This window comes from Mycoplasma bradburyae, from assembly GCF_024338845.1.
Classification (GTDB): Bacteria; Bacillota_I; Bacilli_A; order Mycoplasmatales; family Mycoplasmoidaceae; genus Mycoplasmoides; species Mycoplasmoides bradburyae.
This window is the reverse complement of record NZ_CP101414.1, coordinates 1-57,671: the sequence shown is the minus strand read 5'-3', so window position 1 is coordinate 57,671 and position 57,671 is coordinate 1. Positions and strand designations below refer to the sequence as shown.

General features: G+C 28.6%; 43 protein-coding genes and 1 pseudogene (1 of these 44 running past the window's edge). 6 read left to right on the top strand and 38 right to left on the bottom strand.

From position 1 onward, the window contains the following. The 16 genes from uvrB to NMG68_RS00135 all read right to left on the bottom strand — a co-directional run. Positions 1-877: the start of an excinuclease ABC subunit UvrB gene (gene uvrB, locus NMG68_RS00210; RefSeq protein WP_255034703.1), read on the bottom strand. 1,115 nt of this gene lie to the left of the window's left edge; only the first 877 of its 1,992 coding nucleotides appear in the window; its start codon is at positions 875-877; its stop codon lies beyond the left edge, outside the window. Between the two features lie 110 nt (positions 878-987). Further along, complete coding sequence (locus NMG68_RS00205; RefSeq protein ID WP_255034702.1) at positions 988-1,956, bottom strand: DHH family phosphoesterase; 969 nt, start codon at positions 1,954-1,956, stop codon at positions 988-990. Positions 1,957-2,144: 188 nt separating this feature from the next. Continuing rightward, positions 2,145-3,122 (bottom strand): carbohydrate ABC transporter permease, encoded by a 978-nt coding sequence (locus tag NMG68_RS00200; RefSeq protein WP_255034701.1) that lies wholly within the window; start codon positions 3,120-3,122, stop codon positions 2,145-2,147. Continuing rightward, positions 3,097-4,086, bottom strand: coding sequence for a carbohydrate ABC transporter permease (locus tag NMG68_RS00195; protein ID WP_255034700.1), 990 nt, complete (start codon positions 4,084-4,086; stop codon positions 3,097-3,099). The genes NMG68_RS00200 and NMG68_RS00195 overlap by 26 nt, the downstream gene beginning before the upstream one ends. A gap of 2 nt (positions 4,087-4,088) precedes the next feature. After that, positions 4,089-5,825 (bottom strand): ATP-binding cassette domain-containing protein, encoded by a 1,737-nt coding sequence (locus NMG68_RS00190; RefSeq protein ID WP_255034699.1) that lies wholly within the window; start codon positions 5,823-5,825, stop codon positions 4,089-4,091. Positions 5,826-5,894: 69 nt separating this feature from the next. Then, positions 5,895-6,722, bottom strand: coding sequence for a thermonuclease family protein (locus NMG68_RS00185; RefSeq protein WP_255034698.1), 828 nt, complete (start codon positions 6,720-6,722; stop codon positions 5,895-5,897). Between the two features lie 90 nt (positions 6,723-6,812). Next, positions 6,813-9,281: a P68 family surface lipoprotein gene (locus NMG68_RS00180; protein ID WP_255034697.1), complete on the bottom strand. Its 2,469-nt coding sequence runs from the start codon at positions 9,279-9,281 to the stop codon at positions 6,813-6,815. A gap of 273 nt (positions 9,282-9,554) precedes the next feature. Next, positions 9,555-12,128, bottom strand: coding sequence for a preprotein translocase subunit SecA (gene secA, locus NMG68_RS00175; protein ID WP_255034696.1), 2,574 nt, complete (start codon positions 12,126-12,128; stop codon positions 9,555-9,557). Further along, positions 12,118-14,112, bottom strand: a complete 1,995-nt coding sequence (locus NMG68_RS00170) for a transketolase-like TK C-terminal-containing protein (protein WP_255034695.1) — start codon at positions 14,110-14,112, stop codon at positions 12,118-12,120. The genes secA and NMG68_RS00170 overlap by 11 nt, the downstream gene beginning before the upstream one ends. 62 nt (positions 14,113-14,174) lie before the next feature. Further along, positions 14,175-14,441: an HPr family phosphocarrier protein gene (locus NMG68_RS00165; protein ID WP_255034694.1), complete on the bottom strand. Its 267-nt coding sequence runs from the start codon at positions 14,439-14,441 to the stop codon at positions 14,175-14,177. Positions 14,442-14,490: 49 nt separating this feature from the next. Next, positions 14,491-15,396: a hypothetical protein gene (locus NMG68_RS00160; RefSeq protein ID WP_255034693.1), complete on the bottom strand. Its 906-nt coding sequence runs from the start codon at positions 15,394-15,396 to the stop codon at positions 14,491-14,493. Next, positions 15,386-16,015 carry a DAK2 domain-containing protein gene (locus tag NMG68_RS00155; RefSeq protein WP_255034692.1) on the bottom strand — a complete coding sequence of 210 codons (630 nt, stop codon included), beginning with the start codon at positions 16,013-16,015 and terminating at the stop codon, positions 15,386-15,388. Before NMG68_RS00155 ends, NMG68_RS00160 begins: the two co-directional genes overlap by 11 nt. Positions 16,016-16,063: 48 nt before the next feature. After that, positions 16,064-18,343 carry an ATP-dependent zinc metalloprotease FtsH gene (ftsH, locus tag NMG68_RS00150; RefSeq protein ID WP_255034691.1) on the bottom strand — a complete coding sequence of 760 codons (2,280 nt, stop codon included), beginning with the start codon at positions 18,341-18,343 and terminating at the stop codon, positions 16,064-16,066. Positions 18,344-18,373: 30 nt separating this feature from the next. Next, positions 18,374-18,913, bottom strand: coding sequence for a hypoxanthine phosphoribosyltransferase (gene hpt / locus NMG68_RS00145; protein WP_255034690.1), 540 nt, complete (start codon positions 18,911-18,913; stop codon positions 18,374-18,376). A 14-nt stretch (positions 18,914-18,927) separates the two neighbouring features. Continuing rightward, the gene (gene ispF, locus NMG68_RS00140; RefSeq protein ID WP_255034689.1) at positions 18,928-19,395 is read right to left on the bottom strand and encodes a 2-C-methyl-D-erythritol 2,4-cyclodiphosphate synthase; all 468 of its coding nucleotides are present in this window, start codon (positions 19,393-19,395) and stop codon (positions 18,928-18,930) included. A 276-nt stretch (positions 19,396-19,671) separates the two neighbouring features. Continuing rightward, positions 19,672-20,541 (bottom strand): hypothetical protein, encoded by an 870-nt coding sequence (locus NMG68_RS00135; protein ID WP_255034687.1) that lies wholly within the window; start codon positions 20,539-20,541, stop codon positions 19,672-19,674. Positions 20,542-21,075: 534 nt separating this feature from the next. Between NMG68_RS00135 and NMG68_RS00130 the strand changes: the two genes are divergently transcribed. Together NMG68_RS00130 and NMG68_RS03915 are read left to right on the top strand one after the other, a co-directional pair. Continuing rightward, entirely contained in the window at positions 21,076-21,267 is a 192-nt protein-coding gene (locus NMG68_RS00130) for a hypothetical protein (protein ID WP_255034686.1), read from the top strand. 655 nt (positions 21,268-21,922) lie between these two features. After that, positions 21,923-22,168, top strand: a complete 246-nt coding sequence (locus NMG68_RS03915) for an IS3 family transposase (protein ID WP_392391119.1) — start codon at positions 21,923-21,925, stop codon at positions 22,166-22,168. A gap of 133 nt (positions 22,169-22,301) precedes the next feature. Here NMG68_RS03915 and NMG68_RS00125 read toward each other — a convergent pair whose 3' ends face one another. From NMG68_RS00125 to NMG68_RS00080, 10 genes are all read right to left on the bottom strand, one after another. Beyond that, on the bottom strand, positions 22,302-23,063 hold the full coding sequence (locus tag NMG68_RS00125) for a hypothetical protein (RefSeq protein WP_255034685.1): 762 nt from the start codon (positions 23,061-23,063) through the stop codon (positions 22,302-22,304). Between the two features lie 205 nt (positions 23,064-23,268). Then, positions 23,269-24,762: an ABC transporter ATP-binding protein gene (locus NMG68_RS00120; protein WP_255034684.1), complete on the bottom strand. Its 1,494-nt coding sequence runs from the start codon at positions 24,760-24,762 to the stop codon at positions 23,269-23,271. Positions 24,763-25,083: 321 nt separating this feature from the next. Continuing rightward, positions 25,084-25,698, bottom strand: a complete 615-nt coding sequence (locus tag NMG68_RS00115) for a hypothetical protein (RefSeq protein ID WP_255034683.1) — start codon at positions 25,696-25,698, stop codon at positions 25,084-25,086. After that, complete coding sequence (locus NMG68_RS00110) at positions 25,677-27,074, bottom strand: putative cysteine peptidase (protein WP_255034682.1); 1,398 nt, start codon at positions 27,072-27,074, stop codon at positions 25,677-25,679. Before NMG68_RS00110 ends, NMG68_RS00115 begins: the two co-directional genes overlap by 22 nt. A 346-nt stretch (positions 27,075-27,420) precedes the next feature. After that, positions 27,421-27,990, bottom strand: a complete 570-nt coding sequence (locus NMG68_RS00105; protein ID WP_255034681.1) for a hypothetical protein — start codon at positions 27,988-27,990, stop codon at positions 27,421-27,423. A gap of 429 nt (positions 27,991-28,419) precedes the next feature. Then, on the bottom strand, positions 28,420-29,037 hold the full coding sequence (locus tag NMG68_RS00100; protein WP_255034680.1) for a hypothetical protein: 618 nt from the start codon (positions 29,035-29,037) through the stop codon (positions 28,420-28,422). A gap of 211 nt (positions 29,038-29,248) precedes the next feature. After that, positions 29,249-29,758: a hypothetical protein gene (locus NMG68_RS00095; protein ID WP_255034679.1), complete on the bottom strand. Its 510-nt coding sequence runs from the start codon at positions 29,756-29,758 to the stop codon at positions 29,249-29,251. Between the two features lie 74 nt (positions 29,759-29,832). Beyond that, positions 29,833-33,918 (bottom strand): ABC transporter permease, encoded by a 4,086-nt coding sequence (locus NMG68_RS00090; RefSeq protein ID WP_255034678.1) that lies wholly within the window; start codon positions 33,916-33,918, stop codon positions 29,833-29,835. Between the two features lie 195 nt (positions 33,919-34,113). After that, positions 34,114-36,390, bottom strand: coding sequence for an MSC_0775 family lipoprotein (locus NMG68_RS00085; RefSeq protein ID WP_255034677.1), 2,277 nt, complete (start codon positions 36,388-36,390; stop codon positions 34,114-34,116). After that, a complete protein-coding gene (locus NMG68_RS00080) occupies positions 36,377-37,243 on the bottom strand; it encodes an MAG4940 family membrane protein (RefSeq protein WP_255034676.1) in 867 nt (288 codons plus the stop codon). Before NMG68_RS00080 ends, NMG68_RS00085 begins: the two co-directional genes overlap by 14 nt. A 315-nt stretch (positions 37,244-37,558) precedes the next feature. Here NMG68_RS00080 and NMG68_RS00075 point away from each other — a divergent pair, with 315 nt between their 5' ends. After that, positions 37,559-39,259 (top strand): ribonuclease J, encoded by a 1,701-nt coding sequence (locus tag NMG68_RS00075; RefSeq protein WP_255034675.1) that lies wholly within the window; start codon positions 37,559-37,561, stop codon positions 39,257-39,259. Here the strand turns inward: NMG68_RS00075 and NMG68_RS00070 are convergent. Then, positions 39,256-40,083, bottom strand: coding sequence for an adenine nucleotide alpha hydrolase family protein (locus tag NMG68_RS00070; protein WP_255034674.1), 828 nt, complete (start codon positions 40,081-40,083; stop codon positions 39,256-39,258). The two genes, NMG68_RS00075 and NMG68_RS00070, sit on opposite strands and share 4 nt — an antisense overlap. A gap of 119 nt (positions 40,084-40,202) precedes the next feature. On the opposite strand from NMG68_RS00070, the gene NMG68_RS00065 reads away from it, so the two are divergent. From NMG68_RS00065 to NMG68_RS00055, 3 genes are all read left to right on the top strand, one after another. Then, positions 40,203-40,703 (top strand): ferritin-like domain-containing protein, encoded by a 501-nt coding sequence (locus NMG68_RS00065; RefSeq protein WP_255034673.1) that lies wholly within the window; start codon positions 40,203-40,205, stop codon positions 40,701-40,703. A 1,058-nt stretch (positions 40,704-41,761) separates the two neighbouring features. Then, the gene (locus tag NMG68_RS00060) at positions 41,762-43,981 is read left to right on the top strand and encodes an MIP family Ig-specific serine endopeptidase (protein ID WP_255034672.1); all 2,220 of its coding nucleotides are present in this window, start codon (positions 41,762-41,764) and stop codon (positions 43,979-43,981) included. Between the two features lie 222 nt (positions 43,982-44,203). Next, positions 44,204-46,414, top strand: a complete 2,211-nt coding sequence (locus NMG68_RS00055; protein WP_255034671.1) for an MIP family Ig-specific serine endopeptidase — start codon at positions 44,204-44,206, stop codon at positions 46,412-46,414. A 96-nt stretch (positions 46,415-46,510) separates the two neighbouring features. Here the strand turns inward: NMG68_RS00055 and NMG68_RS00050 are convergent, their stop codons facing one another. The 11 genes and pseudogenes from NMG68_RS00050 to NMG68_RS00005 all read right to left on the bottom strand — a co-directional run bounded on the left by NMG68_RS00050 (position 46,511) and on the right by NMG68_RS00005 (position 57,658). Then, entirely contained in the window at positions 46,511-47,644 is a 1,134-nt protein-coding gene (locus tag NMG68_RS00050) for an MnuA family membrane nuclease (protein ID WP_255034670.1), read from the bottom strand. 26 nt (positions 47,645-47,670) lie between these two features. After that, positions 47,671-49,320: an arginine--tRNA ligase gene (gene argS / locus NMG68_RS00045; RefSeq protein ID WP_255034669.1), complete on the bottom strand. Its 1,650-nt coding sequence runs from the start codon at positions 49,318-49,320 to the stop codon at positions 47,671-47,673. A gap of 25 nt (positions 49,321-49,345) precedes the next feature. Beyond that, positions 49,346-50,065 (bottom strand): GHMP family kinase ATP-binding protein, encoded by a 720-nt coding sequence (locus tag NMG68_RS00040; protein ID WP_255034668.1) that lies wholly within the window; start codon positions 50,063-50,065, stop codon positions 49,346-49,348. Next, a complete protein-coding gene (gene rsmA, locus NMG68_RS00035) occupies positions 50,049-50,846 on the bottom strand; it encodes a 16S rRNA (adenine(1518)-N(6)/adenine(1519)-N(6))-dimethyltransferase RsmA (protein WP_255034667.1) in 798 nt (265 codons plus the stop codon). The genes NMG68_RS00040 and rsmA overlap by 17 nt, the downstream gene beginning before the upstream one ends. Further along, a complete protein-coding gene (gene yidC, locus NMG68_RS00030; RefSeq protein WP_255034666.1) occupies positions 50,839-51,990 on the bottom strand; it encodes a membrane protein insertase YidC in 1,152 nt (383 codons plus the stop codon). The genes rsmA and yidC overlap by 8 nt, the downstream gene beginning before the upstream one ends. Then, positions 51,990-52,343, bottom strand: a complete 354-nt coding sequence (rnpA, locus tag NMG68_RS00025; protein WP_255034665.1) for a ribonuclease P protein component — start codon at positions 52,341-52,343, stop codon at positions 51,990-51,992. The genes yidC and rnpA overlap by 1 nt, the downstream gene beginning before the upstream one ends. Before the next feature lie 7 nt (positions 52,344-52,350). Continuing rightward, entirely contained in the window at positions 52,351-52,500 is a 150-nt protein-coding gene (gene rpmH / locus NMG68_RS00020) for a 50S ribosomal protein L34 (RefSeq protein WP_255034664.1), read from the bottom strand. An 85-nt stretch (positions 52,501-52,585) separates the two neighbouring features. Continuing rightward, positions 52,586-53,266, bottom strand: a complete 681-nt coding sequence (locus NMG68_RS03910) for an ABC transporter ATP-binding protein (protein ID WP_392391118.1) — start codon at positions 53,264-53,266, stop codon at positions 52,586-52,588. 276 nt (positions 53,267-53,542) lie between these two features. Then, positions 53,543-54,403: pseudogene (locus tag NMG68_RS03905) on the bottom strand (ABC transporter transmembrane domain-containing protein); the annotation flags it as partial. 76 nt (positions 54,404-54,479) lie between these two features. Next, positions 54,480-56,195 (bottom strand): ABC transporter ATP-binding protein, encoded by a 1,716-nt coding sequence (locus NMG68_RS00010; RefSeq protein WP_272416742.1) that lies wholly within the window; start codon positions 56,193-56,195, stop codon positions 54,480-54,482. Positions 56,196-56,272: 77 nt separating this feature from the next. Next, the gene (locus tag NMG68_RS00005) at positions 56,273-57,658 is read right to left on the bottom strand and encodes a DnaA ATPase domain-containing protein (protein WP_255034661.1); all 1,386 of its coding nucleotides are present in this window, start codon (positions 57,656-57,658) and stop codon (positions 56,273-56,275) included. Between the last annotated feature and the right edge of the window lie 13 nt (positions 57,659-57,671).

Sequence of the window (57,671 nt, the reverse complement as noted above, 5' to 3'; positions counted from 1 at the left end):
CATGTTCTGTTCTTTGTTCTATTCTTTGAGCTTCAATTAATTTTTGATCTTTCTTAAATTCTTGAATTCTAAACATTAATTCGTCTTGAATTCTTTTGATTGCAGTATCTCTTCTATCAAAATTAAGAATGTATTCATTAGCAGGACCTAGAACATAGGAATTGTATTTCTCAATAACTGTTGAATCTACAGGATGAATTTTAGCAATTTCTTCTAATTCATCACCAAAGAAACTTAATCTAATTACATGATCATTTACATAACCAGGGAATATCTCAACGACATCACCTCTAACTCTAAATGTTCCTGGTGATCTTGCATCAGGGTTATATACATAATTTAAACGAACTAAATTTTCTTTAAGATCACCTATTTTTACCGTATTATTTACTTTTAAAATGATTCGGTAAAGATCAAAATCTGCTGGGTTAGCAGCAGGATAAATACAAGCAACCGAAGCAACCACAATTACATCATTTCTGGTTGTCAATGAATTCAACGAGGCGAGCCGCAACATTTCAATTTCATCATTTGTAACTGAACTTTTTTCAATATACATATCTGATCTAGGAATGTATGCTTCAGGTTGATAAAAATCAAAGTATGAAACGAAATATTCAACTGCATTATTAGGGAATAGTTCTTTAAATTCTAAATATAATTGCGCAGCTAAAGTTTTATTATGAGCTAGTATTAGTGTCTTTTTTTGTGTTTTTTCAATTACATTGGCGATTGTAAAAGTTTTTCCTGTTCCTGTCGCACCTAATAGTGTTTGATATTTTTTCTTGTTTTTAACACCTTCAACTAGTTTTTTAATTGCTTCTGGTTGATGACCAGCAGGTTTATTTTTTGAAACTAATTTAAATTTCTTTTCCACGTTTCGATATTTTAATTTTCTTTATTAATAACTAAAAATATTATAAATTACCGTTATTTTTACGTAAATTAAGTAAATAAAAATGATAAGCAAAACGCTTATCATTTGTTTTATTTAACTAAAAATTCTTTTATTTGATCCGAACAATCATTAACAACTTTTTCGATATTTTCTTTACCTTCAATGATAGCTCCAGAAGCCATTTCGTGACCTCCTCCACCTCATTTAACAGCTACTGTTCTCACTGAAGGTCCATTAGATCTAAATTCTATTCTTCATTTTTGATCATCTTCTTCAATAAAGAATAATCAAACTCTAAAGTTTTCAATGTTAGCTAACATATTCACTCTAGCACATTCTTGCGATGTTCTATTAAGTTCTTTTTGAATTTCTTTAGAACATACAAAATAAATTACATCATCTTTTGTTTGATAGTTAGCATAAACATATTGTTGAAATTTCATATCTTTAAGCGTAACTTTTGTCAGATTTTGATTGATATAAAAGATATCGGCTTGAGCGTCTGCTAGAAAACCAGCTAAACGATATGTTCTAGCAGAAGTGTTCTTGAATAAAAATCTACCAGAGTCAGTATAAATCCCTAAATATAAATATCCTGCTGCTTTAGGCGTTACTTTTCATTTAGCGGTGTATGCTATATCAGCTACCTGTTCAGCTGCAGCAATATAACTAGAATCAACAAAGAATGCTTTAGCATCTAAATCATCTTCATTTGGATGGTGGTCAATTCTTAATACAGCATCAAAAAGATTGTCATCTAATAATTGTCTTGATTCGATACGATCTTTGAAGTTAGCATCAACAACAATTCCTAAAACTTTTTTATCATTAAATCATTCTGCATTAATATTATCGTGATTCATTTCTAAAAAAGGAAAACTATCTTTTTTATCACCAACTGCTTTTACAGTTTTATCAGGATAATTTGTTTGAATTAATTCTTTTAAACCAAATTGAGATCCTAAACAATCTCCATCTGGTCTAATATGGTGAAAAATAACAATATGTTCGTATTTTTCAATAATTTTTACTGCTTGTTCTATATTACCTTTAATCATATTTTTTACCTATAAATTTATTATCAAAAAGTTCCATTTTGGAGCGCTGAAATTATTATATACACAGCACCATAAACACATAATCCAACAAATAGAATACCTACTAAAAAAGTAATTATTAATAACAAAAGCTTAATCTTGGATGTGCCTTGTTTTCAAAAATTTAAGATTTTTTTCTTCATATAAAATTACCCTTTAATAGTACTATTACCACGCTTACCTACAGCGTTAATAATTTGTTTTCTAAAAATGAAATAAACAATGAACATTGGAACAATAGCTAAAATTGTAGCTGCCATTCTTAAATTGGATAAGATGATAATCTGACCATCAGGATCGCTATTAGGATCAATTCCTTGACGAATTACTCATAAGTTAATCACATTAAAAAATTTCGATTGACTATCTAGTAATAACAATGGTCATAGATAAGAATTTCACGCCGCAAACGATGTTAAAATCGTTACAGTTCATATTGTCGGTTTTACTAAAGGGATTGCTACTTTGAAAAAGAATTTTGCACCACCACAACCATCAATTAGTGCTGATTCTTTTATTCTTCCAGGAATTGCTTCAAAAGCATTTTTAAACATATATCCCGAAAAAATTGAAGCAACATAAGGTGTTACTAATGATATTAAAATCTTAGGATCAGCACGATCATTTCATTCTAGTAATGTAATTGTTCTGAATTGACCAATTAGTAGAGCTGATTCTGGAAGAATCAAGATTGATAAATAAAATAATCAAACTACTTTTTTGAATTTTCAATTTCTTAAAGAAAAAGCATATCCAAAAGTCATTGTAAAGAATAATCTAAGGATTACTGATAACGCTGTAATAAAAGCTGTTACAAACAATGCTGATCAATAACCACCTTCATTCAATACTCTAGCAAAATTATTAAAATTAAAAGAATCAGGTCATAAAATCGGTTTTCGTTGATCTAATACTTGTTTATCCGGAGCTAGCGCTACTACTAGCATGAAATAAAACGGAAAAATAATAATTAAACCAAAGAATAACAAAATTAACGATTTGAATAAAAAACCTAAGATAATTGTTTTCCAACTAGTATCTTTAATTTCTAAACTAACTCTTTCATAGTTTTTATTAATCTTAATTTTAGAAATCCAGTTTTTAAATTTTAGCTTTAATGCGAACATTTCTAATTTTCACCTTTAAAATAATTGCTTCGAATAAATTAACTGAATTACGTAAAAACGCTCCATACAATGCACCAATAACAAACAACACAAGAGTAGCAGCACCAGCAAGACCATAGTCTGCTGATCTAATATTTTTAAAAATAAATATTAGAACAGTTGATGCACCATTAGCAGTAGCAGCATCTGGATTGTTTGAGAAAATTGCTAATGGAAAGACTTGTAATCCTCCTAAAATTCCTATAGTTAATAAAAAACTTATTGTTTTCTTAATAGAAGGAAGAGTAATTTTAAAAAACTGTTTAATTGGTGTCGCGCTGTCAATTGCTGCTGCCTTATATAATGTTTTATCAACAGATAACATAGCAGTTGATAAAATCAAAACATTGAAAGCTAGATTTCTTCAAACGCCATAAATTAAAATCCCTACTAAAGCTTTATATCCATCAATTTCGCCTGATGATAATCAAGGAATATTCTTGCCAATAATTGAGTTTAAAACACCAGTAGATGAATCTAGGATGTATATGAATGCGATTGAAATAGCAACTGATGAAGTTACATAAGGTAAGAAGAAAATTGTTTGCCAAAATCCTCTAGCTATCTTGTTATAAACAAATACAATTGCCGATGAAATAATTAAAGATATTATTAAACTAAGCGGCAAAGAAATTATTGAGTATAAGAAAGAATTTCTTAAACCGATAACAAAAGGCTTGCTTTCAAATAAGGATACAAAGTTTCCGAAACCAAAACTTTCAGAACTAAGATCAGATATATCTGCTAACGGCTTGAAAGCTTTTTCTATCACCATTAAAAATGGCAATATCGTAAATAAGAAAATAGCGATAAAACTCGGGAATAATAACGATAATGGAATTCATACCGAAACCTTTTTATCTAAGATTCCTAACTCTGTCCTTTTTGCTTTTTGTCTTCTTTTTAATAGTCAATTAAAAAACATAATTAGATCCTGTTTGTTGTTTTAGCATCAAAGTAATGTAACTTATTGGTGTCAATATCAAAATTAATTTGATCACCTAATTGGTAATCATGTTTATCAAGTTTGATATTAATTATTTGATCGTAAAAACGACATTTAGCAATGCTTATCTTACCTAAGTTTTCAATCTGTTCTATTATCCCTTTATTAATTCCATCAGGTTTAATAATCACATTATCATCCCTAAAACCAACACGGATTTCGTCATAATCTTTATCTAAGTTAGATAAAGCTATTTGATTTTCTTTCATAAAGAAAATCTTTTTATCCTTAATTGAACATGTCAAAATATTCATTTCAGGTAAACCTAAGAATTTAGCAACAAATTCATTCTTAGGTTTATTAAATAACTCATTCGGGGTTCCGATTTGTTGGATTAAACCATTAGACATACATACAATTTCATCCGAAATTGACATTGCTTCTTCTTGGTCATGGGTTACAAAAATTGTTGTTATATTTAGATCAGATTGAATCGATCTAATTCATTGTCTTGTTTGAACTCTTAGTTTAGCATCTAAGTTAGATAAAGGTTCATCCATTAATAAAATTTTAGGATGTCTTACAATACTTCTAGCGATCGCTACACGTTGTTGTTGACCACCCGAAAGTTTAGTTGGTAATTTTGCTAAATTCTTCGTGATTTCTACACGATTAGCAACTTCTAAAACCGCTTGATTGATCGCTTCTTTTAATGAAATATTTTGTTTTTTATTTAGTTCGTATTCAGCTTTTTCGGATTCACTTAATTTATCAATATTTAACGAATATTTTTGAATTAAATTCTCTTTAACTGCTTTGAATTTTGTTAATAATTCACGGTCAATTCTGCGCATTTGAGCTTTTAAATTCTTAACTTCATTAAATTCTAAAGAAGCTTTAACTCGTTGTTTTTCTTGAGATATTTCTTGTTTGTTTGTATTAATTAATTCTCTGTATCTTTGTTTGATTTCAATTACAGTTTTTTTGTATTCTTCTTTTAATTTATTTTGTAACTGTTTATCATTAGTTTTCTTAGCTTGTTTTAATTTTTCAAAGACATCTTTAGATAATCGCGAGATCTCAATATGTTGTTTTACTGGAAGTAATTTTTGAATCGAATTTAATTCCTTAAGTTTTCTATTCAAATTAATTTCCTTGTTATCATAATCAATTCGCATTTGAATTGGAATATAATAACAGTTCTCAGCTGATTTCATTAAAGTATCAATTTCATCAACTGTTGCCCCATTAGATTTCAATACGATGCTATCAGCCCTAGTTTGTCCCATCATCGATTTGAAAATAGCTTTCTTTTTTCATGACTCATCGTTATAAAGCGGAAACGCAATATTTTCATAAACCGTTAAATGAGGATATAGCGCATAGTTTTGAAACACTAATCCTAATTTACGATCTTTAGGACTTTTATCGGTAACATCAATGCCTGAGAAGTATATCTCTCCACTGGTTGGTGTTAATAACCCAGCAATCGCATTTAATGTTGTAGTCTTACCACAACCAGATGGCCCTAAAAAGGTAACTAATTTACCTTTTTTGATTTCAAATGAAATGTTATCCAAAGCTAACGTCTCACCAAAATCAACTACTAAATTGTTAATAACGATTGCCGGTGTTTCGTTTTTATGTTTTGAATATTCTTCTAATTTGTGTTGATAATTATCAATCTGTATTTCTAATGTAGATTTAGATTGTTCCATTTTGCCTTAATAGTTTTATGACTTGTTTATTATTAATTAAAATAATATTTTATAGCTGATGTGTTTAATTTATTCAAGGAAGTTTCATACGCTTTGAGCGTAATTTTCATCACCTTTTTTAGCGTAAATCTTGTAGTTATTCGATTTAGGATTTAGAAAACTCACTCAACTAGTATCAGCTCCTCTAACTTTATAAATAGTTTCAATTGATTTGCTTAAGTTATTATCAGCCGATCAAATATTTCTTTTATTAAGAATTGCGATGTTGGCAGCAATAGCCACTGGCTTAGTAGCCACATATAACTCAGAACTAGTATCAAGCAAATCAGTAGGCGATTTAATAATGGGAATTGCTAGACCATTTAGCACCATTGTTGTACTGAAGCTAATTGCTGTTTTATTTTCTTTATTGAAGTCGTAATAAATTGTACCCACTAAACGGTCATAGCTTTTTGCATTAGCATATCAGAAATAAACATCATTACCTTCTGGTATCGTTTTTTGAGCTAATTCTGTCGCCTTCTTAGCATATGTTAATTCAGGTTCATCTGAAGGAACACGTTCTTTTTCTTGATTAACTTTAGTTTTTTCTGGGGTATCAATACTTTCAATTCTTATCGCATTAATCTGATCAGTTAATTCTTCAGAATCATTATTCTCATAGAATTGAATTTCAGGTGTATCTCCGTCCCTTCATTTAAGAAGTTTAGCTTTTTTTAAGTTCTTACTAACTTGTTCATCACTAAACTTGGTAACCCCATATTGCTTATATAAATCATCTCAATAAGTAAGGCTATCAGTAGGATCGTTAGAGCTATTATTAGAAACGATATTAATATTATTACCATTATTACAAGAACTAACGATAGGAGCCATAATTCCTAACAGCCCACTCATTATCAGTATTTTATTGAATCTCATATTTTATGAATATAAAAAAACAAAATAACTAAAATATTTTAGATTATTTAGTTATTTTGTAGTGTTTTAGTTTCGTTTAACGATATCTGGAGAAGCTTTTTTAAGATTATCAAAGAATTTAGCGAAATCAGCTTTTGTTGAGTTAGCTGATACTAAAGTACTATCTATAGTTTTTCTAAAAGTACCACTTCTAAAATCAGGAACATCGTTATAAGGAACGTAATTATTGTCTGATTGAATTGACTTAAATGCATCAATTGCTATTTTTTGATATTCTGTCTTATTATCCTTAACATTAGGATTATTTAAGAATTCATTTGTAGGTAATATATACGAAGCTCGATCAACTATGAAGTTTAATGGTGTTCCGGTAAATGCTGGAGTTTCAACTTTACCTTTTTTCATTACAGCAGGAACATTAATGTTACCAGTCTTAATCAATCAATTAATAAATTTCTTGGTTTGGATATCTTCTTTTTCGTTTGCATGGATACCGATTAAACTAGCACCTTGAGTCATAACAATCTCTTTAGTGTTAGCTTGATCGAATTTCTTAGGAGCAATTCTGATATCAGCTTCTTTAGCTTGCAAGCTTTGTTCTGTAGGTACAATCTTCTTTTCAGCATCAGTATCTAATACGAAGGCTGCTTTATATTTTTTATCATAAAGATTACCAAGTTGGTGAATTTTAGGTTTAACAGTGCTATTAAATTTATCTAAATCAAATCCTGTACCGATTCATCCGATTTGAATAGTAGCTTGGTTATCCATAGTTGCAAGAGATGATTCAATAGTTTTTAATCTATTAGATAAAGCCGTTTCAGCAGTGGCTCTATTCATTTCATCTGGAATAGCTTTATTAGTTTCAACTTTCTTCAATTCTTCTGTTAAGCTTTCCTTCTTATAGATAACATAACGTTTTCCTCTATTGTTAAATGCACCAATAGCTCCTTGATCATATTCAGTTTTAGTAGGAGCATATAAATCACTTGTGAATCTAGGGAATTCATACGAAGCAACTTTCATATCAACATTTTTAAACACTAAGTTGCTACCTTCTTTATCATCTACGAAACTTTGGTAATATCCAGAAGTAGATCCTAGGAAGAATGCTAATTGGTGGAATTTTTCTCAGTTAGATGAATAGTTACCACCGTTGTTTAAGAATAAACCATTAGCATCAATTAAAGGTTTAACAGCATTAAATGTATTCATTAATGGTGCAGCTCTATTATTATCATTATTTAATAAAGCATTGAAATCATAAGTTTTACCGTTAGAAGATTTTCTAACAAGGAATTCATTTCAATTACCATTAACTTGAGAAAAACTGTTAGTGTATAAGAAGTTACTTGGTGAGTCGATACCTAAAACCGCTTGAGGATCGATTTGTTGTCTATCATTAGGCGCTTTAAGTTTAGTGCTATATGATTTAGCGATTCTTACAGATAGGTCAATTAATCCTTTAGTAGTATTAAAAACATTAGCATCTAAGGTATAACCTTTTAAACCACCTTCAACTGATTGGTAATCACCTCAAAGTTTTTTGATGTAGTCAGATGAAACTATTTCAGTTGCAGCTGGTTGTTCAGTTGAGGTTTCAGTGCCAGCAGCTGGAGGAGTTTGAGTCATCATAGTTGAATCATCTCTAAGATTAGCTGAACGTGCAGTTACACCTGTACCAGCAGAACCTGAAGCGCCTTGACTTCCTCCAGTAGAACTAGATCCACTTTGTGATCCAGTAGAAGCACCTGTTCCAGCAGCACCAGATGATGCTCCACTTTGCGCATTATTACCGCCAGAAGCCATACCAGCTCCCATATTACCGCTAGCTTCAGGAGCTTTTTCCATAGTTTTCTTCATTTCTTTCATCATAGTTTTAGATGAAGAACCTAAGTTGATTTTAGCTTTTTCTTTTCAGCTATCTCATAAAGCTTTAGTTTCAGGATTATCAGCTATCGTTAAGTCACCCATAGCTTTCGCCTGACTTAATAATTGATAAACAACTGGAGCATTAATAACTAATACTTCAGTTGATCTTGTTAAAGGTAAAGAGTAAATAGATCTATCATCGTTACCAGGGATACTGTAGTTTTCTTCTAAGAATTTATCAGAAAAAATAGAAGCGTCCACTGCTTGTTCACCTTTGTTAAGCTTTAAAGCTTGACCGTGACGAACAAGTTGAGCTGTAACATTTGGATAGTTAAATATTAAGTTAAAGAATTGAGTTTTGTCTTTAGAAGCAAGTTTCGTATTAACACTTTCATCACCGCCACCATATCCTCCAGCAATTGAGAATAATTCAACAGGATAATCTCCTTGAGGTTTTTGTTTGTTGTATTGATCTACAATTTCTTCTAGCGCCTTGGCGATTGGACTAGTTGAAGAATATGTATTTGCCAATACTATTTTTCCATCATCATTTTGGTCGAAACCAAGTGTCTTTGTTGAATTAAAACAACTAGCTGCAACAATAGAAGCACTAGCAAATAACCCTAATGCACCTACCATTTTCTTAAAAACTTTTCTTTTCATATTTATTCTATTTATATACGCTACATTATATTGATTTTAATCGTAATATCAACATAAAAAATTTAGCCATCCTTTTATGGACAAAACGCAAGTTAAATTTTTTAGAATTTTCTTTAAATAATTATCAGTTTTATGATATATATTTAATAAGAAGTAAATTAAGGTTTTATCTACTGATATATCATATAACTAACTAATAAGAATAAATAACCTAGCAACAAATCGTGCTAGGTTATTTTTATCTTATGTTTTGGGGTTGAAAAATTTTTTTATTTAGTTATTAGGAGTGTTAGATTTGTTGTTTTTATCATTTTCTTGTTGATCAACAAGTTCTATTAGATTATCAGCACTAATTTCTTTTTCAACAATATTACCATCTGAATCAGCTACTTGAACAACAATATTTGTATCAACACCTTGGCGTTTTAATTCTTCAAGCTTCTTGATTTCTTCAAGACGTTTAATAGCATCTAATTTGCGTTGTTCTTGTTCTGTGTTGATATCAACATTTCTTGTAGGATTAACAATCGAACATACAGCTAGAATTACTGACTTAGCAATGTTGTTTAACATTGAGTCAAACAGTTTTTTACCCTCTTCAACATAAATGTTAAGCGGAGAAGTTTGTTCTAAAGAACGTAATGATACACCTTCACGCAATTTATTCATCTGATCAAGGTGATGAATTCAAGCATCATCAATTTGTTGAATGATGATATCTTTAAAGACATTATTAGCAATAACAGGAGTCATCACATTAATTTTTTTAGTGATCGCTTCTTTTAGCAGCTTTAATAATGTTTCTTTAGCCGCTGTTAATGTTTGGTTATAAAACACTGAAGCAGATACTTCTTCGTCTTGAATTAATTGTTTTTGAACAGCTAATGCTAACTCAACAGGGTTTACCATTGTTTGGTTAGCTTGATCTTTGAATGTATCAACAAAACCTTCTACGAAGTTTTGTGCCATCTTATCAATTACTTCGGTTAAATCATTCGCAATTAAAATCTTATCGCGTTGTTTATAGATTAATTCACGTTGATTGGCTAATACATGGTCGTAATCAATAAGGTTTTTACGCATATCAAAGTTTACAGATTCAACTTTCTTTTGCGTCATCGATAAGAATCTTGAAAAGAATTTAGAATCGAAGTAATCTGAAGCAAGTTTTTCTTGAGCTTTGATAATGCGATCTTGCGCAAAGCGTTTGAACAATGGATCAGCAAAACTAATGAAGAAACGACTTTCACCAACGTCACCTTGACGACCACTACGACCACGTAATTGGTTATCAATACGTCTTGATTCATGACGTTCTGTACCAATTACATACAATCCACCAAGTTCTTTAGCACCTTGACCTAATTTAATGTCAGTACCACGACCTGCCATATTAGTTGAAATTGTAACAGAACCTACTTCACCAGCTTTAGCTACAATTTGCGCTTCCCTTGCGTGGTTTTTAGCATTAAGCACTTCGTGCATAATGTTTTTTTCATTTAACATTTGGTGAAGCAATTCGGAATCTTCTACACTTCCTGTACCAACAAGAATCGGTTGGCCTTTTTTATGGATCTTTTCAATTTCATTAACTACCGCTTCTCATTTAGTCTTAAGATTACCAAACATATAGTCTGGGTGATCTTTTCTAATTACTGGACGGTTCGTAGGAACTGGCACAACTACCATGTTGTAAATTTTCAAGAATTCTTCAGATTCAGTTAAAGCAGTCCCTGAAACAGCCGCTAACTTTTTATAAAGTCTAAAGAACGATTGGTAAGTAACGGTTGCCACAACAATGTTTTCTGGTTCAATCGGAACCCGTTCTTTAGCTTGTACTGCTTGGTGTAAGCCGCCGTTGTAACTACGACCTTCTAAGATTCTTCCTGTAAAGTGGTCAACAATAAGAATCTTATCTTCTCTTACAATGTATTCTTTTCCGTTTTCAAAGATTTTTCTAGCAGTTAGTGCGTTACCAATCTTATGGAATAAATCAGAATTCTCAAGATCAAAAAGGTTTTTTAACTTAAAGTGTTTTTCAGCTTTATCAATCCCTTTTTCAGTTAATGAAGGACTGCGAGATTCTTGATCGATTTTGAAATCTTCATCTGTAAGTTTTTCTACAAATTTATCAGCTTCAAAATAAAGCTTAAAATCCTTCTTAGGTTGACCTGAGATGATTAATGGTGTTCTTGCTTCATCAATAAGAATTGAGTCACCTTCATCGACAATGGCAAAGTGTAACCCACGGATTTTTTTATCCTTGTAGTTTCTTACCATGTTGTCTCTTAAGTAATCAAACCCTAGTTCTGAGTTAGTTGTATAAGTTAGATCGCAGTCGAATGCCTCTTTTTTAAGATGAGGAGCTAAATTAGCTTTGTTACAACCTACTGTAAGATTTAAACGTTTGAAAATCTTAGCAGCTTGTTCAGCATCACGTTCAGCTAAGTATTCATTAACCGTAACAATATGAACACCTTTTTTCTCAAGCATATTTAGGTATGCTGCTAATACTAGAGTAAGGGTTTTACCTTCCCCGGTCATCATTTCACTGAAATCACCTTGGTGAACTACATAAGCACCGATTAATTGCACCAAGTAAGCAAAATTACCAGTTTCACGATAGATCGCTTCACGAATAACAGCAAAAGCTTCTACTAAAATATCATCAGTAGTCTTGTTATTGTTAGTAAGCTCGTTGATAAAATAATCTGTTTTAGCAAATAACTGTTCATCACTTAAAGCGCGCATTTCGTCTTTAAGTAAATCTACTTGTTTAGCAGCTATTGTAGCTCTTTTTAGGATTCTATTTTTTGGTGAAATTAATTTAAATCAATTAATTAGCATTTTTTATTAATTCTTCAATTTCTTCTTGTGTGTATACTTTTTTCAGATTTAGTATGGTAGATACTGATTTTACTAATGATTCTAGATCCATACTGAAGTAAGTAGCCACTTCATTTGGATTTCCTGACATCCCGAAATCATTAACACCAATTACTAAATTAACAAACTCAAATCAAATATTACTTACACCAGATTCAATAACAATGTTCTTACATTTTTTGAACTCTTGTAAAGTATCAAAATCAGCCAGTTTATCTTTTAACTTCTTAACAGATGGAACCGATATTACATCGATTTCAATTTTTTCTTTTTTGAAGATCTTAGCTAATTTCATAGCTGTATCAGTATCTGATCCTGTTGCTATTAATCTAAGTTTAGGACTCTTTGTTTTGTTAAGGTAGTAATAACCTTGGTCAAATTCTTCAGGATCAACTTTATATTGATTAAATTCACTTCTAGAAGTCGAGATAACAATTGGTTTGTTATTATCTTTATCAAACGCAGTTTTAAGCGCAGTGTATAACTCATAAAAGTTAGCAGGACGATAAACCAATACTTCAGGTATTAATCTTAAAGATGATAGTTGCTCAATAGGTTGGTGAGTTGGACCGTCTTCACCAACATTGAATGAGTCATGTGAAAACACATATAAAGAACTTAAAGAATTAATAGCTCCAAGTCTGATTGCTGGCTTATTGTAATCACTAAAAGCCATAAAGGTTGAACATACAGCTTTAAGACCTTTATGAGCAGTAATTCCATTAACAATACAACCAGCTAAGAATTCTCTTACCCCAACATCAATTAGTTGTTGATCGTAACTATTAATATCAAATCGTTTGTTATTATGGGTTACAACTTTAGTAGAACCTGATAGATCACAATTGACTACTAAAATATTGTCATTTACTTCGGTTAATTTCTTAAAGAATTTTCCAAAAAGATTTCTAGTCGAATCATAGCAATCGACATTGAATTCATTTATTCAACTTTCTTCAAAGATAATTTTCTCATCTTCTACTTGGCTAATGAATTTTTCACGTAACTCAAGGCTTGCTACACCCAAACGTTCAATGAATGCTTTAGAATGTTCTTTACCACGGTTAATCGCGGATTCAAAGTGTTCTTTAACTTCTGAAGAAACTGTAAAAGGTTTGTTTTTATAATCAAATTTAGCTCGAATCTTTTTGATTTCATCACCACTAAATGGTGATCCGTGAGCTTTGTTAGAATCTTCTACAGAACTCGCATAACCCAATTTAGTTTTAACTTCAATAAAAGTTGGTCTGTCAGATTTCTTAGCTTGACTTATCGCTTGAGAAATGGCTTCATAATCATTACCATCTTTAACTAAGATGTAATTTCATTTATATGATTTAACAAGCATCTCAACATCAAAATTAGTTGAATTACTAACTCTACCGTCTAATTGAACATCGTTAGAATCATATAATCAAATTAATTTGTTAAGTTGATATCTACCTGCTACTGCTAGCGCTTCTTGACAAACTCCTTCTTGCATATCGCCATCACCAATTAAGCAGTAAGTGTAATGGTCAATAATATTGTTAAATCTAGCATTAAGGTTAGCTTCAGCCATCGCAAAACCAACTGAAGTAGCCGCTCCCTGACCTAAAGGACCTGTCCCGAAATCAACACCATCTAACATTGTTGATTCTGGGTGCCCAGGAGTTTTAGAAGAGAACTTTCTAAAATTCTTTAAATCTTTTGAATTTAACGACTTATATCCAGCAACATACATTGTTGCATATAATAGAGCACTTCCATGACCAGCACTTAAAATAAAACGATCGCGATTAACATAATTAAGATCAGCTATATCATAGTTTAAGTGATCATGGAATAAAGCATACATCATAGGAGCTGCTGACATCACAATACCAGGGTGTCCAGATTTGGCATTGTTAATCATCTCAATTCCAAGAACGCGAATTGTGTTTATCGATTGTTGTTGTATGTTCATATTAAAAATAAGATTGATCACTATCTCAATCAATCTATGTAAAAAAATTAAATAAAACTAAATTAAATTAGTTTGTTTTCTTTTAAAACTTTTTCAAGTTCAGCAATCGCTGCTTCTTCATCTTCACCTTCAACAGTGATTTCAATTGGAGTGTTTTGCTTGATTGCTAAAGACATTAAATTAATAATAGACTTAACATCAGCAGTAGCTCCTCCAGTAATCTTAAGCATAACTTTAGATTTGTAGTTAGCCATCTTAGAAGAAAGAACAGTTGCTGTTCTTACGTGTAATCCGAATGGATCAATAATAGTTGCTTTAAAGCTTTTCATAGTTTTGATATATCCTTATTTTAGACCTTATATTAATTATAAGTAATTATTAATTATTTGCTAAATCATTAAAACATTCTCTAAGAGAATATAATAGGTCAGAAACCATTTTTATGTTCTCAATTCGTTGAATAACTAATTCATTATAAATAAGCTCATTCGTATAATCCGAACCATAATAAAGATTAAACAAATTAAAGCTCATTCTTAATAATAAAAATGTTTTTTGGTTTTTATTAACTAAGTTAACATTCATAGTTTCTTTTTTAAAAAGCAAATCATTAAGGATTTGATCTTTAAAAATTTTGTTTAAATCGAAGTTATTATTCTTGCAATACAAAAAGAATTTTTCTTTTTGTTCTTTATGTAAATTATTAGTTAAATATTTAGTAAAACCAAGGGCGTTTGTTTCTTTGTTATTAAGAAGAACAAAATCGTCTTCTGATAAATTTTTTAGTTCTATTCAGTAGTAACAATCATAATTATAAGGATAGTTTAAAGATCTCTTAGGTTTACAGAATTCCAAGCAAGATATTTTTATTTCTTCATTGTTTTCATTTGTTAAATCATATTCTTGATAAAAATCCTTTTGATCAAATTTTTTATCAAGGTTTTCAATCCCATCATCTGATGATTTAATTATCGATTTAATCGTTTGTTTATTTATAAAATCATCTGACGTTTTTTTAATTTTAAGTTTTTTTGTTTTTTTGAGCCCAGTAGCTATCGCGCTAAATGAATACTCGCTATTTAATTTATCTCGAGCTTTGATATGTAATATGTAATGAACTAAGTAGATAATAAAACTCAAAATATAGCATATTACATACATAGCTATTAACACATACTTATAATTTAACAAGAAATAAGTTGATATTAATGGTGTTACTAATAAAAACCAACAGATATAAAGAATAATTCTTTTAAGCTTAGGATTTAAAATTTTAGGTACCATAAATTTTAATTACTCCTTCAAGCACCAAGTAAATAAAAACAGTTCCTGGATCATACATACCAATTGATCGTTTTCCATGATAAGAGGCTCTACCAACTTTAGATTTTAATAATAATGACTTATTAAAATTCTCGTTTAAGATCATTTTAATCTCATACATCAATTCTTTTGTTGGTCGATTTTTATTGCTATAAAGATATTTTAAAACTGGGTATAAGATATCAAAAAAACTTTTACTTCCAATCTTTAGTTTATACTTATTTTTACAATCAAGTAAAGAACGATAAAAACATTCAATAACATTATCCCTTGTTAGTTTAACAGTTTTAATATAACTAGCCGCTTGATATGTTAAATCATATAAGATATCACCCAAAGTGGTTTTAATTGATTCTTTAATATATGTCGAAATAATAATCAATGATTCGTATAGATCGGTATTGTTATCTTCTTGGTTAGCAAATCTAGATATCTTATTGATAAACGGAGTTAATGAATAACCAAAATTACCATTTGACCCTTTTTTATCAATTAGATTTAAGAATTGTTCAGAGTATGTAAAATTATCAATAACACGAATCAATACGTTAATAAAATGAGGAGTAGTTTCCATTTTCATCTATTAAATACAAAAAACAGATTAGTTAAGCTAATCTGTTTAAATTTTTTATTCCGCTTTTGGTTGTGGTTCTGGTTCTTTTTGTGAATCAGAATCGGTTGGTTTGTTATCTGAATCTTCTTTAGATTCTTCTTTAGGTTTATCAGCTTTTTCTTGTTCTGCTTTTATTTTAAGAATTGCTTCAGGTAATTTTAAATGCTCATGAATATAATCAATATCGTTCTTAACGATAGTTTCTTGAAGTAATAAAGCCTCAACAATTAACTTAAGTTCTTGTTCGTTGTTCTTAATGATTTCATAAGCAACTTTATATTGATTTTCAAGAATCTTAGAAATTTCACCATCAATTCTTCTAGCAGTATCTTCTGAATAATATTTAGCATTAGGATTAACACCACCTTCAGAAGGTAAGAATTGAGTAATACCTAATTCCGACATACCCAACTGAGTAACCATTGATTTAGCGATATTAGTAGCTTTATAGAAGTCATTAGAAGCACCAGTTGATATAGCATCTTTACCAAAGAAGTATTCTTCTGAAGCTCGACCACCTAAAGCACCAGCGATCATATTTAATAAATCAGTTTTTTTCTTCAGATTAAGTTCAGCATTTTTAGGAGTTGATAAAGTGTATCCACCTGCTTGACCACGAGGAATAATCGTAATTTTTTGAACTTCGTCAGCACCTTTTAAGTGTAATCCAACTAAAGCATGACCTGCTTCGTGGTGAGCTACTTGATTCTTTTCAAATTCACTGATAACTCTAGATTTTTTCGCAGGACCAGCTATAACACGGTCAATTGCTTCATCAATGTCAGAAATCGTAATACTTGTACGATCAGCTCTAACTGCTAATAAAGTAGCTTCATTTAAAACGTTTTCAAGTTGAGCACCGCTAAATCCAGGAGTTCTTCTAGCGATATCTTGTAAATTAACTTTAGAAGAAATGTTTTTATTTTTAGAGTGAATTTTTAAGATTGCTTCACGTTCTTTAATATCAGGAAGATTTACTTGAATATGACGATCAAATCTACCTGGACGTAATAACGCATCATCTAATACGTCTAAACGGTTAGTAGCAGCCATTACAATGATTCCGGTTCTGGTACTAAAACCATCCATCTCTGCTAGTAATTGGTTTAGTGTTTGATCAGTAGCTGATCCAGCTGATATTTCATATTTACCACGCTTAGAACCTACTGAATCAATTTCATCAATAAAGATAATACAAGGAGCAGCTTTCTTAGCTTTTGCAAATAGGTTTCTTACTCTTTTAGCACCAACCCCTACTAACATATCTTCAAACGCTGAACCTGTTACTTGGAAGAAAGGAACACCAGCTTCTCCAGCTACTGCTTTAGCTAATAATGTTTTACCAGTTCCTGGAGGTCCATATAAAACAACCCCCCTAGGAGTTCTAGCTCCCATTTGAACATATTTAGCAGGTCTTTTTAGGTAATCTACTAATTCAATAAGTTCTGATTTTTCTTCTTCAATACCAGCTACATCACTGAATTTGTAAGTAGATTTAGCTAACTTAGCTTGAGACTTACCAATAGTGAAAACGTTTTCACCTTCTTCACCAATTCCGCCAGCTCCCATTGATCTACTAAATCTTCTAGCTAGGAAAATGTAAATGAATAATAGGATTAAAAACGGAACAATACTTACTAAAAATTGAGTAAGAATTGCTGCACTTTGGTCAGGTAATTGAACATTACCTGCTGATAATAATTTTTCAATACCTTTAACACGACCAGCTGATAAGTATGATGACATCTCTGCAGTATCAATATTAAAGTTACTAGGCAAGAACATCATACCTTCTTTAGGTAATGCTGTTAGATTATTAGTTAATACCGCACTATATGACCCACCTTCAGTCACTAATGTAGCTATACCTCTAGTTTGGTTAATTGAAAGGTTAGCTATATTAAATACAGTTTCATTTGTGCTAGCATCAGTTGGTCTAATTGCTGAAATAAAGAATGATTGACCGTTAGAATTAGTAGTATTTCTTAAAAAGATACTAACAGATAAAGATAATCCTGAAGTATAGTTTGTTTGAAAACTAGAATTCTCTAAATCAATAATAAACTGACCGCTTCGTCCATTAATTGTTGCAGCAGCTACTAAATTACCATCTAAATATTTAATATTTGAAATATTAGCTATTACATTTCTTGGTAAAGTATAGAAAAGAATCAAACCGATAAGAATCGACATAACGATAATTATTCCTATCGTTTTCCAAATAATCGATTTAACGTTTTTTGGCTGCTTGGCGTTTTCTGTTAAGCGTTCATTAAGATTTGATGTATTTGACATATTAAATAATTATATATTTTAAATGTTATTTTAATCTTTCAAAACCATATGACCTACAAAGGGTAAGTTTCTTAACTTATCCTTATAGTCTAATCCAAAACCTACTAAGAAACCGTGTGGAACTTCAAAGCAAACATAGTCTGCTTTGATATCAACCTTACGTCCTGAAGGCTTGTCTAAGAAGGTTAATAGTTTAACTGATTTAGCCCCTCTTTGTTTTAGAAGATCTAAAACAATCTTAATCGTGTTACCACTATCAATAATATCTTCAACTAATAAGACATTTTTATCCCTGACATCATAGGCTAAGTCCATTACAATCTTAGGTGCGCCTTGTGATTTTGTTTCTCCCTTAAATGAACTTAATGTCATAAAGTCTAGGATTACTTCACAATCAATTTTATCGATAATTTTTCCAATAAAAGGAATGCAACCTTTTAAGATTCCTACTAAGACGATTTCATCGTCTTTGTAGGTTTCGTTAATTCATTTAGCTGCTTTGATGGCAGCTTCATTTATCTGTTCATTGGTAATTAGAACTTTTTCAATTTCGTAGTTTAATTTCGCCATATATCGCAATCTTTCTATTTATTACTACTCATTAAAACAACACATGAACATGCTATTTCATTTCTAGGCTCTTCGTAACTTTTAGCCTTTACATTTACTTGTTTACAACCAGTTAGTTTCATTAAAGAACTTTTAATTTCCAGTCTAACTGGATCAATTCTTATATCTTGAGCAAAAATTGTTAAATCAATGTTTACAAAATCCAATTTAAGCTTTTTAATTAGTTTTAAGCAGTAGTTTAAAATAGTTTTAGAATCCAAACCTTTATTAGTTGGATCATTTTCATTGAAATACATTCCGATGTCACCAAAAGCACCGCAACCTAAAACAGCATCGCTTAATGCGTGGATGACTACATCACCATCTGAATTTGCTATTACTTGTTGGTCTGCTTTAATAGGAATTCCACCCAAAAAAATCTGGTTGTTTTTCTTATTTTTTAGTTTGTGACTATCAAAACCTTGACCGATTCTTATTTCCATAAATTTTATTATAATTATATAATTATAATTTTTAATTTATAAATTAAGACTAACTTTTATTAGGTTAGCGAAAACAGATATTTTATTAAAAAATATTAATTATGTTTTTATACACCATTAAATTATATATATATATATATATATATATATATGATTATTTTGATATGAAAATAAACTTTCGAACGACATTCGAAAGTTTATTTATATGCTAGTTATATAACTTAGTAGTTTTAGTTAAATTTGATTCTTCATATAAAACTAATATGCTAAATGTTCTTATTTTTGTTTTGGTTGAAAGTTTTTTATAGATTTAGATAGTAACATACCCAAATCATCATTGGCTACATACAAAGCTCTAAATAAGCTTTCCTTTGTGTTTTGCGAAATGAAACTACCTTCGAAATATTTTTTACTAAATATATCATTTAAATTAATTTTTGTTGCTGATACATTTTTAATATCATACTTATCTAAAATAGTTTCAACTTTTTTATTTTCTTTGGTTTCGCTTCCATCTTGAACCATCTTATTGGTTTCAGATTTTTCAGCATTATCCTCTTTTTTCTTTACGATAGATTCTGATTTTAAAAGAATGTTTAATAAATCTTTATCTTCTTTAATTTGATCCAAAGTTTTTGCACTTATTACGTCATTAGTATATTTTGCGAGACCATATTTTCCATTTTGATTTTTCTTTATAGTTCAAGCTTGCGTATAAATGGTTATTTCTTCTTTATTATTAGCCTTGCTTACTAGTCTTCAACTTAAAAGAACATTTTTTAAATTATCTCAAAAACTTTTAAGCGAAGGGCTAGTGCTGGCAGCTTTATCAAAAATTAGATCATATTTCTTAGTTACATTATCATTAATAAAACCGATATAAGCAGCATATTCCCCTCTAAGTTTGAACATATCAACCTTAGCATCTACATCTTGTGCTTTATTTTTGTAATCTAATTGTTTGTTTTCGTTTTCTAAAGAATCTAATTTAGTTTTAGTGTTTTCAATAGTTGAATTTAGTTCAGATACTTTAGCTCTTAATAAATCGTTTTCAGAACTTAAGTTAGTACAAGAACTGAAAGCTATAGGAAGGATCGGTAATGTAGCAAGGGTACCGATTGCTAACATTTTCTTTGATAATTTCATATCCTATATATATATATATGATTTCTATTGATATATTAACTTACTTTAATAACAGCAAATCTTTAATTATACATTAAATATATATTAAAAAAATAGTAAATAAGGAAAAATTTGATAGTTTTTTAAAATTTTTGCCCCAAAACAATTAAAGCCACACCTCGAATAATAAACTTTTAGAAGTTATTTTTTATGTCCAGATTCAGCTACAGGTTCAAGAAAAAAGTAGTAGAGACATGTTTAAAACAAAATTTGAAATATCATCAAGTCGCAAATAGCTTTAACTTAAAATCGATATTGTTAATAAATATCTGGATAAATATCTACAAAAGATTAAGTGTAGATTACCTAAGAAGCAAACAAATACATTACCCGTTCATTCGATAAAGAACTACATATAGCAAAACTTATATTTAATAGTAAATACCACCTACCAAGAGTTATCCCTAAAGTATAGAATTCCTAGTTTATCAACCATTTATCAATGAGTTAATCGTTTTACTAGGTAAGAACTACAAGGATTACTTAAAGGTAGGTGTGTTAGAAAATGCACTTTGAAAAAATCTGAAAACAAAAAAAGAAAATCAAATCGATGAATTAAATGAGAAAGATATTTCAGATCTGTCTGACAAAGAAGTAATTGAATTCTATAAGAAAAAACTTTATCAAACTAGATTGGAAATATACTATTTAAAAGTCTTAAGGAGATTGAGAAAAGATGCCCTGTAAAAGGAAAATGAAAAAAAGCACTTAGCATCGTCAATCTCCAAAAAAAGACACAAATTAAAACATCTTCTCTAAATTTCTAGCCTAACAAAATATGCTTATTTTTATTGAAAAGATAATGAAAATAAATCTAATAAAGATGAAGAAATAGAACGAAAGATTCTAAAAATACGTGCTAATCATAAGGATTATAGTTATAAAAGGATATGTACAGAATTAAGAAATAAGGGCGAATTAATAAAGAAAAAGAAGGTTCAGTGAATAGTTCAAAAACTTAAACTATAAGCAACAACTTTTAGTAGAAAAAGTCGTAAATATTATTCATATAAAGGTAATATTGAAAAAATTGCGCCTAAGAGAATTAATAGACGTTTTTTAACAGACATTCTTTATAAAAAATAACTACAGATACAACAAAATTCAAGTGTTATGAAACAGATTTGAAAGGTAATAAGATCATTCAAAAACTATATTTAGATCCTTTTATAGATTTATGTAATGGTAAAGTTATAAGTTATTCTATTAGCAAACGACCTTATTCATAGAACATAATGAACGCATTGAACAAAGCGATTAAGATTACTTCAGATTGTCCTTATCGTAGAACCTTTCATTCAGATTTAAGTTGGGCGCATCAGATGAAGAGATATTCTGATAAATTGAAAAAACTAAGATTTTAAAGTATGTCTGGAAAAATAATTGTTTAGATAATGCTGTTATGGAGAATTTTTTCACTATTCTCAAGCAAGAATTTTATTATGGCAGAACCTATAACAGTTATTTAGAACTAAAACAAACTATAGATAAATATATTAAACACTACAATAAGGATAGAATAAAACACAAACTCAGATTTAATAGTACTGTTCAGGATAAAAATAATTTAATTACTAAACAAAAATAGCAGCACTTGATGCGCTGCATTATGTCTGTGTTTTTGAGGTCCCTCAGAAAAACAATTAGAGTATTTTTTATTAAAGTCTAATGGTTAAAGATGATCCGTTGATGCTAGTTCTAATGATAAACATAAATTATCACTATTTACCATTAGAAGGTTTCGAAGCAGGTTTGTTTGAAAGTCTAACTAACAACGAACCTAAATCATCGTTAGCTATATATAAAGATTTGAATAAATCTTCTTTCGAATTTTTTGAAATAAATTTATTTTCTAAATAATTTTGTGTAAATATTTTAGATAAATTTATATCAACAAAAGATAAATTGGTAATATCGTACTTTTCCAAAATCTTATCGTCATTTTTTTTAATAAGACTTAACAATGGTTCGTTTTTTTTAATGTCTTCTAAAGTTTTGCTTTTAATACTGTCTTCAAGATATTGAGCAAACGAACCTTTGTAAACTGATCATGCTGGCGTATAGACGTCCATTCTTTCTTTATTGTTGGTTTTACTTATTAATGTTCAACTTAAAAGTTTATTTTTAGATAAATCTCATATGTATTTATATCTATTATTATTTTTTCTAAAAAAAATATCGTATTTAGTTACAACATTATCATTAATAAAGCTTATGTAAGAAGCATATTCACCTCTAAGTTTGAACATATCAACCTTAGCATCTACATCTTGAGTTTTATTTTTGTGATCTAATTGTTTGTTTTCGTTTTCTAAAGAATCTAATTTAGTTTTAGTGTTTTCAATAGTTGAATTTAGTTCAGATACTTTAGCTCTTAATAGATCATTTTCAGAACTTAAGTTAGTACAAGAACTGAAAGCTATAGGAAGGATTGGTAATGTAGCAAGGGTACCTATTGCTAACATTTTCTTTGATAATTTCATATCCTAATATATATATATATATATATGATTTCTATTAATATATTAACTTACTTTAATAACAGCAAATCATTAATTATGCCTTAAATATATATTAAAAAAATAGTAAATAAAGAAAAATTTGATGATTTTTTAAAATTTTGTCCGAAAAACAATTATCAAATTTTTATTTATAAATAAAAATCGCTAATTTCTTAATTTTAACTAATTAGCTTCAATTAATTTCTCTTACAGTCTTAGGATTTTCATTTCTAACAACTGATTTAATTGTTCCGTCACCTACTCTTATAACCATTGTTGCTATATCAGCAATCAATGGGTTATGTGTAACTATTATTAAAGTTGTTTTATTTTTCTTATTAATATTTACAAACTCTTCTAGAACTACTTGAGTCATTTCTTCATCCAATGCTCCAGTAGGTTCATCACCAAAGATTATTGTAGGGTTTTTAGCGATCGCTCTAGCGATCGACACTCTTTGTTGTTGTCCGCCAGATAGTTCAGTAGGCAACTTATTACGTTGCTCATACATCCCAATACTTTTAAGTAATTGGTCAATATCAGCTCTTTTAGAAGCATCTCTTTGCAGGAACGAACCAATCTCAATGTTTTCTTTAACATTGAGATTGGGTAATAATCCATATTGTTGGAAAATATAACCGATGTTTTCTTGTCTAAATCTGGTTAGTTGGGTATCGCTAAAACCAATAAGGTTCTTATTAGCCACAAAAGTAGTTCCACTGCTAGCTCGATCCATTCCTGAGATAATATTTAATAATGTTGTTTTACCACTACCAGAAGGACCTAGGATAACTACAAATTCTCCTCAAGGAATTTGTAGGTTTACATTCTTTAATACCTTAGTAGTAGTTACGCCATTTGAATAATATTTAGTTACATTCTTAAGATCTATAACATAATCACTCTTAGTAGGAATTACCTCTTTTACTTTATGAGGTTTATTAAGAATTGATACTTTACTTACTTCTAGGTTCCAAAAAGCTGTTTCTAAGTTCTGTTTGAACTTATCTATTTTTTTATAAATATTAGGTAAATTTACAGTCTCATATTTTTTAAGATTTAAGATCTTAAAAAAGTCTTTTATCTTTTGTTCTCTTTGTTTGATTGATACTTCGGTTTTCTTGATTCAATTATCCCCTAGATAAGCATCGTCTGAAACGTTGTTTTCTAGTTTCTTGAAATAATTAATCATGATTGAAGATTCTTCATTAAGAATACTTTCGTATTCTTCTTGAGAATTAGCTTGTTTTTTTCTTTCAACCGTTCGGTTCTTTTGTTTAAGTTCGTAGATATAATCATTAATCATAAAGATTAATTGATTAGTTATCTCATTAACATGGTCTACGAATTTCTTAATAAGGTATTGTTCTTGCTTGGTTTGGAAATTGTAGAAATAAAACATCTTCCCATAAGTTTGGTCAAGGTTTTGTTTTAAATACTGTAAGTTATTACAAAAACTATTAACATTAACTTTAAAGTTAGGGCGCAAAGAACAGATTTTTTCTGTTCTTTGTCTTATGTAGTAGATGACATTTCCAATATAAGAATTATAGATATTGTTAAATTCACCAAAGTTATAAACAACATATACTACTGGTTGTTCCCAGTCGATTTTAAGGTATTCTAGATCGTTAGCAATAGTTGCTTCTTTAATATGTTTGGTTATTTGTAAATTTGACATATAACTATATAATTATAAATTTAGCACAATAAGATTGCTAATAATCCTTGATCATAAGATCTATAAGGATTATTAGCTTTATTGTTACTTATCTAATAAGATTGAGTGTTTTGTTTGCTTTTGTTTTGCGATAATGGTTTATCAAGCAATAAAGCATTATCGCAATAGATACTTACATAAAAGTTAATTTTTATAAGAAAAATTATAAATTAATCTCATTAATTTATTACTTAACCAAGTTGGGTATAGGGTACAAAAAATAAAAAAAGCATTAATTTCGTTAGGAGAAATTAATGCTTGTAATTAGATTAATAATTGTGTTTATTTATTAATGCTAGCGTTTATTGAACTATCGGTATTCATTTCAAATTTAGAAACACTAAGACTGTTTAGACGTGCTGTTTTGTAATCTGATGATGTTACGATAATAATAAATGAAATTACTGATCAACATGTAATGATAAGAAATGCATAACTAATCGGAGTTAGAACTATGTATTTATTAACATCAGCTACAAGATTTAAGAATAGTTGAAAACCTGATATTGGCAAAATAGACAAGATTATAAAAGTGTAAAGAGTTCAATAAGAACCAGGCTTCATTTTATAAGCAAAAGTAGTAGATGTCTTTAAATCTTTAAAACAGAACGGGAAAAGACTAGCTAATCAAGTATTCTTGTTTTTTCTTAAATAAATTAAGTTGTATATTAGAAAAAACAAAGATATTACTAAGGTACCAATGTAATTCTGTACAAAGGTAATTATATGTAAATTAGAACTTGCATAGGTTCGATCTTTTGAATATTCTGGATTATTCGAAATAATCTTTATCGGACCGAGAATAATAATATACGTAGTCAATACAGCACATAAAGAAAGTATGATAGTTGCATACGCTATAAAGGATGAAATTTTTAAAAATTTAGCACGATCCATGGTTGAAATTTCTCTCCATTCATAATAAAGTTATTAATTTCATTACCAGTGTATCAGTTGTTTTTATATTTAAATGCTTTTGGTTGTTTTCTATCTTTCTTTTGTTTAGTACTTTCAATAGTGTAATAATATGATCCTCAACAATTATTATAGTAAGAGTAAAGGAATCTATTGGAATTAAATCGACCTCAACACATAGAACCTAAAAACATATCTGATGAATCATCATAACCATACATTAAGTATGCATGATCAAATCAATTATTAGAATTATTTGGTAAACGAATAGGAGCAGCTCCTAGAATTACAGGAATCCCTCTTCTAACTGATTGTCAAGCTTTGTAGTAACCCGCTATGCTACCATAACCGACTCAAGAATTTCTTTCTTTTAGATTGAAACTATCAAACATTTTGCCGTAAATGATTGTAGTCTTTAAATTTGATTCTTCTCCACCCAATTCATACAATTTATAGGTCAGCGAATCAGTATATTGCGCTCCTCTATAAAGATTTCTAAATACAGGAGATGTATCTTCTCAGTGTTCTTTAGTTCATTCATTCGCATCTTTTATATATTTATTATATTCATAATCAGTAAATATAGATCCGTCAACGAATAAGTGGTTATATAACAATATTTGACTCAAGGCGACATATTCACATAAACCGGCTTTATCATTATCAGATACTCCAACATAAGTCAAATCCATGTATCCAGCTGATTCATGATTATTTCGCGTAGCAAATCATCAAGCATATGGAACTGTATGACTGACCGAGAAGCGACCATCATAATTGTAAGGAGTATTGTTTTTATCGAAAATTATATTAGCTTGTCTTGATCTAAATCATTTATATTTAATTTCTTTATCACGTTTAGCAAGTTGTTTTTCTTTAAATTCACTTATATTATCTATTTCTAATGGTTGATCTGCTAAAGATAAGTCATCTTTAGATATTTCATTATTAGAATACAAACTTAAGAATTTATTCTCATTAATTCTTTTAAGTAAGCCAAACGATTTACTGTAATATAAATCATATTTTAATCATTCATCATTGATTTTTTCTTGATGAATTTCATTCGATATATAAAGATTAGTATCTACTATTGAGAATAAATTATCAGTTCCTATAAGTAAATATTCATTACCTTTTATATCTTTAATTTCTTTAACAACTTTTAATGATTGATAGTTGTTGCTTATTCTAATCAATCGACCAACTTCTGAATCAATTAAAAACTCTTTTAATTCAGTCTCATTTTTAAAACCTTCATTAGCATTTGAGCTACTTGTAGATATTGATGGTAAGGCTGTTACACCTAGACTGGCTGTTGATATCGCTAAGGCGATTTTAGTTATTTTGGATTTCACAATGTTATGTCCTATATTATTTGTTCTTTTATTATACGCCTATTTTATTTCTAATTAATGTAAATTTTGTCATACATAGAATTTTTAATTTAGAATAATTAGTTTCATAAATATCATCAACTAAATGAAACATAATTTTTATCTATCAACATTAAAACCAAGGAACAATAAAGATAAATTATGATTTTTTATAAGTTTCATATTAATCAAGCTTAATTAATAAAATAAAAAGATAAGGCCATAACAATCTCATTAAAATATCTAAAAATCAGGTTATGACAAACAACAAAAAAAGCATTAATTTCGTTAGAGAAATTAATGCTTATAGTGAGATTAATAATTATCTTTATTTATTGATACCAGCATTTACTGAACAATTAGATTCGGTTTTAATTTCAATATCAGTTTTCATTTCAATAAAAGTAGACTTGTTCAATTTTGCTGTTTTGTAATCTGAGGTTGTTATAATAACAATTAACGAGAATAATGATCAAGAAGTAACGATTAGAAAAATAATATTAATCATCATCGGAATAATTAATCTATAGTCAACCGCAATGATTGTGAATAGTTGGAAACCCATTAAAGCTAAAATAAATAAGATTATAAAAGTGTAAAGAGTTCAATAAGAACCAGGCTTCATCTTATAAGCAAAAGTATTAGAAGTTTTTAATTCTTTAAAACAGAACGGGAAAAAACTTGCTAATCAAGTATTATTGTTTTTTCTTAAATAAATTAAGTTGTAAATTATGAAAAATAAAGATATTACTAAAGAACCAACGTAATTTTCTATAAATCTAGCTATAAGTAAATTATCACCTGACAAACCTTTGTTTATATATTCTGGAGTATCTATGCTGAATTTCGCTGAAACCTTTGTTCAATCTAGAATAATATTGATATACAAAGGTACCATAACAATTAAGAAAAATACAATTAGCGTGTATGCTAAAAAAGACGAACATTTTAAAAATTTAGCGCGATCCATCGTTAAGATAACCTCAATTGTTTTTTATTATTATTTTTATTATACGCCTATTTTATTTCTAATTAAGGTAAATTTTGTCATACATAAAATTTTTAATCTAAAATAATTAATTTTTCTATAAATATTATTAATTAAATGAAACATAGTTTTTAGACTATTAGCATTAAAATCGATCGGCAATAAAAGATAAATTATGACTTTTTATAAGTTTCATATTAATCAAGCTTAATTATCAAAATAAAAGATAAAGCTATAACAACCTCATTAAAATATCTAAAAGTTGGTTACTATAAACAACAAATAAGCATTAATTTCGTAATTAGAAATTAATGCTTATAGCGCGATTAATAATTGTCTTTATTTGTTATTATTAACGTTCATAGAACGATCGTTAGTTTTTGTTTCAATGGAATTAGATTTGTTTAATTTGGCTGTTTTGTAATCTGAGGTTGTTATGATAATAATAAACGAAATTAATGGGCAGCAAATAACGACAAGAAAAATAATATTAATCATAGTTACAACAATTAAATTAGAACTAGTTGCAACGTTTCAGTGTAGTTGATATAATGCTATCGCTAAAATAGATAAGATTAAAAAAGTGTAAAGAGTTCAATAAGAACCAGGTTTCATCTTATAAGCAAAAGTGCTAGAAGTTTTTAATTCTTTAAAACAGAACGGAAAAAGACTAGCTAATCAAGTATTCTTGTTTTTTCTTAAGTAAATTAAGTTGTAAATTATGAAAAATAAAGATATTACTAAGGTGGCAACGTAATTATCTATAAAACTAGTTAAACGTAACTTAGTAATTGAAACAGTAGTAAGAGTTGAAGAAAAATCATGAACAAATAGATTATTAACCTTTATTAAATTGAAGATAATACTAAGATACACAGGCATAACAACAAACAAGAAAAGTATAATAACCGCATATCCCATAAAGGATGAAATTTTTAAAAATTTAGCACGATCCATGGTTAAGATAACCTCAATTAATCTTTATTAGTATTTTTATTATAAACCTATTTTATTTCTAATTAAGGTAAATTTTGTCATACATAAAATTTTTGATCTAAAATGATTAGTTTCATACAAAACTAACCAATTTTAGGTATTAACCAAATATAAAAAATGTTTTGAATAAATCTTTTGGTTTTATTCAAAACAATAGATAGATAATTATTCTCTATTCATTAATTTGGTTTTCTATAACCTTAATAGATAAACTAATGTTTTTATTACATTTACTTTTAGTATTAGGTTTAGTTTTTATTCGATAAACAGATCTTAATCCTAGGTTGTTTAATCTTTGAATTAAATAATGGTATGAGATCTTGGTTTTGTAATCAGAACCAAGATATAAGTTATAGTATTCCAGGATATTTAAGTTTTTAGTTGATTGCTTAGAATTACTTAATTGCTTGCAGCAATTAAGATAATCTTTATAGATCTTTTGGATCTCTTGATCGGTTATCTTTTTAGTTCTGTTTTGATTCTTATTTCCATGTGATATTTTGAAATGCAAACCATTATTTTGTTTAATATGTTTTTTATATCTTTGAACTGTTCTGATATTCAACCCAGTATGATCACTTAGTTTTTGGTTGGTAAGTTCTAAGTTAGAAGCTATGAATTCTAACTTAGCTTTTTTATTAAATTCATATCTAGATAATGGTTTTAAATTGTTATTCTTCAAGCCTGTATTTTCCTGTATATATAAAAATTATTATTAATAAATAAGTAAAAGTAATAAATGATAAAAAACTAAGTCTAATAGTTTTTTATCTCTTGAGCTATCTTCATTTTTTTAAGGGTAAATCAATTCGTAAAGAATGATATTGAGAAAATCCCCATAACACCTAATAAAGCACCTATAACATGTCCAAAGTTAATGGTTGTAAACAATGCTATCGAGGCGGATTTCAAGATAATTAAATTATATATGTTAACCAGAATTAATGAAAGTGGACCACTTACTAGTAACCCAAAGATAAACACAGGGATATAAATTGATAAGAATGATAAGATGATTGAGCGATCAGAAAACCCTAGGGCTTTCATTCTGATCGCAATCTTCTTAAGTTCATCAATCAACATATTAGAAATCAAGATAACAATCAAGGTAACAATCGGTACAATCATAGATATAATTACATTTTGAATTGTTAATGATGTCTTAGATATGTTTTCAAATATCGTCTTGTTAGAACTACTATTATACAAGTAATTAATCATCGTGTTGTATGGTAAAGAACCATAAACATTAACTAATTTCTTGATGTATTTAACAACATCTTGATCGGTGTCTTTTAACAACGTCCATTTATGGAAGTTGTTATCATCAATATTCTTAACTTCACCTAAGGCAACCAACAAAGCCTTATAATCTTTTACATGTGCTTTTTTACTAGATGATAGATCTTCATAACGAACAACTGGTTTAAGACTTGATTCAAAATTCTTAATACTGTTCTTAATAATTTTTTGTAATTGCTTATTATCATCTGAAAAATTAGAAGTAGATGGGAACAATCCTGATTCCGAAAACAATGGAGTCGATTTTTCAAACGCATCTAGATCATCTGAATAATAACCATTAAAAGGCAATTGCTGTTGTATTTCAAAGTCACTAAATCCAAGGAGTTTATTTGCTAAATCATAAGAAGTATATATTTCATTATCTCTAGCAGAGCTAGAAATCCCGATTATTTTAAATTTTACATTTTGATTCTTAACATATTGATCATGATCAATAATGTTTAGTTTATCTGATATTCGATCAACGCGGTTGGTAATCATAAACTCGATTTCATCACCCACGTCTCAGTCATTACTTTTAGCTACATAAGAATTAATGATTATTGGATTAAAATCATATTTCTTAAACAACTCTTGATTAATGATGACTTTATCATCATTATACAGAATCGGTCCTAGGTAGTTTTGTTTATCAACTTCTTTGATATCTGTGGTGTTAATTCAATTCTTAATTCCTTTGATTTCTAATTTTTTATCATCCTTGGTCCTTACATCAATTCTTGTGTATGCATATTTAGGCGATTGTTTGTTTTTGCTATCACCAATAGTTTTTTGATCTAAACCTATAAGGTTATAAGTAATCTTGTAATCGATCAAATCATAGGTATTGTTAGCTATGTTTTCAAATTGTTGAATTAAGAAATGAATAAACTCAGGTTTCAACACACCACCACTTAAAGCTTGCTTTTCATTTATTGCATAAACAGCTCTATTAAGTTGAGGGTTATACACCAACTTAATGTAATAGCTAGGATCGTTGTCATCCAAAGTTTTTAACTTTGGATACTCATGATTAGCTATTGTTCTTAAAAAAATCTGATTAGATTTTTCTGAAGCGGCCGCCTGATTAGAAGGCATTAATGAACTTGATAAACTTCAAGGGTTGGCACTTAATATTCCGATCCCTATTAAGTAGTCCAAACCTATTTTGGATTGAACATAGTTCTTAAGGTATGTAATTTTAGAATTCTGATCAATAATATCACTCAAACCAACAATATGTAGGTTAGCTCAACCCGCTTGATTCTTATCAGTTCTAGAATTTGCTAAGAAGTAATCTGATTGATTTTCCCAACCTGGTAAGATTTCATCAGTTTTACCTAGATCTTTAAATTCTTGATATTTTATTAAACCTGATTGTTGAGTTGGCGTAGCCAAATCAACATAATATTTATAGTTATTAGCATCAAACGTGTTGTTCTTAGCTTTTTCATAAACATTAATAGTCGATAATGAAAAAATTAATACAAGCATAGTGGCTGATGATAATAAACATAATATAAATAGCTTTCACATTGAGTTAAAAGCTATGGATATTCTGAACCGATCCATTACAGACATCATGCTTATCGGTTTTTTAATATAAACCGATAACTTACTTACTTTGTATTCACTATCATTCTTAAGTGAATCAACAACATTTTTACGCATTAAGTAAGCTGACACTAAAAAACTGGTAATACCAAAAATTAATACTGGTAAGAAGAAAGCTGTTAATAGTGCTGTTGCACTAAACTTTCTTAGTTCTACTGGTATAAATCAGAAACTACTAAAAGCATTAATAGCTACTTGCTGTAAGATGTATCCTAAAGTATAACCAACGATACCACCGATTAAAGATGGAATAAAACTAAAGATCGCCATTGATAAATTGATCTTAGTTTTATTAAATCCATTGGCTAACAAAATCCCTAGCGTTTGTCGGTTTTTTTCAATATAGTTTTTAACTATTAAGATACCTACCATTAATGCTAACAATATGATAATAGCTGTTAGCATTAATGATGTTTTTTGAATCGTATTTAATAATGAAGGAATGAAATTAGTTCTAGCTGCTGATAAGTTTAAAATATTAGATAGATCATCTGAAAAGTATGCCGCCTTTAAGTTAGGTGGCCATGACATGTTAATTGAAGCTCATTGATTGATTTCATCAAGAATGACTTTTTGTTGTTCTCTTGTTAGATCACGATCGGCAAATCGTGCAACAATATTAGTTTCTATCGGGTTAGTACTAAAAGCTTCTCTTAATCTAGAATATCCAAGATCATTAACATAATACAATCTCTGATTGGCAGGGTTAGGGATAAAATTCGTAAAACTATAAATTGGATAAATTAAATCAGGCGTAATACCTACTCCTAGGATTAGATATTTTGTCTGATCTATTTGGATCTTGTATTTATCTTCAATCTTATTGAATTTATTAATGAAAGCTTCACCATTAAGAGATAACAATTCTTGAATAACATTTTGATTAGTAAAGATCTGTTTATGATCTTTTAATTGATCAAACTTTCAGTTACCAGGAGCTGCGATCGCAAAGTAACTTGTTGGATTAATTAATCTAATACTTAATGGAACTATCTGATATTTCCATTGAAAATTTAAGCTTCAATTATTGTTTATTGGGTTGGTTTCTGTATCAATAAATTCTTCTATTCTAGCATAATCACTATCATCAAGTTTATTGTTACCGCTTACTTTTTTAGCTGCTTGAACAAACTTTAATAAGTTGGCATCAGCGCTTTGCTCATCAACACCTTTTAATAATGTTTCCAAGATCTTTTTAAGATCTTCGTTGCTAGTTATTAATTTTCTTTTTTCATTGTTGGGAAGTTTATTAAATTCATTTTTTAATTTAATAAACTTATCAACGATTTCATAATAATCATACCTAAAGTCACTAATCTTTTGACCTTCGTATAATACAAGTTTATTTACTTTGTAGTTATTGTTGTTGCGAATAATCTTTTTTTGAAGATTACCTTCACTTACATCTAAAGATTCATAGCGCTCAAAATTGATATTCTTATCGTTTAAGAGTTTGTCAATCTTGGCATTTGGATCGGTTTCTAGTTTTTGTCTTAAACGATTAGAAGCGGCTAGTAGTTCGCTTTGCACAATCCCGATTTTTTGTTCGTTGTTAAGGTTGCTGCTTAAGTTAAGTTCGTAATTAATTAACTTAGAATAAGTATTATCCTTATCATTCTTAATAATGTTGTTTAAATAAGGAGTTATTGATTCCTGGGATAAATAGATTCTTACTTTACTGGTATTTGAAAGATCTGGATTTTGACCGATTACCGATGGTTCTGAATCGTATTGTAATGTACCAAAATCATACTTTTCATTAATCACTAAGTCAGCAGCATCCCCTTGTTGATTAACAAGGGCATATGAACTTTCTAAATTCTTATTTGTGTTATCAAGTAAAGAATAAGTTAACGATGATAAAAAGATTAAAAACGTTAAGCTTATTAAAGCTACTTTAGCTTTCTTAAATGATCTAATAACACTCTTAATTAAATTAAACACTAAATCTAAGTAACTAAAAGCAAATTACTATTAATGGATTATAACAAATTGTATTTTCAAGACTTTTTAAAGGTATTAATCCAAGATTAATAAGGCTTTAATTATATCCATTAGTTTTATAAGAATAGCAATATAAAAAGAAGTTGTTGGGATGGCAACAACTTCTTTATTTATATCTTATATCTTTATGTTTTATTAATCTTGCAGATCTAGTTCTGTTGGGTATGAGTCTTTAAAAAAGTCTCTTAATCTAGCAATATATGTGTTTTCGTCTTTGAAAGCGAATAATAAGCTTGGGTCTAGTAGACCTCTAGTTTCATATTCTTCTATATTGATGTTTTGGTTGATGAATTCATCGCCTTTAACAAGAACTTTAGATTGTTTATTTTCTACTTTTTCAGTTATTTCATTACCATTAGCATCCGTTTTGTAGTATGCTGTATCTTTAGCTTTTAAAACAACACCTGGAACTTGTATGAATGGTTTAGTAGAAGGACTGTTTATTCTATCAATATTTCTTTCTGAAAAATAGTGATTTGTATCGTTAGAATAAACATAACCATTAGGATCATCAATCAACATGCTATCTCTCAAAAGATCAATGTGAGCATGCGGCATTCATCCACCGTTATTGTCAGATTCGGCAACCACTGCAAAAGTATCATTAGGTTCTAATGGAATTGGATTTGACGGGCTAATATCAAGGTATCAATCTCTATTACCAGTTTTAGGAGTTCAAGTTAATTGTCTATTAACTTCACCTCTCTTGTTAAGAACATTATTTAATTGTTGTCTTGTTAATTCAGCATCTAAGTGAATTATTTCTACATAGATGTATTTAGATGATGCAAAATAGTCTTCGTAAGTATTTTTATCAACAGCATTTTTTAAATCTTCAGATTTTATTCTAAGGATAACAGATGTACCAACACCTTCACCAACTTTATTAGTTCTTCTTTCAAACACGTTGATTACTTCAGATTTAACTGGTGCTTTTAATAATGAATGCGCTTTAACTAGTACGTCTTCACCAAGGTGAAGTTGTGCAGGAGTTTTTTTACCAGCATAAAATCCTCTGATTTCACCATAACCTCCACTGATTACACTAGTATTATTTAAGTAAGTATATAGATCAGTAGTTATTTTAGAAAGTTGGTTTTGTGTAAGTAAGCCAATATGTAAGTTATATGTTTTATTAGAATCAGTAATCTCTGGATCTGCAAATATATTTACGTGTTTTTTAACACCATAAGTTGTATCTAAATCTAGATTATTAAGTTGATCAATAGAAGAAGTTGTTTTAAGTCTAAACTCAGCGTTTTTGTTTTCAATTGAAACATTACTTGTTTCATTAATCTTAAAAGTAATTAGATCTTTATTTTTAGAAAAAGGATAGAAATCTTTAGCATCAAAATTAACAAAATCATAGTTAGTTACTGGTGAAAAATCCCTAAGATTTATATCTAAATAACTTAAGGAGATTTTCTTATAATCATCAGCAGTTAATGCTTTAGTTATATCTTGATCAAAACTAATATCTTCTCCGTAAGAATTAAAGTCATTGCTTCATTGATAAGAACTAAAACCATAAGCTAATCTAACTACAAAGTGCAGTTTTTTAAGGTCGTTAGAGATACTTACACTTTTAACAAATGCGCTGTATACAGATTCTGCTTTTTTAGTTGATCTGTATTTATTAGCCTTACTTATCTTCTCTTCATCAGATATTTTTTGATAAAGCCTCCTTTCTTCAAAATCCTTAAAATCAATTGACAACTTCTTAAGTGCAGCTTCTGACGCAAACAATAAATCCCCAATACTTGTTTCACCAATATTGATCGAAACTATCGGATGATCTGTTTTGAATTCTTGAAGTTTAGCTTTGTAACCTTCAAATCTCTCATACTTCTTATCATGCTTAAACCCTTCCATAACAAACTTATAAACATGCCCTTGGTATAATGTTAGTTTGTTATTGATAACAACTTCTTTTAAAAGCTGAATCGGAACGATCAATCGATCTGGATCGTTACGATCATAAAAAACTTCATTATATTTAATTGAGAAACTATATTTATCTAGATCACTTTGATCTACCTTATAGTCCTTCATTAAGATATTCTTAATATCATCAACTTTGATTTCTAGATTATTCTCAAGAAATTTGTTCTTGAGAATATTACCTATTTCCATTTCAGAAGTTTTAGATTCAGGATTCTTTCATTTTAATAAGTTAGTAGCATTATCTAGTTTGCTAAAACTAGCTAGGTTGATACCAAACTTTTGATTAACTGGTGTAACTGGTTGGCTATCAGAAGGATTATTATCATCCATAGATGATACAGGGGTTGATATAACCTTTGTTTTTTCGTTATAACAACTATTTAAAGCAATGGTTGTAATTGGAATGAATGCAAGCACACCAATTCTTAATGCTTTGAATAGTTTCTTAAATTTTCTAGATGGTAACACGGTGTTTTCCTTGAATAAATATTTGATAAATAATGAATGCAATAACAATTGCTACTACAAACGTGATTACAAAAGAGATAGCAAAATGTAATCACGTTTTCTTAAGTTCTTTTTTAACTTCTTGTTTATCTTGAGTTTTATCCATTAATAAAAAGATTGTTGAAAATAAAGAAAACCCAAATGATAAGAAAATATCAAACGTATAGAAATTAAAAAAAGAAGATAGGTATATGATAACAAACAGCACTAACGTCGTAATTAATAAATAATCAATTCTTCTAAGCCCTGAAGATACTGGATTAATCACAGCAATCAACGGAATAACTGAAGTATAGATAACTATAAACAATAGATCCTTGAAAGCATAATGACTAGTTTTTTCTTCAGAATTCTTGAAAAGAATTTGATTAAAAGCTACATTGGTAAGATATGTTTGTCTGCTTTTTGTAACAATCAAATAAAAAATAAAAAAGCAAACAAAACCAGCTAAGATTCCAGCAAGTTGCATAGGCAATATATAACCTAGCCCAGTTAATGAATCACTTCAATTACTTGTCTTAGAATTCTTCAAGTTGATCATTTGCACGATTGCGTCAAACACAACATTTACTGGATTCAAATACACAATTGGAAAAGAATCTGTAAGGATTCTAGATCATGCTCAGGTAGCTATCACGCTAATGAATACCACCAAAACAAACATGGTAGAAACAACTAACTTATTTTCAATCTTCTTGCTCTTAATAATTAAAAAGACAAATAAAATCAAAAAACTTAAAACAAAATTTGCTCCAAATTCAGTAATGGCTGTTCCATAATCCCATGACTTTGTAAGAATATTTAAACTTCTCATTTTAGTCCCTTTAAAAGGTGTTTTTAGATATGAAACAACATTAAATTTATATATATAAATTTATGTTGAGCTATATTATATACCTTTATTGATAAAAGACAGGTATTTTAAACCAATATTTAAAAAATCTGGTTGCACTATCAATTATCCTTATTTTGTTCAATTATTAAGGATATTAATTAACTTATTAGTTCAATCCAAAACATATAATTTTTCTCAAAAGATAAAAATATATTTATAATTAAATTAATTCTATAAATGTAGAACCACAAGTATTTAATTACTTATTAAAAACGACATAAATAATAAATAAAAATGATTAAGGATTTTAAAGATATTGATCCTAATAAAAAACCCACTAAAATCTTCGCTTTTGGTGGGTTAGAAGAAGTAGGAAAAAATATGTATGGTATCGAGTACGATGACGAGTTGGTTATCGTGGATTGCGGTATCAAATTTTCGTCTGTTGAGATGTTAGGGATTGATGGAATTGTTCCTAATTTTGCTTATGCAAAAGCTAATCAACATAAGATTAAAGCGCTAATTATTACTCACGGACACGAAGATCACATTGGAGGAATCCCTTACTTATTAAAAGAAGTAAGTGTTCCTGTAATTTACGCGCCATTAATGGCTACTAAATTAATTGAAAAGAAACTTCATGAACACCACAATCTTAATAAATATAAGATTGTTACTTATAATGACGATTCTCAGTTTAGTACTAAGCACTTTAAAATAGATTTTTATCGAGTATGTCACTCGATACCTGATGCTTTTGGTGTTTGTATCCAAACTCCAAATGGGAATGTTGTAGAAAGTGGTGATTATCGTTTCGATTTCAATGCTGGTAATGAAGAATTAGATATTCATAAAGTAGTTGAAATGAGCAGAAGAGGTATTGATGTGTTTATGACTGAAACCACTAACGCAGAAGTACCAGGATTTTCAAGTTCTGAAAAAGAGATTTACGATAATATTAAAAATATTATTAAGAATGCTAATGGTAGAGTTATTTTATCAACGTTTGCATCTAATGTTACTAGAATAAGTGAAGTTATTGAGATAGCCATCCAACACGGTCGTAAGATTTGTTTATTAGGTAAATCAATGGATAATAACGTTTCTATTTCTAGAGATGTTGGTTATATTAATCTTAAAGATGATGACATTGTAGAATCTCGATATGTTGAGAAGCACCCAGATAATGAAATTATGATTTTCTGTACTGGTTCTCAAGGTGAAGAATTAGCTGCTTTAAACATGCTTGCAAGCGGAAGACACCCTTGAATTCAATTAAAGAAGACTGATTCAATCATTATGTCTTCTAACCCGATTCCAGGTAACTATGCTGCTGTTGAAAGATTACTTAATGAGTTATCTAAAGAAGAAGGTATTTCGATTTATGAAAACTCGCCTTCTTTAAAACTTCATGCTTCAGGTCACGCTACAATGCAGGAGATTCAATTAATGTTATCTTTATTAAGACCTAAATACCTTTTCCCAATCCACGGGGAATACAAGATGTTTGCATCATTAAAACGGTTAGCTAAAAAATGTGGTTTTGACCCTGAAAATGTAGCATTACATAAAAATGGTCAAATGGTTTATTTAATTGATCGACAATTATATTACACAAATGAAACATTAGATGCTGAACCATCATTTATTGAAGGTAAAAGTGTTTCGCCTAATGTAAAAAGAATTATGAATACTCGACAGGTGTTGTCTGAAGAAGGAATCTTTGCTATTACTGTCGTAATTGATAAAGCTACCAAAACAATTAAAACTCAACCTGATTTAAAATCTAGTGGATGTTTTTATCTTAAAGAAAGCCATGGTTTAATGACGAAGATTGCTTACGAAATTAAATCTAAAGGTAATGAATACTTAGCTAAAAACCAAAATTATTCTTTAGCTGAGCTTAAAAAAATCATACACGAAAGCTGTCGCTTCTATGTATGACGAAATAAACATCGTAACCCTTTAATTGTTTCCCAAATTAGAGAAATCTAGATTTTAATAAAAATCTTCTTAACATTAGGTAAAAGACCATTAATTTGGTCTTTTATTTTTTTTATTGTCGCTTCAGCAACTTGTTCTTTAGTTTCAATATAAAGATTAAATCGATCCTTAGTTTCAAAATCATCCCTGATTTTGATATCAAAACTAGATTGTGCCTTCTCACCTAATATTGTATTGATTAAATAATAAACCTTCTTAAGGATTAAAATCTTTTCTTCTCTTATTTCATCTTCGACCATTAAACCAAATCCAGATAATGGGAATAATTCTTCGTTCAAGAAGTTTTGATCGATATTCAACAAGTTTCCTATCTCTATAACTTGTTGTAATGTTAATTGTTTTAATGGTTCAAAGATTAAAACCTTATTATCTAACGCTTTAGATATATTTAACCCTTGATTAGGGTCATCAAAAGATGTCCCTAATAAAGCAAAATCAATTTGCTGATTAATATCAATAATTGTCTGTTTAGAAACTTCTAGAAAGGTATCATTGATAACCTTTTGTTTTTCTTCATAACCATAAACATCTTTTAGGTTATTTAAAAACAATTCTTTAGCATCAATGTGTCATACTTCAAGATCAAGTTTTTCTCTAAAAAAATTGATCTTATTAGCAACTTCATTATGACGCATCATTCCATTATCAATGTAAATACATATTAAATTCTTACCAATTGCGATTTTAGTTATTTTCGCTAATACAAAAGCAAAAACGCCACCATTTAGTGGTAAAATGGCTTTTTTATTCTTGATTGTATCTCTTAGTAAGGTTGTAGAACTTATTAAAAACTCTTGTAATTTTCTTGTTTGCATTTGAAAATGACGCTATTTTAATTAATTTTAATATTAAATAACTTTATTTTATTTTCTCTTTTAATAATTGATAATTTATAATTAATTAATAATGTTTCTTGCTATCTTAGGATAAATAAATGAATAATAACGTTTGAAAATTATTAAACAACCAATATAATAAAGAGTTAGCGACAGCTGCATTAATGTTTGAATATTCAGCTCGTATTGATGAATATGGGATGGATCATTTTAGTTCATTATTGTATGAATGAGCTAAAGAAGAATTAGAGCACGCTCAAACAATCGAAAAATATTTAAGAAAAAGACAAGCTTGAATAAGAACTAATGAATTAATGGTTCCTAAGGTTGTTGATTCTAATGAACCTTTACAAATTCTAGAAGCTATTTCTGAATATCAAAGAAATGTAAGCGCTGCTGTTAATGAAATTGCTGAAGTAGCATTTATGAACAAAGACTTTGCTACTTACAACTTCATTGAATACTTCATTGAAGACCAAATAGCAGAAGAAAAGAAATGTGCAGATCTTCTTAACGCCTTTAAGATGTCTGAAGATTTATTAGTAATCGATAAAAAGATTGAAGAAATCAAAAACGAACACTATTCTAAATCAGAATAGCATCTAACCTTAAAAAGTTTGTTAAATATTGAGGTAATGCCTCAATATTTTTTTATTTACTAGTTAATTGTTCGATAGATAAAATAAAAAGCTGTTTTATTGTCGATTAATCTTAATCAACAATAAAACAGTAATTAGAATATAAAAAATAAAAATTATTGATTTGCAATACTTTAGGTATCTGAGATTAGAGAAATCTATTTAGAACATTAAATTTTATATCGTAAGTTAACTATTAAGATTTTTATTTCTAAATATTTCCTATTAATACTGATTGCAATTTATTTTGAAAATAATTTTAGCAATATAGTTGCTATTCTTTTAAAAATTCGAGATAAACACTTACTACTTATTGTAAGTAACACTTATTTATTTATCAGTTGATTAAGTTGCACCTTATCAACTTAATTAACAAGCATTTTAAATCTTAGTAAGCAAAAATATAAGATCTTTTTTCTTAGATACAGGACGATAGAAAATTATATTCAATCAATTTTCTATCGACATTATTAATATTTTTAATGACGATATTTTTAATCTTGCTAAGAAGTTTAGTTAAGTTATGTGTCTTTTTATCGCAATAAATATGATATCTATTTACCCCTATAGAACTAGATATAGCTATACTATTTCTATAAACAGATAAGAATTTAATTAATTTCGTCATTTATTTTAGCCCCTTTTATCAAATCAAATACCTGATTTGACTAAAACAATTTTAGCAAGATTTTAAAAAGTAAAAAAGCTTCAATTTTTAATTTCAGTATGTGATGATAAGCTTAAATAAGTTTAAAACCCTTTTATTTAGTTGTAATTTTGAGAAGAAAAATATATGAAGATTTTTTTCAAATTTTTAAATGAATATTATTTTTTTATTTTCAAAGTTTATTTAAGCTATAAATTTAATCTAAATAAATCTAATTATATTTAGATATGGATATAACTAGACAATAGTAATAATAATTACTATTAAATATTGTTATTGATGGTAGGTTGGTGACTATTTTATTCTTATAATCTATAATTAATTAATTTAAACATATTAGGTAATACAATAAATGTCATCAAAAAATACCTGATTTAAGTTATTATGTGGATTAAGTGCTATTAGTTTTGTTGTTTCGTCTTGTAGGATGGAATATGCTTCATCTTCAAAAACAGCAATTGATGCTTTTAGTGCTCTTAAGAAAGAAGATATTATTATTGACTTTAAAGTTAGTAAAAGCAAAACTTTGCCAAGTCAAATTAATAAAAAGAATTACTTTAATTATATAAATTTCAGTATTGCTGATGTTAATAGTGATATTGAACTGAATAAATTTAATTTTGATGCTACAGGGTTCCAAGCTAACGATCAAAGAGGTGAGTTAAGCTTTAAATTAAATGTTTCATTAATTAATGATGCAGATGGAACGAATTCTGAACCAAAAGAGTTTAATTTAAAAATAACCGAATTAAAAGCTACAGGAACTAGTTCTAATACCGATACAAGACCAACTGATAATAGCCCAAGTAGAGATGAATCTTCATCAAATAATAATAATGTAGAAGATGCAAACCCTAGCACAGAAACAGGCGATAACCCAGGGTTAACACCATCAATAACTCCTGGTAGTGGGGGTGGTGTTCCGCCAACGTTTCCAAGGTTTCCAAACGGTTTTCCGATAGGACCTACTAGAAGTTCAGTTTTAGAAAAAAATAGTTATCCTTCATATGTAGATAGATTTACTGTGGTAGATAAGAAGAAAATATATGAAGAAATTTATGATAGAACGTTTTCTATTAAACCTGGTACATTAATAAAATCTGGTCAAAGCGATTTACTTTTAACAGATCAGGGTACAGGTTGAGTTTTAGATTATGCTAAAAATCAAAGCAACAATAATCAATTGAAACTATTTATAGCAACCAACCTACATGTTATTGGTAACTATGGAAACACAAATGACAAGAGCTTTGATGAAGAATTATCATACAGTGACCCAACAGGTGTAAAACCTGGTGGTTTTGCGATAGGTAAATCAAGCAAAACTCCTTCATTTGAAGATCAACATAATAAATTGCCTGCAAGCGAGTTAAAAGAAAAAGTAGGTAACATGATTTATTACGCTAATGTGGATAAAGAAGATTATGCAACATCTAATAAGAAAGGCGATATTGAAAACCGACAAACTACTGCTTTCTCTAACCCTAAAATAGTTTTTGCTGCTGTTGATTATCTAGATGACACTGCTTTAAATCAATATAAACCTCAAATCGATAGAGCTTGAGAGTCTTGAAAAGAGCAAACTAGAAATAAAATAAATAACGCAAATGGAGCTTCTAGCTCAGGTACATCGATTGCTCAAGAAGAAATTGACAGACTTAATAAATTAATGAGTTACAGCGGTAAAATATCATTTTATACAGATTTCGGTATTTTAGAACTTAATGTTGATTTATCTAAAGCTGACGAAACCTTAAAGGGTTGAATCAACAAATCTACAACTGCTGTTGATAATTATGTAAATAGAATAAAGATGTCTCCTGGAAAAATTCCTAATTACGACTCAGCAAAAGGTAACTTTTTCCCAACTCTAGATTACATGAGTAAAAATTTAGGACTTGCTCCTAAAGATGATGTAGGAAATTATGGATTAGATACTGCTAAAAATATTTACATAGCAGGTTATCCATTTGATAACGGTTCTAACTCATCTTACTGAATGCAAAATAATCCTATCGAAAGATATGGTGAAGATAAAACATCAAAATCAAATAGATGATTAGCTGAAAAAGACAAAATTGCAAACAAGGATTTATTTGCAGTAGAAAAAGGCGGAATAAACACTAAAACCTATTACGATATAAATAATTTACAGATATATACTAAATTGTGAAATAGACCATTTATAGATCGTTATGGAATTGACTATCAATCTAAGTTCTCTTCATTATATTTTGGAGCTTCAGGATCTGTAGCATATAATGAATTTGGTCAAATAGTCGGAATATATCATAGTCTTGATGTTTCGTCGATATCATATGGAGATGTGTTGGGTGGCGGAGCTTTTGCTTCGTTTGTACAAGCTGCTGATATTCCTACATTAAGTAATTCATCAATCATTAATTATGGTTATAACTTAATTGATAATAACGGTTTTCCTCATCAAACTAGATCATATAGAAGCAACTTGAAAAAAATGTATCCAAACGGATTTACATGACCATCAACATCAGGAACAGATGTAACTAATAGTACCAATAAAGTAACAGCAATCTTCCCTAGCGGTTATTAATCAATAAAAAAAGGTTAATCTTAGAATTAACCTTTTTTTATTCTTTCTTAAACATAAAACTATCTTTTAAAAACATTAACTAAATTTTTGGATATAAATATCTTGATTTTTAAAAATTAGTTATCTTATCTTAATCTTTATTATATTTTAAGCATGCTAAGAATACTTTATTATTAATTAATCTATAATTAATTAATTTAAACATATTAAGTAATACAATAAATGTCATCAAAAAATACCTGATTTAAGTTATTATGTGGATTAAGTGCTATTAGTTTTGTTGTTTCGTCTTGTAGGATGGAATATGCTTCATCTTCAAAAACAGCAATTGATGCTTTTAATACTCTTAAGAAAGAAGATATTATTATTGACTTTAAAGTTAATAAAAGCAAAACTTTGCCAAGTCAAATTAATAAAAAGAATTACTTTAATTATATAAATTTCAGTATTGTTGATGTTAATAGTGATATTGAACTGAATAAATTTAATTTTGATGCTACAGGGTTCCAAGCTAACGATCAAAGAGGTGAGTTAAGCTTTAAATTAAATGTTTCATTAATTAATGATGCAGATGGAACGAATTCTGAACCAAAAGAGTTTAATTTAAAAATAACCGAATTAAAAGCTACAGGAACAAGTTCTAATACCGATACAAGACCAACTGACAATAACCCAAGTAGAGATGAATCTTCATTAAATAATAATGTAGAAGATGCAAACCCTAGCACAGAAACAGGCAATAACCCAGGGTTAACACCATCGATAACTCCTGGTGGTGGGGGCGGTGTTCCACCAACGTTTCCAGGAAATTTCCCATTCTTTGGTCCAACAAGAGAATCTTTCTTGAAGAAAAACGAATATCCTGCTTATGCAAATGATAAGTATAAAGTTGTTGATAGAAAAACAATTTTTAAAGAAATTTATGACAGAACTTTTTCTATTAAACCAGGCGCATTAATAAAAGATGAAGAAGAAAATAAAGAATTATTGGTAGTAGATCAAGGAACAGGTTGAGTTTTAGACTACGCAAAAAATCCTAAAAATAATAATCAATTAAAACTTTTTATAGCTACTAATTTACACGTTATTGGTAATTATGCAAATACGAATGACGATAATTTAGATACAAAGCTTTCTTACAAAGATCCAACTGGGGTAAGACCAGGCGGATTTGCAATCGGTAAATCAAGTAAAACTCCTTCATTTGAAGATGAACGAAATAACTTACCTTCAAAAGAATTAAGTGAAAAATACGGTCACATGGTTTATTATGCAAATAGCAATGAATCTGATTATTCAAATTCAACTGGAGGACTTGTAAACCATAAAACAGAGTCATTCTCAAATCCTAAAATAGTGTTTGCAGCAGTTGACTATCTAGATGATCATGCTTTAAATCAATATAAATCTAAAATAGATGAATCTTGATCTAGAACAAAAGAAGATATTCGACAAAAAATAGCTGCTGCTAAATCTAATAGTTCAGGTTCTGCTTTATATGCTCCAGAAGAAATAAAACGCTTAGAAAAATTCATTAGTTATGAGGGTAATATTTCATTCTATACTGATTTCGGAATTCTAGAACTAAATGTTGATTTATCTAAAGCAGATACAACTCTTCAAGGCTGAATAAACAATGCAACTGGTGCTGTTGATTCTTATGTTAAGAGAATCAAAGAAACTCCTAATATCCCTAATTATGATTCAACTAAAGGTAATTATTTCCCTACATTAGATTACATGTCTAAACATTTAGGTTTAGCTAAAAATAGACCTGAAAATGAATTTGGATTAGATAACGCAAGAAACATTTATATTGCAGGATATCCTTATAATAGCAACGCAAAAACATCTTATTGAATGCAAAATAACCCTATTGAAAGATATGGTGATGAAAAATCACAAGATGCTAATCCTAGATTAAGAAGAGAAGATTGAATAGCTAACAAAGATTTATTTAATGTAGAAAAAGAATCATTTAACACTAAAACTTACTGAGATATAAACAACTTAAGTATTTATACTAAGTTATGAAATAGACCTTTTATTGATCGTTATGGATTTGATTATTCTACAAGATTTTCTTCTCTTTATTTCGGAGCATCAGGATCTGTAGCATACAATGAATTCGGACAAATAGTCGGAATTTATGATAGTGTATCTAGTAGAGTTAATTTTGGTGATAATTTATCCAACGGTGCTTTTGCTTCATTAGTTCAAGCAGCTGATATTCCAACATTAAGCGATCCAACTATTATCAATTATGGATATAACTTAATTGATAAAAATGGTTATGAACACCAAAAAACTTCATATCGCAGTAATCTAAAACTATTTTATCCTAATGGATTTACTTGACCTAATTCGACAACAAATTCAATTGATTCATCTCCTGAAAATAAAAAGACGGCAATCTTCCCTAACGGATATTAGTTCAATACAAAAATAAAAACTCATTCTTTTAGATGAGTTTTTATTTTTTTAATAAAGATTAATATCTATCAAATATTTATAATAGTTAAAACAAAACTACATATTATTCTTATAATTTAGATCTAGAATAATAGGTGCATGATCCGATACATTTAATACTAATTGAATATCGGTTGGTTTAGGATATTTTTTAGCTTTATCAGATGATAACCAAGCATTAAGTGTTTTTTCTTTATCCCAAATCTTATCATTAAACGCATTAATGACATCTACCTTATAAGGAATATTTTTATCTTTTAAGATATTAGATTTGTTAGCGTCATATACGAACCATTTATCATAAGAATTAGCATAATAATTATTATTGCTTATTGTGGTTCTATAATATTCTTTATTATCATTAAAATCAATATAGTTTAATGAATATTCATTTGAATCAAATACGCTATTGTTAGCTTCTTTAATATTTGTATCAGCAGCACCGATTATGTCAGTGTTTGGATAAGTTGCTTTAAGTGAAGTAAATACTGTAGCAATTGCTTTTGCTTCACTTATTTCTTGTCCACCTTGACCTCTATACCCTTTAGCATTAGCTTCGTTATTCTTAGAATTAGCTCCAGGAGCATCAAAATGACCAAAGAAAGTTATAAAACTGTAATCATAGCCTACAGTTTTAAACTTAGTGTATCAAAGCGGTCTAGTATAAGTATCATTAGGATTAATTGAATTAGATGTTTCTGGTTGAACTACATTATTTTTATAAAGAATAGCAACAGATTCTCTAGATCTACTAAAATTGACATTAAAATTATTTCCACTAAAGGTGTAGCTTCAAGAAGCACCTAAAGAATTAGCGACATTTCTTACAATGTCTTCGTTGTTGTAATTAATTTCAGTTAAACCTACAACATCAGCATTAGATTCTTGAATAGTTTTAACAATATTCATGAACTTATTAGTGCTAGGTGTGTATTTATTACCAAAATTAAGGACATTTCAACTAAGTAATCGTAAATCGCCTACTTTTTTATATTTATTATTGTTTGAAACATTACCATTGGTAGGTTGTGTTTTATCATCTAATTTAGTGGTATTTTCTGATTTGTTTTTATAAAAATTCGTATAAACATAATACCCACCAAACCCTAGAATAAGTATTAGTAACAGTAATATTATGCCTGTTACTACTAATTTATTATTAGTTTTATTAACCCTATTATTATTTTTCATAATCTGATGCTAATTATCTTGTTTTTTTACATTTGCTCTGGAGCACTGATTCCAAATAATTTTAAAAGATAGTTTATTAATATTTTAATTGATTTAGCTAATGCTAATCTTGTATATTTAATATTATCTTCTTGGTTTAGAATTTCATGAGAGTTATATCAGCTATGGAAGTTCTTAGCTAATGTATAAACAAAGGTTAATAACTTATTAACATCATAAGTTGTAGCTACATTATGAACATAATATTCAAAACTAGCTAAATGGTTGATTAATGTTCTTTCAATATCAGAATTTAATAAACTTAAATCAACTTTAGAAAAATCGATTTTATCGATTTTTGTTAATAGTTTATGAATTCTTGCGTGAGCGTATTGAACATAATAAACAGGATTCGAACTATCTTTTTTATTCGAGATATCAACATCAATATTAATACCGCTAGTTCAGGATTGGTTAAGCATAAACCATCTAGCAGCATCTTTAGATAAGAATTCCAACATATCAGGAATACTAATAGCATTACCTAAACGTTTAGAGAACTTAATTTCTTTATTGTTTTGCAATAGTTTAACCATTTCAATAAGAACAACAATAAAATTACCTTTTGGTACTCCTGATAATTCGGCTGCATATGTTGTTCTTAATACGTGTCCGAAATGGTCAGCTCCTCAAACATTTATTAAACGGTTAAAACCTCTTTTATATTTTAGATAGTGATTAGCAATATCCGTACCAAAATAAGTAGGAGCTTTATTTTCTTTAAAAATAACTCTATCCTTATCATCACCACCATCAGTTGTTTTTAATCAAACAGCACCGTCTTTGTTATAAATATGATCTTTTAGTTGGTTATCTAATAGTGCTTGTAATGTGTTAGATTGATATACAACTTTCTCGCTAGTTCAAACATCCATATTAACACCAATTAACGCTAAGTCTTGTTTAATAAAATGAAGCATTTTATTAGTACAATATTCGATTAGTTCGTTAGCGATTTTTTGGTCAACTATCTTGTTATCAACAATCTCAATATCCTTGTATTTATCGCCAAAATCTTTGATAATTTCATCTGCCACAAAAATAGGTTCTTTTCCGTGGTAAGAATCTTCTGGCATAGCGTATTTAGTTACACCCAATTTTTCTAAATAACGAATTATTGAAGATAGGGCAAATAAATTAACTTGGTTACCTAAATCATTAATCCAATATTCCTTGGTTACATTATGTCCAACTGCTTTTAAAATATTACCTAAAACATCACCAGTAAAAGCATTTCTTACATGTCCTAGATGTAAAAATCCAGTAGGATTAGCTGATACAAATTCAATATTAATTGAATCTCTCTCATTTTCTGGTAATTTGTTAATCTCGTAATCTTGGTTTTGTAACTCTTTAATTATTGATAGTTTATCAGTATTGCTTAAAAAGAAGTTAATAAATCCTGGTTTTGAAAAAGTAATTTTTTCAAATTCATCTGGATTGATTTTTCCAATGATTTGATTCGCAATTTCTTCTGGGTTTTTATTATCAATTTTTGATAATACCATAGCAATATTACTACTAAAATCACCAAACTTAATATTTTTTGTTTGTTGAATTAAATATTCAACATTACTAGGTAGGTTTAATTCTTCTAATGCTTGGTTAACGCACTTTTTAATTTTTGTAAAAATCATATTTATTTAGATATTTTTATTATATTTACTTTAACTTTTTAAAAACAACAAAACTACTACCAGCCCCTGATAGTAATACATGGTTATTATGTTTTTTTAGTTCTTTAAAGGGTTGATATAATTCCGGAAACAAACTAAAAAAAGGTTTTTCTAAATCGTTTAAATCATTTGGGTTAATTTTTGAATGATCTAACAATTCAAAAATTCTTTTTGTGCTTGGTTTTTTATTGTTAAAGATAATCTGATCGATTTCATAACCGTCAATGTTAGAATCAATAACTACGTCACCAAAGTTTTTTATAATCGCACATTCTTTTAATGATATGAAAAAAGGAATGTCACTACCTAATTCTGTGGCTATATCGTAATAAGGGATTTGGTTTTTTATATTTCATTCTTGATATATTCAATTAATTAAAACAGCAGCATTACTAGAAGCCGAACCCATACCAGCAAGGGTTGGTATTTTCTTAATTACTTTAACCCTGAAATTAAATATTTGGTTAAGTTTTTTTTCTAAATATTTTTTAGTTCTTAATAAGATATCATCACTAAAAACTAAGGGTTGGTTTTGTTCGTCAAAATATTCAATCTGCGTATCTTTAGATCTTTGCAAATAAATATCATCGTAATAATCCTTAGTAATAATTAGTTTAGAATCTAAAGTATGTTTTTTTATTTCAGGGTGGTAAGTTTTTATTTTTAAATAAAAATTGACCTTACCATAGCTACGATAATAATTCATACAACCTGAACAATTGTTCTTTTGATAACTCTTGAGCTCTTGAACTTTCTTTAAGTTCTAACCTATTAAGGCTTTGTCTAATTAGTTCTGGATTGTAATTATTTTTTAAGTTGTTTAAAATTGTTTTTCTTCTTTGTAAGAAAATCAATTTTAAAAACTTCTCATATCCCTCATTAAAATCTATATCTTTTTTTTCTAAAAGTAATAAAGTTGATTTAATTTTTGGCTTGGGAATAAATGAATTTTCATTTATTTCAATAACTTTCTTAACGTCTAAATGATATTGACATAATACACTAAAAGATGAATAGTCTTTAGAATTGATTTTAGCTAATAACCTTAAAGCCATTTCTTTTTGAACCATAATAATGGCTGTTCGATAACTTGATAAAATAAATTTCTTAATTAACTTAGAAGAAATATTGTAAGGTAAATTACCTACCATTGCAGGGTTGTTACCAAGTTCATCAAATATTACATCTCATTCAATCTTTAAAGCATCGTTATGGGTTATTTGATCTTTAAGTAAATCATTGTTAAGGTAATTAAATAATTTCTTATCTAATTCAATCGCATGATAATTAGTTTTATGTTGTTTGATTAATTGTTCACTAATAGCTCCTAATCCTGGACCTATTTCCAATACTTTTGAAGGATTAGTGTCATTAACTGTTTGCACAATTTTATTAATGATATTAGTGTCAATTAAAAAATTTTGCCCTCTTTCTTTAGAAGGCGAAAATTCATTATTTTTTAAGAAATTATTAATTTTGTTAATCAAGTTCACGATTCAGAATTTGATCTAGTTTAGATAATGTTTTAGTTTTTTGTCTACGTTTAATAATGAAAACGTGAGTAATGTAAGATTGCAGAATTGTAAATATTGAGTTTAGGAACCAATATAATCCTACAGCAGAAGGAGTAATAACTGGGAAGAACGCAAAGACACAAATCATGATTCATTGAATTCTTCTTGTTTTCTTAAGTTGTTCTAAACCTTTTTGTGAAGTTGTTTTAGCATTTCTATTTCTCTTAGTAGCTCAACGTTGTGGTAATCATTGCGAAATAATTTGCATAGGAACAACTAATAAAACGAAGAAAATGTAAACCCAATTATGTGAAATATCTGAGATGATTTGCGAACCAGGTGTCACTGATAAATCTCAAATACTAAATAAAACTGTCGCTTTAATTGGTCTTGTTAAAGAAACCATTTTAAAGACAATTAAGAAAATTGGTATAGTAATGAATGCTTGAACGAATAATGCTGCAGGTTTAATCTTGTGTTTACGATAAAGTTGCATCATTTCGATTTGCTTCATCTTCTTAGATTGCGAATCATTAGCATTCTTATACTTAGCATTAATCTCAGCTATCTTACCTTGAACTTCACCCATTCTTTCAGTATTTAATGTAGAGTTTAAGGTAATACCGATCGTAATTAATCTAATGATAAACAGTAAAACTAAGATCCCTAGAATTGTATTAAAACCGTAATCAATTCCCTGATTAAGAGGAACTCTAGTTTGATAAATAATAGGTAAAACAATTTGGGTAGCCGGTCACACAAACCAAGCTAAAAACGGACCATATGATAGTTCGTAATCTGAAAAAGTAAAATAAGGACCTGAGTTGCTTGTCATTAAATCATAACGATAATCTCCGGTAGTCCCATAACTATAACCCACTTCTAAACCTACACCTAATTTCGGATTGGTTACAGTTCAACTTTCAGAATAGTTTTGAGTACACCCTCAAAGCCCAACTACGGTAATAAATAAAAATAAACAAATCTTAAAAAACTTTCATAAATAGTTAAAAGTTTTCTTAACATTTGGATTTATTTTTGATCTTTCTTTAACTGTCGCAGCACTCCAGAAAGGATTAAACGACTGAGTTACAATCTCAGAATGTATTTTACTCATTAAATTAAATTTGCTTTGAATTTTTGAATTAATCTTTTATAAGTATCAAAGAGATCTTTTTTGTTTTCTAGATAAGTGTTATCTAAATAACGACAATTATTAACCTTGATTAAAAGATTTAAACTCTTATTTCAATCAGTAAAATCAGACAAGAAACTTCTTACTTGTCGCTTTATTTTGTTTCTTGTTACTGCTTTACTAAAAAGTTTTTTGGGCACAACGATTCCAATTTTAGCCTTGGATTCGTTGTTTTTTTTAGCAAATATTACATAAGTATTTGAGTAATATTTGCTTTTTGTTTTAACTATTTCTAGAAAATTAGTTGTTTTCTTTAAACTATTTTCTCTTTTCATTTAAAGATTATCTTGCTTGATCAGAAACAGTTAGAATGTGTCTACCTTTTCTTTTTCTAGCAGCTAATACAGCTCTACCTGAAGCAGTAGCCATTCTTGCTCTAAATCCGTGAGTTTTAGCTCGTTTTCTTTTATTTGGTTGGTATGTTCTTTTCATAGCTATTTACAAATATACATTAATAAAAATACCAAGCAACGCTTGATATTATTTAATTTATTATAACGAAAATAATTATTTTTTGCTAACTGATCTCTTCATTAAATGAAGAATTGTAGAAAGATTCGTATAAACCTTTTTTAGCTATTAATGTTTCATGGTTGCCTTCTTCAACAATTTCACCTTCTTGAATTACCAAGATTTTATTAGAATTTTTGATTGTTGATAATCTATGAGCTATCGCAAATGTTGTTCGATTATTCATTAATTTATCCATCGATTCCTTAATGACTTTCTCTGTTCTACTATCAATATTTGAAGTAGCTTCATCGAGCACCATGATTGCTGGATTCATTAAACTTACTCTAGCAATTGCTAACAATTGTTTTTGACCTTGAGATAAACCTTCACCATTGTTTGTAATATGCGTATCATATTCATTAGGTAAATTCATAATAAAGTCATGAGCATTTGCTAATTTAGCAGCTTCAATAATATCTTCTAGCTTAGCATCTTTATTACCATAAGCAATATTCTCGCGAATAGTGCCTGTAAATAATTCAGTCGATTGTAAAACAATACCTACTGTTTTACGGATTGAATTAATATCTACTAAAGTAATTGGATAATCATCAAAGAAGATTTGACCATCGCTAACATCATAGAAACGATTAATAAGGTTAGCAATCGTAGTTTTACCTGAACCAGTTTTACCTATTAAAGCGATCTTTTCGCCTGGCTTAGCATCAATATTAATATTTTTTAATACTTGCTTTTTACCATCATAAGAAAAACTTACATTCTTAAATTCAACTTTGCCTTTAAATGGTTCAATAACATCATTAACAATTCAACCTAATTGTTTAGTTCATTTGTTAGCTTTAACTCATTCACCTTTTTCGTTCTTTTCAATGTAATCTAGAATAATCTTACCTTGATTAACTTCAATAGGTTCATTAAGCATAGAATAGATTCTTTCAGCACCAGCTTTAGATTTAGCAAAGAAATTAACATTTTGAGAAATGTTTGCTAGTGGACCTATGAACGCTCTAACTAATGCAATAAATGAAACAATAACACCAATTGTTAGTTCTTGACCAAGAAGTTTGTTATCAGCATATTTTTCATGTAATGCAACACTAATGATGGCAATGATAATGTAGATAACATTTGAATAGTTAAACATCACCGGAAATACGATAGAAGCTAAAACATTAGCTTTTTTCATAATAGTTGCTTGTTTAATATTAGCTTTCTTGAATTTATTGATAACTGTATCTGAATAATTAAATAAATTAGATACTGTTTGGTTTTCAATGTATTCTTGAATTACTCCGTTAAGATTAGCGATCTCTGTTTGATTAGCAATAAAGTTCATTTTTGTTTTCTTACCAAAGAAAGCAAAAAACACCATCATAGGTAATAATAAAACCAAAGTAATCAATGTAAGCACCACGCTAGTACTCAACATAAACGCTAAGATTGTTATGATCTGAACAATCGCTTGGAAACTTTGAGGAATTATTTGAACAATTAAACTTCTTATTGTATCAACATCATTCGTGTAATAACTCATGATATCGCCATGTTTAGTAGTATCAAAATACTTAATTGGCAATTGTTGCATATGAGCATACATGTTGTTTCTTAATTTAAATAAAGTTACATGTGTTGCTTTAGCCATTATCTGACCCGAGATAATGGTTGATATTGTCCCGATTAAGAAGACTGATCCAATAATAGATAAGTATTTTATTAGATTGCTAAAATCTAGTTCTTCATTTTTGCTTTGTTGTTCTAATAAAGGAACTATATATTCATCTACTAAACCTTTAATAAAATTACTTACTAATACTAGTGATACTGATGAAATAATTATGAAGAAGAATGAAATTAACAACATTCATTTGTTGTTTTTTCAGATAAAACGAAGCAATTCGTTAAAGTATTTTTTCTTATTAGTTTTGTTACTCATATGATTATTGCTCGGTTTGAGATATGTTGATTTCGCGATATAATTCACAATTTTGAATTAAGTAATCGTGGGTACCATTAGCCACAACTTTACCGTTGTTTAAAACATAGATTTCATCAGCATTTTTAATAGATGAAATTCTTTGTGAAATTAAAATTTTGCTTGATTCTTTGAAATCATTATTGAAACTTTCTTGAATCAGGGCATCTGTTTTAGTGTCTAGTGCAGAAGTTGAGTCATCAAAAACAAGAATTTTAGGTTTTTTGATCATTGCTCTAGCAATGCAAATTCTTTGTTTTTGCCCACCTGAAAAATTGGCTCCGTTTTGTTCTACTTCTGAATCAACATTATTAGGTAATTTATTAATAAATTCTTTAGCTTGTGCTTGAGAAATTGCTTTATTAATATCATCATCTGAGTAGTCCTTACCCATCAAAATATTTTCTTTAATCGTTCCTGAATAAAGAATGTTCTTTTGTGGAACAATTCCGATTGTTTCTCTTAATGTTTCAAGACTGTACTCATTAACTGGAATATTGTTAATCAACACTTGACCTTCATTAGATTCATAAAGTCTTGATAATAAATTAACAATACTAGTTTTACCTGAACCAGTAGGTCCGATAATTCCGATTGTTTGACCTTGTTTTATTTTGATATTGATATTTTCGAGGTTATAGTGTGGATTATCATCAATATATTTAAAACTAACGTTTTTAAATTCAACATCAAAATTCTCAATAGTTTTAATAGGGTTTTGTTTATTTTTGATATCAATCTTTTCAGTTAGTATCTCAATAATACGATCTTTAGATGGTTTAGCAGTGATAATCGTTACATAAACAAATGTTAATAATAATAAGTTTATTAGCATTTGGAAAGCATAAGCTAAAACAGATGTTAGATCACCGATATTAAGACTACCAGCAAGAATATCCTTGGTTCCGAATCAAGCGATAGCTATTGATAAAGAATAAATACACAGTAATACAATAGGTTGAATTAAAGCACTGATTTTTTCAATTTTTGTAAAGTTTTTATAGATAAAGTTAGTAACTCTATTAAACTTTTTAATTTCGCTATCTTGTTGGTGATACGACTTAACAACTCTCATACCTGAGATTGATTCTTTGGCTAAATTATTTAGTTCGTCATATTCTCTAAACACTTTTTTGTAATCGCCGATGATCAAGCGATAAACAATAGTTATACCTAATAAAATAATCGGAATAACTACTAATGAAGATACTCCTAGTTTTCAACTAGTTATAAGCATTAAAATTAAAGCGCATAAGAAAACTGAAAATCCTCTTATTGCCATTCTAAATGATTCAATACTTGTTTGAATATAGTTAATATCTGTTGTCGTTCTAGTAAGAACACTAGCTTTATCAAACTTGTCAATGTTTTTAGCTGAAAAGCTTTGGAATCTTGTAAAAATATTAACACGTAATTGCTTAGCAAATTCTACAGAAGCAACAGTAATAGATCTACCCCCAATAAAACCAGAGATAAATCCTACTACTGCTATTCCAAGTAATATTAATGAATATTTTGTTAATGCTTCTTTGTCGTTTGCTATAATTCCGTAATTAATTAAATCTGAAATAAAGTAAGGCACTAATACCGTTGTTAAACTTTCAATAAGAAGAAAAAACGGTACAATCGATATGTGAAATTTAAAAGATTTAGTAGCCTTATATAACAATATTTTAAGCATATTTATTAAATCTATTTAACACTTTAATAATTATATTATTAATATAGTTTAGTACTTTTTTTAAATTTTTCTATATCTTAATTTTTAAAGATATCTATAAAACTCTTCATATTTGGATCGTTTTCGATCCCTTCTTCAACCTTTTCAATAGCGTGTTTTACCGTTGTATGGTCTTTTTTTAACAATTTTCCAATTTGACTTAAATTTTGATTATATATAGTCTTAAGAATGTACATACAAATATGTCGTGCTTGTACGATATCTTTTTTTCGTTTAGAAGATTTTAAAGCATCTTCATCAATATTAAAATGGTATTTGATTTTTTCAAATACGTATTTAGGATCTTTAGATAAAATTAAATCACGTCTATTAGTCACTTTTTCAATGAAGCTTTTAAGGATCTGTTCTTTTGTTTTTGTAGAACTATACATTTGATTCATAAAAATAAGTTTAGCTACTGATCCTTCTATTTTACGGATATCTCCTTCATCGAAGTCAGATATTTCTTCAATTAAGTGTTCATCAATATAGTTGTCTAAGTTATTCTCTTTGAATTTTTGCTTGAAGATTTGAATGATTTCCTTTTTAGTGGGTTTATTTATTTTTACATTAACACCTCTTTGGAATCTTGAAATCATTCTAGCGTTTAATTTGTCTTGAATTTCTTCTATTCTGCAATCAAGGGTTATAACTATGTTCTTCTTTTGATCTACTAGAGAGTTGAAAATTGTAAAGAATGTTTCATTAGTTTTAGGCCGATTCGATATTATCTGAACATCGTCTATCATCAAGAGATCATAATCTTTGTATTTAGATTTGAACGATTCTATATGTGTAGGGTCTGGAGCAATTATTGATTTTAAAAATTCAGAACCAAAATCATCTGAAGATAAAACACAAATTTTTTCCTCAGGAAATAAGCGTTGTCTTTCGTTTGCTATAGCTTGGAGTAAGTGACTTTTACCACAACCAGGCTTACCTTCAATTATTATTGGGTTCCAATTAATATCCGCAGTTTTGTCTGCTACCTTTTTAGCTAGATAAACTGCTTCTTCATTAAATTCAAATACTAAATAATTATCAAAAGTCAACTTATCTTTAATTCCTCTAGATAAAGGATTGATTTTGTATTTTTGTTGTTTTTTCGAATGCTCTAATTTTTCTTTTAATAATTCGGATTCTTTTTTATTTAATAAATTAATGCGTTTAGTTTCTTTAATGTATTTTTTTCATTCTAGAGATAGAAAATCATTAAAAACAACGGTATTTTCCGCATTTATTAGATGTTGAAATTTGTTTTTAAATTCGTTGAAAAAATATTGACTTTCGAAACATAAATAAATATTGTCATTCTCTTCAGAAATAAATTCAATATCTTTAATGAAAGCTTCCAAGAGTTCGGAATTCATTTCATTAAAATTTGTTGATATTTTTTCCAAAAAAGTTCGCAGTTTATCTTTCATAGAATTTTTACCC